Origin of the sequence: Planktotalea sp. (assembly GCF_965659345.1) — a bacterium.
Classification (GTDB): domain Bacteria; phylum Pseudomonadota; class Alphaproteobacteria; order Rhodobacterales; family Rhodobacteraceae; genus Planktotalea.
Map to the genome: position 1 here is coordinate 1 of NZ_CBFHVK010000022.1, position 47,324 is coordinate 47,324.

General features: G+C 53.4%; 49 protein-coding genes, 1 tRNA gene and 1 pseudogene. 28 read left to right on the forward strand and 23 right to left on the reverse strand.

Annotation, left to right across the window (positions count from 1 at the left end; all coding sequences use genetic code 11):
• The 5 genes from ACTG3Z_RS15040 to ACTG3Z_RS15060 all read right to left on the reverse strand — a co-directional run.
• On the reverse strand, window positions 1-902 hold a 902-nt coding region (locus ACTG3Z_RS15040), incomplete at its 3' end, for a xylose isomerase (RefSeq protein ID WP_439143853.1).
• Window position 903: 1 nt separating this feature from the next.
• Window positions 904-2,340 (reverse strand): xylulokinase, encoded by a 1,437-nt coding sequence (xylB, locus tag ACTG3Z_RS15045; RefSeq protein ID WP_439143854.1) that lies wholly within the window; start codon window positions 2,338-2,340, stop codon window positions 904-906.
• Window positions 2,340-3,104: an ATP-binding cassette domain-containing protein gene (locus ACTG3Z_RS15050; RefSeq protein ID WP_375266036.1), complete on the reverse strand. Its 765-nt coding sequence runs from the start codon at window positions 3,102-3,104 to the stop codon at window positions 2,340-2,342. The genes xylB and ACTG3Z_RS15050 overlap by 1 nt, the downstream gene beginning before the upstream one ends.
• 11 nt (window positions 3,105-3,115) lie before the next feature.
• Window positions 3,116-4,447, reverse strand: coding sequence for a sugar ABC transporter permease (locus ACTG3Z_RS15055; protein ID WP_439143855.1), 1,332 nt, complete (start codon window positions 4,445-4,447; stop codon window positions 3,116-3,118).
• Window positions 4,448-4,608: 161 nt separating this feature from the next.
• Window positions 4,609-5,637: a substrate-binding domain-containing protein gene (locus tag ACTG3Z_RS15060; protein WP_439143856.1), complete on the reverse strand. Its 1,029-nt coding sequence runs from the start codon at window positions 5,635-5,637 to the stop codon at window positions 4,609-4,611.
• A gap of 204 nt (window positions 5,638-5,841) precedes the next feature.
• Between ACTG3Z_RS15060 and ACTG3Z_RS15065 the strand changes: the two genes are divergently transcribed.
• Window positions 5,842-7,101, forward strand: a complete 1,260-nt coding sequence (locus tag ACTG3Z_RS15065) for an ROK family protein (RefSeq protein WP_439143857.1) — start codon at window positions 5,842-5,844, stop codon at window positions 7,099-7,101.
• Window positions 7,098-8,585, forward strand: coding sequence for a CRTAC1 family protein (locus ACTG3Z_RS15070; RefSeq protein WP_439143858.1), 1,488 nt, complete (start codon window positions 7,098-7,100; stop codon window positions 8,583-8,585). Before ACTG3Z_RS15065 ends, ACTG3Z_RS15070 begins: the two co-directional genes overlap by 4 nt.
• On the opposite strand, the gene ACTG3Z_RS15075 is transcribed toward ACTG3Z_RS15070, so the two are convergent.
• The 3 genes from ACTG3Z_RS15075 to ACTG3Z_RS15085 form a co-directional block, all read right to left on the reverse strand.
• Window positions 8,586-9,908, reverse strand: coding sequence for a cytochrome-c peroxidase (locus ACTG3Z_RS15075; protein WP_439143859.1), 1,323 nt, complete (start codon window positions 9,906-9,908; stop codon window positions 8,586-8,588). It lies immediately after the preceding gene.
• A gap of 60 nt (window positions 9,909-9,968) precedes the next feature.
• Window positions 9,969-10,922 carry a formylglycine-generating enzyme family protein gene (locus ACTG3Z_RS15080; RefSeq protein WP_439143860.1) on the reverse strand — a complete coding sequence of 318 codons (954 nt, stop codon included), beginning with the start codon at window positions 10,920-10,922 and terminating at the stop codon, window positions 9,969-9,971.
• Window positions 10,923-10,994: 72 nt separating this feature from the next.
• Window positions 10,995-12,350, reverse strand: a complete 1,356-nt coding sequence (locus ACTG3Z_RS15085) for an MmgE/PrpD family protein (protein ID WP_439143861.1) — start codon at window positions 12,348-12,350, stop codon at window positions 10,995-10,997.
• A 75-nt stretch (window positions 12,351-12,425) separates the two neighbouring features.
• Between ACTG3Z_RS15085 and ACTG3Z_RS15090 the strand changes: the two genes are divergently transcribed.
• Complete coding sequence (locus ACTG3Z_RS15090) at window positions 12,426-12,641, forward strand: DUF2805 domain-containing protein (RefSeq protein WP_439143862.1); 216 nt, start codon at window positions 12,426-12,428, stop codon at window positions 12,639-12,641.
• 34 nt (window positions 12,642-12,675) lie between these two features.
• A complete protein-coding gene (locus ACTG3Z_RS15095; protein ID WP_439143863.1) occupies window positions 12,676-14,106 on the forward strand; it encodes a DUF6880 family protein in 1,431 nt (476 codons plus the stop codon).
• Here ACTG3Z_RS15095 and ACTG3Z_RS15100 read toward each other — a convergent pair.
• A complete protein-coding gene (locus ACTG3Z_RS15100; protein ID WP_439143864.1) occupies window positions 14,103-15,110 on the reverse strand; it encodes a class 1 fructose-bisphosphatase in 1,008 nt (335 codons plus the stop codon). The two genes, ACTG3Z_RS15095 and ACTG3Z_RS15100, sit on opposite strands and share 4 nt — an antisense overlap.
• 105 nt (window positions 15,111-15,215) lie before the next feature.
• Between ACTG3Z_RS15100 and ACTG3Z_RS15105 the strand changes: the two genes are divergently transcribed.
• Genes ACTG3Z_RS15105 through ACTG3Z_RS15130 form a run of 6 tightly spaced genes read left to right on the forward strand, consistent with a single transcriptional unit; the run spans window position 15,216 to window position 21,741 of the window.
• A complete protein-coding gene (locus ACTG3Z_RS15105; protein WP_439143865.1) occupies window positions 15,216-15,854 on the forward strand; it encodes a glutathione S-transferase in 639 nt (212 codons plus the stop codon).
• Between the two features lie 26 nt (window positions 15,855-15,880).
• Window positions 15,881-17,512, forward strand: a complete 1,632-nt coding sequence (locus ACTG3Z_RS15110) for an alpha-D-glucose phosphate-specific phosphoglucomutase (protein WP_439143866.1) — start codon at window positions 15,881-15,883, stop codon at window positions 17,510-17,512.
• Between the two features lie 35 nt (window positions 17,513-17,547).
• Complete coding sequence (locus tag ACTG3Z_RS15115) at window positions 17,548-18,612, forward strand: type III polyketide synthase (protein WP_439143867.1); 1,065 nt, start codon at window positions 17,548-17,550, stop codon at window positions 18,610-18,612.
• A complete protein-coding gene (locus tag ACTG3Z_RS15120; RefSeq protein ID WP_439143892.1) occupies window positions 18,612-19,109 on the forward strand; it encodes an isoprenylcysteine carboxyl methyltransferase family protein in 498 nt (165 codons plus the stop codon). The genes ACTG3Z_RS15115 and ACTG3Z_RS15120 overlap by 1 nt, the downstream gene beginning before the upstream one ends.
• Before the next feature lie 2 nt (window positions 19,110-19,111).
• Entirely contained in the window at window positions 19,112-21,265 is a 2,154-nt protein-coding gene (locus tag ACTG3Z_RS15125) for an efflux RND transporter permease subunit (protein ID WP_439143868.1), read from the forward strand.
• Window positions 21,262-21,741 (forward strand): hypothetical protein, encoded by a 480-nt coding sequence (locus ACTG3Z_RS15130; protein WP_439143869.1) that lies wholly within the window; start codon window positions 21,262-21,264, stop codon window positions 21,739-21,741. The genes ACTG3Z_RS15125 and ACTG3Z_RS15130 overlap by 4 nt, the downstream gene beginning before the upstream one ends.
• Before the next feature lie 76 nt (window positions 21,742-21,817).
• Here ACTG3Z_RS15130 and ACTG3Z_RS15135 read toward each other — a convergent pair whose 3' ends face one another.
• From ACTG3Z_RS15135 to ACTG3Z_RS15145, 3 genes are read right to left on the reverse strand one after another with little or no spacing between them, the layout of a single operon-like run.
• The gene (locus ACTG3Z_RS15135) at window positions 21,818-25,126 is read right to left on the reverse strand and encodes an error-prone DNA polymerase (RefSeq protein WP_439143870.1); all 3,309 of its coding nucleotides are present in this window, start codon (window positions 25,124-25,126) and stop codon (window positions 21,818-21,820) included.
• Window positions 25,123-26,607, reverse strand: a complete 1,485-nt coding sequence (locus ACTG3Z_RS15140) for a Y-family DNA polymerase (protein WP_439143871.1) — start codon at window positions 26,605-26,607, stop codon at window positions 25,123-25,125. Before ACTG3Z_RS15140 ends, ACTG3Z_RS15135 begins: the two co-directional genes overlap by 4 nt.
• Complete coding sequence (locus tag ACTG3Z_RS15145) at window positions 26,549-27,115, reverse strand: ImuA family protein (RefSeq protein ID WP_439143893.1); 567 nt, start codon at window positions 27,113-27,115, stop codon at window positions 26,549-26,551. Before ACTG3Z_RS15145 ends, ACTG3Z_RS15140 begins: the two co-directional genes overlap by 59 nt.
• 116 nt (window positions 27,116-27,231) lie before the next feature.
• Here ACTG3Z_RS15145 and ACTG3Z_RS15150 point away from each other — a divergent pair, with 116 nt between their 5' ends.
• The 4 genes from ACTG3Z_RS15150 (at window position 27,232) to ACTG3Z_RS15165 (ending at window position 30,363) form a co-directional block, all read left to right on the forward strand.
• Window positions 27,232-28,059 carry an SDR family NAD(P)-dependent oxidoreductase gene (locus tag ACTG3Z_RS15150; protein WP_439143872.1) on the forward strand — a complete coding sequence of 276 codons (828 nt, stop codon included), beginning with the start codon at window positions 27,232-27,234 and terminating at the stop codon, window positions 28,057-28,059.
• A 107-nt stretch (window positions 28,060-28,166) separates the two neighbouring features.
• Window positions 28,167-28,871 (forward strand): ABC transporter permease, encoded by a 705-nt coding sequence (locus tag ACTG3Z_RS15155; RefSeq protein WP_439143873.1) that lies wholly within the window; start codon window positions 28,167-28,169, stop codon window positions 28,869-28,871.
• A complete protein-coding gene (locus ACTG3Z_RS15160) occupies window positions 28,865-29,569 on the forward strand; it encodes an ABC transporter ATP-binding protein (protein WP_439143894.1) in 705 nt (234 codons plus the stop codon). The genes ACTG3Z_RS15155 and ACTG3Z_RS15160 overlap by 7 nt, the downstream gene beginning before the upstream one ends.
• Window positions 29,566-30,363, forward strand: a complete 798-nt coding sequence (locus ACTG3Z_RS15165) for a substrate-binding domain-containing protein (RefSeq protein WP_439143874.1) — start codon at window positions 29,566-29,568, stop codon at window positions 30,361-30,363. The genes ACTG3Z_RS15160 and ACTG3Z_RS15165 overlap by 4 nt, the downstream gene beginning before the upstream one ends.
• Here ACTG3Z_RS15165 and ACTG3Z_RS15170 read toward each other — a convergent pair.
• The 6 genes and pseudogenes from ACTG3Z_RS15170 to ACTG3Z_RS15195 form a co-directional block, all read right to left on the reverse strand.
• Window positions 30,360-31,496, reverse strand: a pseudogene (locus tag ACTG3Z_RS15170) (lytic murein transglycosylase). The gene ACTG3Z_RS15165 and the pseudogene ACTG3Z_RS15170 sit on opposite strands and share 4 nt — an antisense overlap.
• A gap of 69 nt (window positions 31,497-31,565) precedes the next feature.
• Window positions 31,566-32,417 (reverse strand): tRNA 2-thiocytidine(32) synthetase TtcA, encoded by an 852-nt coding sequence (ttcA, locus tag ACTG3Z_RS15175; RefSeq protein ID WP_375266924.1) that lies wholly within the window; start codon window positions 32,415-32,417, stop codon window positions 31,566-31,568.
• 27 nt (window positions 32,418-32,444) lie between these two features.
• Window positions 32,445-32,666, reverse strand: a complete 222-nt coding sequence (gene yidD, locus ACTG3Z_RS15180) for a membrane protein insertion efficiency factor YidD (protein WP_375266923.1) — start codon at window positions 32,664-32,666, stop codon at window positions 32,445-32,447.
• Window positions 32,663-33,067 carry a ribonuclease P protein component gene (rnpA, locus tag ACTG3Z_RS15185; protein WP_439143895.1) on the reverse strand — a complete coding sequence of 135 codons (405 nt, stop codon included), beginning with the start codon at window positions 33,065-33,067 and terminating at the stop codon, window positions 32,663-32,665. The genes yidD and rnpA overlap by 4 nt, the downstream gene beginning before the upstream one ends.
• A 25-nt stretch (window positions 33,068-33,092) precedes the next feature.
• Complete coding sequence (rpmH, locus tag ACTG3Z_RS15190) at window positions 33,093-33,227, reverse strand: 50S ribosomal protein L34 (RefSeq protein ID WP_009831305.1); 135 nt, start codon at window positions 33,225-33,227, stop codon at window positions 33,093-33,095.
• Window positions 33,228-33,420: 193 nt separating this feature from the next.
• Window positions 33,421-33,579 (reverse strand): hypothetical protein, encoded by a 159-nt coding sequence (locus tag ACTG3Z_RS15195; RefSeq protein ID WP_375266921.1) that lies wholly within the window; start codon window positions 33,577-33,579, stop codon window positions 33,421-33,423.
• Here ACTG3Z_RS15195 and ACTG3Z_RS15200 point away from each other — a divergent pair.
• From ACTG3Z_RS15200 to ACTG3Z_RS15215, 4 genes are all read left to right on the forward strand, one after another.
• The gene (locus tag ACTG3Z_RS15200) at window positions 33,578-34,258 is read left to right on the forward strand and encodes a TVP38/TMEM64 family protein (RefSeq protein WP_439143875.1); all 681 of its coding nucleotides are present in this window, start codon (window positions 33,578-33,580) and stop codon (window positions 34,256-34,258) included. The genes ACTG3Z_RS15195 and ACTG3Z_RS15200 overlap by 2 nt on opposite strands.
• 2 nt (window positions 34,259-34,260) lie before the next feature.
• Window positions 34,261-35,679, forward strand: a complete 1,419-nt coding sequence (locus ACTG3Z_RS15205; protein ID WP_439143876.1) for a dihydrolipoyl dehydrogenase family protein — start codon at window positions 34,261-34,263, stop codon at window positions 35,677-35,679.
• 96 nt (window positions 35,680-35,775) lie between these two features.
• Window positions 35,776-37,161, forward strand: coding sequence for a sensor histidine kinase (locus ACTG3Z_RS15210; RefSeq protein ID WP_439143877.1), 1,386 nt, complete (start codon window positions 35,776-35,778; stop codon window positions 37,159-37,161).
• A gap of 68 nt (window positions 37,162-37,229) precedes the next feature.
• Window positions 37,230-37,306: transfer RNA gene (locus tag ACTG3Z_RS15215), tRNA-Arg, on the forward strand.
• A gap of 76 nt (window positions 37,307-37,382) precedes the next feature.
• Here the strand turns inward: ACTG3Z_RS15215 and ACTG3Z_RS15220 are convergent.
• From ACTG3Z_RS15220 to cueR, 3 genes are all read right to left on the reverse strand, one after another.
• The gene (locus ACTG3Z_RS15220) at window positions 37,383-38,342 is read right to left on the reverse strand and encodes a tyrosine-type recombinase/integrase (protein WP_439143878.1); all 960 of its coding nucleotides are present in this window, start codon (window positions 38,340-38,342) and stop codon (window positions 37,383-37,385) included.
• A 146-nt stretch (window positions 38,343-38,488) separates the two neighbouring features.
• The gene (locus ACTG3Z_RS15225; protein ID WP_439143879.1) at window positions 38,489-38,839 is read right to left on the reverse strand and encodes a helix-turn-helix transcriptional regulator; all 351 of its coding nucleotides are present in this window, start codon (window positions 38,837-38,839) and stop codon (window positions 38,489-38,491) included.
• Window positions 38,840-39,223: 384 nt separating this feature from the next.
• Complete coding sequence (gene cueR, locus ACTG3Z_RS15230) at window positions 39,224-39,607, reverse strand: Cu(I)-responsive transcriptional regulator (RefSeq protein ID WP_439143880.1); 384 nt, start codon at window positions 39,605-39,607, stop codon at window positions 39,224-39,226.
• Window positions 39,608-39,701: 94 nt separating this feature from the next.
• On the opposite strand from cueR, the gene ACTG3Z_RS15235 reads away from it, so the two are divergent.
• From ACTG3Z_RS15235 to ACTG3Z_RS15265, 7 genes are all read left to right on the forward strand, one after another.
• Window positions 39,702-40,451 (forward strand): MauE/DoxX family redox-associated membrane protein, encoded by a 750-nt coding sequence (locus ACTG3Z_RS15235; protein ID WP_439143881.1) that lies wholly within the window; start codon window positions 39,702-39,704, stop codon window positions 40,449-40,451.
• A gap of 73 nt (window positions 40,452-40,524) precedes the next feature.
• Window positions 40,525-40,959: a c-type cytochrome gene (locus ACTG3Z_RS15240; RefSeq protein WP_439143882.1), complete on the forward strand. Its 435-nt coding sequence runs from the start codon at window positions 40,525-40,527 to the stop codon at window positions 40,957-40,959.
• A 35-nt stretch (window positions 40,960-40,994) separates the two neighbouring features.
• A complete protein-coding gene (locus ACTG3Z_RS15245) occupies window positions 40,995-41,336 on the forward strand; it encodes a copper resistance CopC family protein (RefSeq protein ID WP_439143883.1) in 342 nt (113 codons plus the stop codon).
• A gap of 2 nt (window positions 41,337-41,338) precedes the next feature.
• A complete protein-coding gene (locus ACTG3Z_RS15250) occupies window positions 41,339-42,187 on the forward strand; it encodes a copper resistance D family protein (protein WP_439143884.1) in 849 nt (282 codons plus the stop codon).
• A gap of 8 nt (window positions 42,188-42,195) precedes the next feature.
• The gene (locus ACTG3Z_RS15255) at window positions 42,196-43,494 is read left to right on the forward strand and encodes a multicopper oxidase family protein (protein WP_439143885.1); all 1,299 of its coding nucleotides are present in this window, start codon (window positions 42,196-42,198) and stop codon (window positions 43,492-43,494) included.
• Window positions 43,491-43,919 (forward strand): c-type cytochrome, encoded by a 429-nt coding sequence (locus tag ACTG3Z_RS15260; protein WP_439143896.1) that lies wholly within the window; start codon window positions 43,491-43,493, stop codon window positions 43,917-43,919. The genes ACTG3Z_RS15255 and ACTG3Z_RS15260 overlap by 4 nt, the downstream gene beginning before the upstream one ends.
• Complete coding sequence (locus ACTG3Z_RS15265; protein ID WP_439143886.1) at window positions 43,912-44,331, forward strand: hypothetical protein; 420 nt, start codon at window positions 43,912-43,914, stop codon at window positions 44,329-44,331. The genes ACTG3Z_RS15260 and ACTG3Z_RS15265 overlap by 8 nt, the downstream gene beginning before the upstream one ends.
• Here the strand turns inward: ACTG3Z_RS15265 and ACTG3Z_RS15270 are convergent.
• Window positions 44,326-44,892, reverse strand: a complete 567-nt coding sequence (locus ACTG3Z_RS15270; protein WP_439143887.1) for a Crp/Fnr family transcriptional regulator — start codon at window positions 44,890-44,892, stop codon at window positions 44,326-44,328. The two genes, ACTG3Z_RS15265 and ACTG3Z_RS15270, sit on opposite strands and share 6 nt — an antisense overlap.
• 64 nt (window positions 44,893-44,956) lie before the next feature.
• Here ACTG3Z_RS15270 and ACTG3Z_RS15275 point away from each other — a divergent pair, with 64 nt between their 5' ends.
• Entirely contained in the window at window positions 44,957-45,481 is a 525-nt protein-coding gene (locus tag ACTG3Z_RS15275; protein ID WP_439143888.1) for a hypothetical protein, read from the forward strand.
• Between the two features lie 52 nt (window positions 45,482-45,533).
• On the opposite strand, the gene ACTG3Z_RS15280 is transcribed toward ACTG3Z_RS15275, so the two are convergent.
• Entirely contained in the window at window positions 45,534-45,950 is a 417-nt protein-coding gene (locus ACTG3Z_RS15280) for a MerR family transcriptional regulator (protein ID WP_439143889.1), read from the reverse strand.
• Between the two features lie 164 nt (window positions 45,951-46,114).
• Here ACTG3Z_RS15280 and ACTG3Z_RS15285 point away from each other — a divergent pair, with 164 nt between their 5' ends.
• Window positions 46,115-46,750: a cation transporter gene (locus ACTG3Z_RS15285; RefSeq protein WP_439143890.1), complete on the forward strand. Its 636-nt coding sequence runs from the start codon at window positions 46,115-46,117 to the stop codon at window positions 46,748-46,750.
• Window positions 46,747-47,280, forward strand: a complete 534-nt coding sequence (locus ACTG3Z_RS15290) for a methyltransferase family protein (protein WP_439143891.1) — start codon at window positions 46,747-46,749, stop codon at window positions 47,278-47,280. The genes ACTG3Z_RS15285 and ACTG3Z_RS15290 overlap by 4 nt, the downstream gene beginning before the upstream one ends.
• The last annotated feature ends 44 nt before the right edge of the window (window positions 47,281-47,324 follow it).

Sequence of the window (47,324 nt, forward strand, 5' to 3'; positions counted from 1 at the left end):
TGATAATCGTTACGGTTCATATCGATGGACCCGAAGATGCCCAGTTCGCGCGCAAGGGCTAGTTCATGTTCAAACGAATGACCTGCCAAAATTGCATGACCTTGCTCGATATTGACCTGCACTTCGTCCTCAAGACCGAAGTCTTTCAGGAAGCCATAAACCGTTGCGACGTCGTAGTCATATTGGTGTTTTGTCGGCTCTTGTGGCTTCGGTTCGATCAAGATCGCGCCTTTGAAGCCCATTTTGTGTTTGTAATCGACGACCATTTGCAACATTCGGCCCGCCTGTTGGCGCTCGCGGCCCATGTCAGTGTTCAGCAAGGTCTCATACCCTTCACGGCCACCCCAAAGAACGTAGTTTTCACCACCCAGTTTGATTGTTGCGTCCATGCAGGTTTTGATTGTCGCCGCAGAGTAGGCAAAAATATCAGGGTCGGGGTTCGTCGCTGCACCTGACATAAAACGACGGTGCGAAAAGAGGTTGGCCGTGCCCCAGAGCAGTTTGATCCCCGTCGCATCCATCTTTTCACCAAAGTAATCGACAATTGCTTCCAGATTTTTGGTGCTTTCTGCAAAGCTTGAACCTTCTGGGCGGACATCCGCGTCATGAAAACAAAAGTAGGGCACGCCGAGTAGGGCAAACATCTCAAAGGCGACGTCGGCTTTGAGCCGTGCATCCTTAAGCGTGTCACCGAACCAAGGGCGCTCAAAGGTTTGACCACCAAAAGGGTCGCCGCCAGGCCATGCAAAAGAATGCCAGTAGGCTGCCGCGAAGCGAAGATGATCTTTCATCGGCTTGCCCATGATCACTTCATCCGGATTATAGTGACGAAAGGCAAAATCATTTTCGCTCTCGCGGCCTTCATATGTGATCGCGGGAATGCCTTTGAAAAAATCCGTCATTTTAGAGATCCTTTAGCGTGGAATAAGCCGCGCGGTAGCGCGCGTGTGTGTCCTGAAATGCGCTAGACAATGAAAGGTCTGGCGAGATCGTTTTCTCAATCGGTGGGAGCGTCGCGATTTCGACGCCAACATCGTTTGCAGCCATCATGCCCAGCCGTGCCGCGCCAAGGGCGGCACCAAAATCACCCGCCTTTGGAAGCATCAAAGGCAGATCTAGCGCCGTCGCAATCGCGCTAAGCCAGTAGTCCGATTTTGCACCTCCACCCAGAGCGAGGGCGCGTTCGACCACTGTGCCGGTGGAGCGCAGCGCATCGTGACAATCGGCGAAGGCAAATGTGACACCCTCAAGCACAGCGCGGGCGGCTGCGCGTGCGTCTGTGGCTTGATCCAAATGTAAGAACTGTCCGCGCATTGCAGGATTGTTATGCGGTGTGCGCTCGCCGCCAAGATATGGTAAGAACAGCGCGCGCGAAGGGGCTTGTAAAGGGCCAAGATCTTGGGTCAAGTCCGCAGCGCTTTGTCCTGTAAGTCGAGAGAGCCATTGCAGCGCATCGGTGGCTGCAAGAATGACCCCCATTTGGTGCCATGTTTCTGGAAGCGCATGACAAAATGTATGCACCGCGCTTGCGGCATCGGGTTGGTACGCATCGGAAGCCGCGAACAAAACACCTGACGTGCCAAGGGAGACAAAAGCATCCCCTTTGCTAACGACCCCCGCGCCAATAGCGGAAGCTGCGTTATCGCCACCGCCACCTGCCACGACGACCCCTTTGGGAAGGCCCCAATCATCGGCAAGCGCGTCTCTGAGCGTGCCTGAACTTTGCGACCCTTCTACGAGGGTCGGCATGTGTGTGCGGTCAAGATCCGTTGCCGCGAGTAAGTCATCAGACCAATCGCGCTTTGCGACATCAAGCCAGCTTGTCCCGGCGGCATCCGACATTTCTGCGACGTGATCACCGATGAGATAAAGACGCAGATAGTCCTTTGGCAGCAACACCTTAGCGATCTGCGCGAATATCTCTGGTTCATTATTCCTGACCCAGACAACTTTGGGCGCTGTGAAGCCCGCGAAGACAATATTGCCTGATAGCGCGCGAAACCGGGGATCAGCATCAAGCATATCTGCTTCAGTTGCGGAACGGGTATCATTCCAAAGGATGCAGGGCCGCAGCACTTGATCGGCGCTGTTCAACAATGTCGCGCCGTGCATGTGACCCGACAGACCAATGCCGCGCACAGCGGATAGGTCAACTTGCTTACTCAGGGCTCTTATTGCGCTGTCTGTCGCGATAAGCCATTGGCTAGGGTCTTGTTCAGACCAACCATCTTGCGGGCGCGCCACCTCCAAAGACACGGCGTGCTCCGCTAAAATGGTTTGACTATCGTCGATCAAAATCGCCTTCAGGGAAGACGTGCCCAGATCAAGACCAATATACATTACGCAGCGGCTTTGGGGTTCTTACCCATAATGATCATGGACAGGATATCATCCTCAGTCACGTCTTCGACGCGCTCGTTACCGATAAGCTGACCGTTTTTCATTACCGCGACGCGGTCACAAAGATCCATCATTTCACGTGTGTCGTGGCTAATCAGAAAGATACCAAGACCTTGGTTCTTCAGCTCTTTGATAAGTGAGGCGACCATTTCCGTTTCGTGCACCCCAAGGGCCGCTGTCGGCTCATCCATGATTAGAATGCGCGCATTGAAATAGACTGCCCGCGCAATCGCGACAGATTGGCGTTGTCCACCAGACAGCGCCGAGACCGGCTCTTTGAACTTCTTGAAATTGGGATTCAAGCGCGCCATGATTTTGCGGGTTTCCGCTTCCATCTGCCCTTCATCCAAAAAGCCCATGGGCGTCGTAATCTCACGGCCCAAGAACAAGTTGCTGGCGGCATCAAGATTGTCGGCAAGCGCAAGTGTTTGGTAAATCGTTTCAATGTTCAGATCACGGCTATCGCGCGGGGAGCTGATGGTCGCTTTTTTGCCATCGACGAAAAAGTCGCCACTGTCCGCTTTGTAAGCGCCTGACAAGCATTTGATCAGCGTCGATTTTCCAGCACCGTTGTGACCGAGCAAGCCAACGACTTCGCCAGGATAAAGGTCCAGCGACACGCCATCGACTGCGCGGATACCACCGAATGAGATCGAGATATCGCGCATTTCAACGAGCGGGGTTCCTGTGCGTTCTTGTGACATTGTGGGTCCCCTTATTTCGCTTGCTTGCGGTAAAGATTGTCGAGGTAGACGGCAAAGACGAGCACGGAGCCAACCACGATCTGTTGGATCGAAGTGTCAAAGCCAATCAAGACCATGCCTGATTGCAATGACTGCATTACCAGCGCGCCAAGGATTGCGCCGTAAATCGTGCCCACACCACCTGCGAGCGACGTGCCACCGATGACAGCCGCCGCAATCACGTATAGCTCATCAAGGAGGCCAAGCGCGTTGGTCGCTGAGTTAAGACGCGCGGAGGCAACAACACCCGCAAGGCCTGCCAAAGCCCCCATGAGTGCAAAGATTTTCAACGTCATCCATTTTACGTTGATGCCCGCGAGCGCCGCCGCTTCCGGGTTGCCGCCAATGGCGAAAACGTTGCGCCCAAAACGTGTGCGATTGACTAAGATCGTCATCAAAATGCCGACTGTCAGTAGGATAAGAACCGGAATAGCGAAACCATGACTGATGAACAGACCTTCCTCGGGTACTGTGATGTTATTCGCAGCAGCGTACTGTTTCACAATCCCTTTCGGCCAAGGGTAGGCGTTAACCAAAAGAACTGCGCCAATGATCATGCCGCAAGATAGTCCACCGACGGTGAACTCGCCCCACATTGGACGCTTTGCAAAACCGTGGACCGTACGTTTGCGGCGGCCGTTGTACAGCATGTAGATAATGACAGCGCAGGCCAGTAGACCGACGATCCAGCTACCCGTCGCACCGATTGTTCCGTAAGGCCCGCCACCGAGGAGCTTGAACGTGTCATCCAGCGGTGAAATGGTTTTACCATTGTTTGCCAAAAAGGCAGTTCCGCGCCAGACCAGAAGACCGCCAAGCGTGACAATAAACGCGGGGATATCGCGATAGGCGATGAGCCAGCCATGGAATGTACCGATCAAAGCGCCCAGCGAAATACCACAAATGGCTGTGATCACCCACATCATTGGGTGGCCTAGTCCGATGTATTGCGGGAATATTTCGGCCTGCAAAATACCCATAGTCATGCCAGTGACACCGACAAGCGCACCCACCGAGAGGTCAATGTTACGCGTTACGATGACTAAAACCATTCCTGTCGCCATGATCCCGATGGATGAGGTTTGAACAGAGAGGTTCCACAAGTTGCGCGGTGTAAGCATCGCGCCAAAGCCTTTAAAGATCAGCCCATAAAAATGAAATCCGAGCCAGATAAGAGCCAGCGCTCCAAACATGCCAAGAAGTCGTGTATCAATCTCTGTCCCGTTCAGGAACTTTCGGAACAGGTTCACATTCTGCTCTTTGGGCGCGTGTGGGTCAGAAGACGTGTCGGGTGTGTCGGTCATGATGTCATTAAATCCCTGGCTCAAGCGAAGGTGGCGACCTCGACGCTTGCTGGCGTTTTGATCCTTACTCAGGATCAGAACGACGTACGTACAACTATGGAGTTGTTGAAAAAGAAGAAAGGCAGCGCGCCCGATTGTGGGCGCGCTGTCAAAGGGTTAGCTTACATGCCGCAACCGTCTACACCGTCCATCGCGCCTTCGCAGGCTTGCTCTTTGGAGATGTGACCCGCGTCAATCGCAACGCTCAAGTTTGCTTTTGTAAGCGGTGTTGGATCCAGAAGGATGGAAGGAACTGGTGTGCCCTTTTCTCCGCCTGTGAACATGCTTGCACCTTCGATGTCTGTCATCGCCATGCCGTCTGCCAAAGCAGAAGCGATCTGACCAGCAGCAGTACCTAGGTCTGTTGCGTTCTTCCAAACAGACACAGTCTGCGTGCCACGCGCAACGCGGTTGATCGCCGCCAAGTCACCGTCTTGACCACCCACTGGGATCACAAGACCCTGTGCGCTAAGTGCCGCGACTACGCCTCCTGCCATGCCGTCGTTCTGGGACAGAACAGCGTCGATGTTGTTGTCGTTGGCTGTGAGGATCTGCTCCATGTTTTTCTGAGCATTTTCTGGCTTCCAGCTATCGGAGAAGTTTTCGCCAGCAATCACGATATCACCGGACTCAACTGCACCACCGATGACTTCCATCATCCCCTGAAGCAAAAAGCCTGCGTTTGGATCGCCTGGATCGCCTTTGATGATTGCGTAGTTACCCTTTGGCTGCACTGCAACCACGGACTCAGCGATGATGCGGCCAACGCCAACATTGTCGAATGTGAGGTAGAACGTACGCTCGTCTTCGATCAGACGGTCATAGCCGATCATCGGAATGCCTTCGTTCGCAGCTGCGTCGATTGCTGGGCCGATTGCGTCTTTGTCCCACGCGTTGATGATAAGTGCGTCAACGCCCTGGCTCATCAGTGCTTCGATGTCTGTCAGCTGCTTTGCAGAAGATGACTGCGCGTCTGCAGATACATATGTGTTTCCAGCGGCTTCGATCGCTGCAACCATTGCTGCTTCGTCTGTTTTCCAGCGCTCTTCTTGAAAGCTAGCCCAAGAAACGCCGATACGCTTGCCTTCTGCGAGCGCAGCTGAGCTGAATCCAATCGTCGCGACGATTGCCGCCGTTATAAGTTTGTTCATTTTAGTCCTCCCAATAGAACCCCAAGCACCGCTTGAGGACGAGTCATGTGACTCGCATGAAAGGTAACTTGTATCGATTAAATTTGATTTGCAAAATAAAAATTAAAAAATTTTGGGTTTACTTGAAAATATTTTCCTTTTTACTGGGCGATCTCGGATGTACGCTTGTGAATGTGGTCCGCATACAGGGAATAAATTCAGCTAGTGAATTATATTACGCAGATAGACCAAGCTTCAGGCTGTGGCCCTTTATTAGCTGGTGATGCCGCGCGCTTGCCGGCATTGCGACAGCAAGTTTTTGAGCGCGTGCGAGCTGCTGGTCGTGCAGCACGCGCCGATATTACGCGATCTTTGAACATCAGCGGGGCAAGCGCAACCACGCTGACGGCTGACTTGATCGATTCTGGGTTTTTACGAGAAGTTGATGAACCTGATCGCGAACATGGGCGCGGCCGTCCACGAGTGGCTTTGGAAGTGGTGCGTGAAGCAAGTTACATGATTGGTATCAAGCTATCGTTCAAACAACATACCGCAGTGTTGTGTGATTTCGCAGGTGATGTTTTAGTCACTGCGCAATTGCAAACGACAGGTGCTATTCGCACGCTTGATGCGCTTTTGGATGAGGTGTTTGAGCTATGCCAAATTGTGATCGACAAAGCTGGTATGCAAGAAAGCGATATCGGCGCTGTAGGTCTGGGTGTACCAGGGATTATAAACCTGTCTGACAACCGAATTAGTTGGTGTTCTTTATTGAACGACGTAAACGTTGATATCGTCGGTGCGTTCGAGGCAAAATTCTCAGCTCCTATGTTTTTGGATAATGATACCAATATGTTAACGCTCGCTGAACTTTGGTTCGGCGAAGGGCGCGACAAAACTGATTTTGCGGTTGTCACCATTGAGAATGGCGTCGGAATGGGTGTTGTTCTGAACAACCGTCTTTACCGTGGAACACATGGCGTTGGCCTAGAGCTTGGACATACAAAGGTGCAGCTGGACGGCGCGTTATGTCGTTGCGGACAAAGGGGATGTCTTGAGGCGTATTTGGGGGACTATGCTTTGGCGCGCGAAGCCTTAACCGTGCTTGATCATGATAATATCCAGCACAAAAAAGCGGATGAACTGCTCGATCTATTGTTTGAAAAAGCAAAGGCAGGGCACCAGCCCTCAGAGATGGTTTTCCAAAGGGCAGGGCGCTTTTTGTCGATTGGATTGTCGAATGTTGTTCAGCTGTTTGACCCGCCTTTGATCATTATTTCGGGTGATTGTATGCGCTTTGATTACTTCTATGCACCCGAGGTGATGGATGAAATGCAACAACTCACGTTGTCGAGCACGCGAGAACCTTGCCAAGTAGAAGCGCACGCTTGGGGCGATGAATTCTGGGCGCGCGGGGCAACGGTTCCGGCGCTTGTGGCTTTAACAGACCGGCTTGTCGGTGGAATTGGGATGGTGCCTGCATGAAACGCGCAATCTTTGCCTGTTTTGCTTTATTGACCGGAACGGTTTCGGCCGAGCCGTTGTTCGAGAACCGCTCGTCCGCATTGCCCGAGCATAGCTACAGCGGTGGTTGGGAGCATTTTGTAGGTGGTGGCCTTGCGGTGTTTGACTGTGATGGCGATGAACTCCCTGATATTTTCGCAGCGGGTGGCACTGAGCCCGCCCAGCTGATCCGCAACACAGGCGCGTTCACTTTTGAACCTCGGGTTATTCCTGAACTGACCGGTGTCACGGGTGCCTATCCCATTGATGTGGATGCCGATGGGTTTCTTGATCTATTTGTTCTGCGCGCCGGACCGAATACGCTCCTGAAAGGGGGGGGTGATTGCACATTTACAGATGCGACCCAGGATTTTGGCCTGCCTGTATCAGATCAGTGGAGCACGGCATTTACCGCTTGGTGGGAAGAGGGTGATCAAAGACCAACTTTCGCGATTGGCAATTATGTAGATCGCGAAGACCCAAAGGGACCTTTTGAGGCCTGCGATACCAATGCAATTCTGCGCCCTGCTCAGACCGGATATCTGAAAGAAACCCTTCAGCCGGGCTTTTGTTCCCTTTCAATGCTTGCTGCCAAGGATTCCCGTGGCCGCGATACGCTAAGGATTTCCAATGATCGCCACTACTACGTGCGCGGCGGGCGCGAGCAAATGTGGGATATCAAAGAGCGGCGTTTCTTGGGGGAAGAGGATGGCTGGAAACGTGTTTCGCTGTGGGGGATGGGTATCGCGAGTCGGGATTTGAACGGCGATGGGCTTGATGAGGTTATGCTGACGTCAATGGGCGATCAGCTTTTGCAATTCGCCACTCAGGGTGGCGGCTACAAGGCTGCCCCCTTCGGATTTGGGACCTATGCGCACCGTCCACATGTTGGCGATGAAGGGCGTCCATCCACGGGTTGGCACGCGGAATTTGGTGATATCGATAACGATGCCCGCGTTGATTTGTTCATTGCAAAAGGAAATGTGGATCAAATGCCCAGCATGGCGATGCGTGATCCAAATACGCTCTTGCAGCAGCAAGTGGATGGTACTTTTAGAGAAATTTCTCAATTTGCAGGTGTTGCGAGTATGGATCGCTCACGCGGCGCAGCTTTGGCCGATTTTGATCTGGATGGTCGGCTTGACTTGATCGTGTCCAATCGTCGTGTTCCGCTGGAACTTTATCGCAATGTGACGCCAGCGACAGGCACTTGGATCGCGGTTTCGCTCGAGCAAGTGGGCGGTAACCGCAATGCAATTGGCGCAGTGATCGAGGTCTCGGCAGAGGGTGTTGATCAATCTGTGCAGCATGTGATTGGCGGCGGTCATGCGGGCGGTCAGATCCTTCCGCGCCACTTTGGCTTGGGCGCAGCACAAATGGCGCAGGTGCGCGTGACTTGGCCGGATGGCACGCAAACTGAAAGGTCACTCAAAGCCGGTGCGAGACACAAAATAATCAAACCCTAGTTAGGGATTTAGCACCTCTAACCCGCTGGGAACGGTTTCGGGCACACCCAAACGCCCGGCAATGCTGACCGGATCGGTCAGTTTCTCCAAAAAAGCGATTAAAGCTTTGATGTCGTCGCCGCTTAGATCAACGGGCGCGACTTTCACTGCATTTGCGATTGCTTGAACCTGTTCGGGATCATCCAAAACGTTGAAATCTTGCTCTGAATAGTCCGGCAAACGCGCTTGTGAGCGGTCATAAGATTCAAGCGCCTTGGCTGGATCGATGTGGCTTTCGAGGAAGGCTGTTATGTCCGAGTGTGCACCAGCATGACCATAGGGTGCGGTCAGCATCACGTTGCGCAAGGACGGGGTGCGAAACGCATAGCGATCGCTTTCCTTTCCCGTCACGCGAAAGCGACCATCGTCGCGGTAGTGATCTTCAAACGTTGCTGACTTGCCCGGTCCGATTTGTGGCGAGGCCATTGCGTGAAATTGGTGATCCGTTTGGAACGTCCCAGAATGACAAGAGGAACAGTTAGCTTCACCGTAAAACAATTCCAGCCCGTCCTGTGCGGCGCCCTCAAAGGTGGTTTGCCCGCGCAAAAGCTGATCAAACGGGGCAGTGTCAGAACGCCACTCAAAAGAAACAAAAGCGGCAATCGCGTTTGAAATATCTGTAAAGGCGATATCGTCAGGTGTGTTGATCTCAGGATAGACCGCCGCGAATTGATCCGCATACTCTGGGATATCTGCGACGCGTCGCGACAAGACATCCCAAGCGCCACCTTGTCCGGTTATGATCCCTTGGCGGATGAGTTGGCCGACTTCATTTTCGCGAAACGACCCCGCCATTTCATCACGGCTTAACACTGGGAACATGGTTTGCGCAGATAGAATGTTGTCAAACCCCACAAGCATGTCCGCCCCCATTGGCGTGCGTATGCCTGTGGGCTGGCTTGGATCTGCTTCTAGGCGGCCGTCATGAAACAGCACTGTGAATTCATGGGCCCCAAGATTGAAAAGAGCGGGCGAATTTCGAGGGATCCGTTCTTCTGGCATGTTGTTTGGATCAGCGCGCCGCTCTTGTGCAAAGCCAATTCCACCGTCCCCAAAAGAAAGTGAAAGCCCATCTGATGTGCCCAAAGCAGGGTGGTGGCAGGTCGCGCAAGAGATGTTCTTGTTGCCTGAAAGGATCGGGTCGTAAAATAGCAACTGACCCAGAAGCGCTTCGTCTATGGACACAGCTGCAAAGTCAGCATCGCTTAGGGGCGCTGGCAAAGGCTCCGCCAAAAGCGATGTTGTCGATACCAGCAAAGAGGCAAATGTTGCACTTAGTTTCATACGCTTAAGCTTAAGCGAGTGCCGCTCGATCAACAATAGAGTTGGTGCGCTCTGGCGCGTTTATTCAGACCACACGACGCGAAACCCATGATGTGTCGTTGCGCTGTCTGGTGACGTGCCCGAGCGGGCTGCGATGCGATAACGAAAGCAGTAAGATGCATGACACAGGAAAGAGCCGCCTTTAGAGAGTTTGAACCCTTTCATCTGGGCCAATCGCGCACGCACATCTTTTTTGAGCGATTTGATTTTGTAGTTTTCTGATGTCCATTCCCAAACATTACCGACGAGATTGTAGAGACCGATGTTATTTGGCTCATACGATTTTGCTGGAGCAGTGGTGTGATATCCATCACGCGCAGTGTTGGTTTCGGGAAAGCGCCCTTGCCAGATATTGCAAGGAAAATGGTCTGTGTCATTGGGAAGCGTGTCGCCCCACGGAAATTTTACATCGCCTAGTCCGCCCCGCGCAGCGTGTTCCCATTCTGCCTCTGTCGGCAATCGCCCACCAACCCAATCGCAATAGGCGCGTGCATCGTTCCAAGAAATTTGCACCACGGGATGGTCAGCGTGCCATGCTTCACTTTGCGTGTCAGGCCCGTTGATATCACGCCAGTTGGCCCCATCCACACGTCGCCACCATTGCGCTTCAGGGACAGCTTGGGTCATGCCAATGGACTCAGGAACTTGCGCCCAAAAGACAAAGGACCAACCGATGCGTTCTGCTTCCGTGATATACCCCGTGGCATCGACAAAGGCCTTGAATTTAGCGTTTGTGACGGTTGTGGCGCTTATCCGAAAGGGCTTGATGCGGGTTTTACGCAAGGGCGCTTCGCCATCGTTTGCAATTGAGGCGAGCGCGGTTCCCAACAGACCCGTCCCACCCGCTACCGCGATGGCAGCCGCTTTGTACCTGTCAAAGGCTTGTTGGTTAGTCTTGATCTGCTCAGCTGACGTTTGAATGCCTAAAGGTCGGTTCGGTGTGCAGCAAGATTTGGGGTGTTCGGCGGTGGTCATATCGATAATCCTAGAGTGCAGCTAGTTTAGATCGAAGTTCTCTGCTGCAACAGAGCTATGTTGCCTCCATCGTCATTCAGGAGCGCTTAACGCCAGATCCAGCAACCGCTCAAAGCCCACGCTATCAAGGTCATCAAACCTGCCGCAAAGTGTTTCGATCTCGTCCGCGCGCGCCCTGCCTAACGTGTCATCAGCAAACAGATGGAACTTCGCGCTTATTTCAGCGTCGCTTGCGGGTTGATCTACATCACCACGTGGTGTCATTGCGTCGCCCTCAATTCGTGTGCCATCGCACAGAATTAGCGTCACAGCGGCCCAGCGTTTTTCGATGCTACGGGCCGTCATTTCATCATCATCAATCAGCGTGGTCGCGCGACTGATCCGAAGGATTTCAGGATCGAGCAGGGTCTGAGGGGTTAGCTCATTCGGTCCAATTTCATCCCGAACAATCATCGTGGCGACAGGGAAAGCGATTGAGTAGCTGAATTCATCCAGCGTTTTTGGCTCATACCCCGCAAGGCGCGTCGCATAGTGGAATGTGCGAATTTCGACCTGCGCAATATCGGTATGTTGCAGCCCGTGATCGTGCATGAGTTTTTGCGCACCATCGATAGAGGAATGCGCCCAACGGCAACATGGGTAAAGCTTATAATGCGTGTGCTCTAGGGTCAGCCAGCGTGTGCCAAGATCGCTCCAATAGGGGGCAGCTTCTTCGCTGTCACAGGTGAGCGCGGGCGCGCCAGTGAAACCTTCGCGCGCAAGATAAGCGGCTGTCACACCAGAGGGTGCGCCCCAACCAACACCATCACGCAACATTGTCGGAAAATCGATACATCGCATCATCTGGCTGCGCGGTCCGTGATATTCCCCGATGCCCGCAGCGTGTCGGATTTGATTTGAGTCACATCCGATCATGCGTGCGATAACTGCTGCAACGCCGACGGCCGTCCACGCGCCTGATGTGTGATAGTCAGAGCAGGATGCGTGCTGCACTTGGCCGGCGCGGTAGCTGATTTCATAGGCGAGCGCGAGCCAGAGCGCGAAATCTTGACCACTGAACTGGGTGCCATTCTGGCGCATGGTATCTGCGACTGCCAGTAGCGCCGGAAAAATAGCAGAACCTGCGTGCCCTTTGTTTGGCGTGGTGCCGTCATGCGCATCAATGCTGTCGATCATGAAGGCACCCGCCATTGCGGCACCAGCAGGGCTCAGGCGTCTGCCATCCATAAGAATACGGCTATCGCCAGCGGTGCCCGCGCCAAACATCGCCAAGGCCCCGCGACGCGCGATAAGCGACATTTCCGTTTGCGCACCAATCGCGGCCACGCCTAACGTGTCGAGAAAACTGCGTCTGAGTAATTTGATCATGTCCTGAGGCAGATCCTCAAAGGTAAGATCTGTTGCAAACGTAGCGAAGTCTTTTGTCATCTATCATTCCCAGTGGCCTTAGAAACCACACTGGGCCAACTTGCTTTTGTCGCGCAAGCATCTAGTTCGCATTGCATGAGCAAAACAATCTCTCTCCCCGACGCGCACGTCAGTGAAATCGTGCAAATGGCGCTGTCTGATCACGTGAGTTTCACGGATATCCAGCGTGAGTACGGGATCGGCGAAAAGCAAGTGAAAGCGTTGATGCGCGATACTTTGAAGACAGGCAGTTACAAAGCATGGCGCCGCCGTGTGCGAAGCTTTGGTGATCGCCGCGCCCAATATAAATAGCTTGCGCCCCGCGCTGGACGTGAGAGCATAGGGCATGTCAAAAAAGACCCTGAATACATCCAATTTAGAAGCGCTTGGCGCGCAACGTTTGGCGGACCTCTTGATGGAGGTCAGCGCAGGAAGCGCAGATATCAAACGCCGTTTGCGTTTTGAGCTGGTGCACAACTTGGGGGCTTCTGAATTGGCGCATGAGGTGCGCAAGCGTCTCGCGTCTTTGCGTAAATCGAAAAGCTATGTGGGCTGGCGCAAACGCAAAACATTTATCAAAGATCTTGATACCCAACTGTCGATGATCACCGATAAGATCGCCCCTGATGAACCGACATTGGCGTTTGATCTATTGTGGGATTTTATCGAAATGGCCCCGTCAATTTATCAACGCGTGGACGACAGTCGCGGTGGCGTAGGCGAAGTGTTTGAGCAAGCGTTGGAACAGCTTGAAGACATTGCGCCGCGCGCGGTGATCGACCCCAAGACGCTGGCGGATCGTGTTTGGATTGCGTTGCAAGATAATGATTATGGTCAGTGGGATGGTGTCATATTACTGACAACTGACGCGCTGGGCGAGAGTGGGCTAAGTAACTTGCGCACACACATCCAAGCGCACGCAGATGCGCCGGTCGAACAAAACACGCAGGATCACGATGCCATTCAGTTTCTGCGCCAATTGCGCGGCAGCGAAAGTTATGAGGCGGACCGCAAAGCAGCGTTTGTCAAAGAATTGCTGCAAGAAATTGCCGCAGTCAGCGGTGATACAGATGCCTATATCGATCAATATTCTGACACTGATTTACAGCGGCCTGATATTGCGGCTGAGGTTGCGTTGTTATGGATCGACGACGACAGAGCAGAGGAGGCTTTGGAACTGCTGGAAGCGGCTGACAGTTTTGTAAATGGCGCTGAAAAGCAAGCTTGGGACAGCGCCTATCTTGCGGCGCTTGTCGCTTTGGGCCGCGAAGAGGAGGCGCAAGCACATCGCTGGCAGTGCTTTGAGACAACTCTGAATCCTCAGCATTTACGCAGCTACCTTAAAGGCTTACCTGATTTTGAAGATGTGGAAGCTGAAGACAAAGCAAAGGCACATGTCCTAACCTATCCTAATATTTCGCCTGCTTTGGAGTTCTGTTTGCAGTGGCCCGATTTGTTAACAGCGGCGCAACTTGTTCTGACGCGCGCGCGCGAACTTGATGGTGACCGGTATTTCCAACTCGCCCCTGCGGCAGAGCAATTGCGCACGCGTTACCCGTTGGCTGCAACGCTTTTGTGGCGCGCAATGATAGATTTCGCTTTAGACCATGGCCGCGCGTCCAGATACGGGCATGCGGCAGATCATCTAGCGGATTGCGTGTCCGTAGACGGGGACATCACAGAGTATCATGGGTTTGATACCCATGATGCCTATGTGAAAAAATTGGAAACACGACATGAGCGCAAACTTGCGTTCTGGGCAAAAGTGAACGCCTAACTCTTTGTGTGAAACGCATCAATGCGCGCAACTTCGTCTTTCGAGCCCATAATGACAGGCACGCGTTGATGGTGTGACGTCGGCGTGACATCCAGAATTCGCTGCGTCCCTGTAGAAGCGCTGCCGCCAGCTTGCTCTACGATGAAGCCCATCGGATTGGCTTCATACATCAAACGTAACTTGCCGCCAGTTGCACGATTGCCTTCATCTTGCGGATACAAAAATACGCCACCGCGCGTCAAAATACGGTGGATATCCGCGACCATTGAGGCGGTCCAGCGCATGTTTGTATTGCTCGCGCGCGGGCCTTCTACGCCTGCGAGGCACTCATCGAAATATGCGCGGATGGGCTCCTCCCACAGCCGATAGCGTGAGGCATTGATCGCAAACTCTTTCGTGGTTTCGGGGATTGTCATGTCTTTAAACGTCAGACGAAACTCTCCCGTTCCTTGCTGATGGGTGAAGCCATTCACGCCGTGGCCTGTCGTTATGACCAAGGATGTAGAGGGTCCATAAACAGAATAGCCCGCACAAATTTGTTCGCTTCCTTTGATAAGCACCGAGGCGTCAGTGCTGGTATCAATTGGTTCCGCAATTTGAACGATAGAGAAGATGGAACCGACAGAGAGGTTCACATCAAGATTGGAAGAGCCGTCCAACGGGTCGAAATACACAATGTAATCGCCTGCTTTGGTTTCCTTTTTAAGCCAATGTACTTCATCAACCTCTTCAGACACGAGCGCGGCAACGCGGCTGCAGTTGCTACAATGGCGAATGAATTCCTCGTCGGCGATGACATCGAGTTGCTTTTGGTCTTCGCCTTGGACGTTGGTGCTGCCTGCAACGCCAAGGTTTCCTTTGAATGCGCCGTCTCTCACGTGATTTGAAATGATTGCACAGGCGGTCGCAATATCCTCAAGCAGAAAAACCAGATCTTTCTCCAGCCCTTCGTGCCGGTAATCGTGCAGCAGGAATTGGCGGAAGGTCATGTTTGTTTCGAGCATTTGGTCTCTCCTGCGGCGATATTTGATAGTCTTGATCAGAGCTTTATCACACGCCGCGCGGGTGTCACGCTTGCAGTTGCTTGATGGGGCGTGGCAATACAGGGCATGAGTGTGCCTGTCCTATACAGTTTTCGTCGGTGTCCTTATGCAATGCGCGCGCGGCTCGCGATTGCGTCGGCAGGTCTGCGACCTGAACATCGTGAAATTGTGCTGCGTGATAAAGCCCCTGAATTTTTGGCGGCGTCACCCAAGGGTACTGTACCAGTGCTTGTTGTCGGTGACCTTGTTATTGAAGAATCCCTTGATGTGATGCGCTGGGCGTTGGCGCAAAATGATCCGGAAAATTTACTAAAGTGTCCGGCTTATGGGCTTGCGCTGATTGAACACTGCGATGGGCCTTTTAAGACTGCGCTCGATCGTACGAAATACGTGAGCCGCTATGGCACTGATCCTGAAGCAGAGCGGGCAAGGGCTCAGCCGTTTCTTGATCTTCTCGGCGCACGTTTGGATGAAGGCCCGTATCTTTGTGGTTCTGACATCACCCTCGCGGATCTTGCGATTTTTCCGTTTATTCGACAATTTGCGCACATAGATCGCGCGCGCTTTGACATGGATGCATTCAAAAGCCTGCGTAAATGGCTAGATCAGTTCTTAGCGTCCGAAAGATTTGCGTCGATTATGTATAAGTATCGCATGTGGCACGCGGGAGATCCTTTGCTTTGGTTCGGAGATGTGCAAGCTTAGACATTCCAAAGACATGAGGAGTGACAATGCGTATCGAAGTTCGCCCAACGACCCCAATTGAAGGCCAAAAACCCGGAACATCGGGGCTGCGCAAAAAGACCCGTGTCTTTATGGAACGCAACTACTTGGAGAATTTCATCCAAGCGACCTTTGATGCGATTGGTGGTGCGAGTGGCAAGCGTTTTGTCGTCGGGGGTGATGGACGTTACTTCAACAAAGATGCGATCCAGATTATTCTGAAAATGGCGGCTGCAAATGGGGCGGCGCATGTTACGGTTGGGCAAGGTGGCATTTTATCAACGCCTGCTGCGTCCCATTTGATCCGTTTGGGCAAGGCTGACGGCGGGTTCATACTTTCGGCAAGCCACAATCCCGGCGGCATAGATGAAGATTTTGGCGTAAAGTATAATGGTCAAAACGGCGGACCTGCGCCTGAGGGGCTGACGGCAAAAATCTTTGACGCGACTTTGAATATCAAAGAGTTGAAAATCGTGGAGAGCCCCGATCTGGACCTTGAGGCGTTGGGTGAGCAAAGCCTCGGCGCGATGAGCGTGAATGTCGTGGATCCCGTTCATAGCTATCAAGAGTTAATGGAAACGCTGTTTGATTTCGACGCGATCCGCGCGATGTTTGCCAGTGGTTTCACCATGCGGTTTGATGCAATGCACGCGGTGACTGGCCCTTATGGACATGCGATTTTAGAAGGTGCCCTAGGCGCGCCCAAAGGGACGGTCGTTAATGGTGTCCCGCTTGAGGATTTTGGCAAGGGACATCCTGATCCAAACCCGATCTGGGCCAAAGACTTGATGGATTTGATGATGTCTGGCGATGCGCCTGATATCGGTGCAGCTTCGGACGGCGACGGTGATCGCAATATGATCGTTGGCAAAGGGGCTTATGTTACGCCCTCAGACAGCCTCGCGGTATTGGCGGCGAATGCCCATCTTGCGCCTGCTTATGCGAAGGGTCTTGCCGGGATCGCGCGCTCCATGCCAACCAGCGGAGCGAGCGATCGGGTCGCTGAAAAACTTGGTGTTGGCTCCTATGAAACGCCAACAGGTTGGAAGTTTTTCGGCAATCTGCTCGATTCTGGCAAGGTTACGCTTTGTGGTGAGGAAAGCGCTGGCACAGGTTCTGATCACGTACGTGAAAAGGATGGACTTTGGGCGATTTTGCTCTGGCTCAACATTCTTGCCGTGAGAAAACAGACGGTAAAAGAGATTGTCATGGATCACTGGCAGACGTTCGGGCGTGATTATTATTCGCGCTATGATTTCGAAGCCGTTGCAAGTGATAGGGCAGACGCCTTGATGGGCACCCTTCGAGCGAAGCTTCCCGATCTCGCCGGTCAAAGCGTGAATGGAATGATCGTCAAAAGCGCAGATGATTTTTCCTATAACGACCCTGTTGATGGGTCCGTAAGTCGCAACCAAGGCGTTCGAATCTCATTTGAAACTGGTGCGCGCGCTGTTTTTCGTCTCTCCGGAACGGGGACCGAAGGTGCGACGCTTCGGCTTTATCTTGAGCAATATTCGGGCAGTGATGGCGCGATTGATTTGGATCCCCAAGTTGCATTGGAAAACGTGCGAAATGCAGCTTTTGATTTAAGCGATATGCAGTCTATGATCGGCCGGATTGAACCAGATGTGATTACTTAAAAACTACTTATTCGCACTTAGGTTGAGGAGGCGTGATGCCTGTCTTTTTGCACGGATTATCGACAGCGCTCCCACCGCATGTTCTGACGCAAGATGAAGTACGTGAACGTGCTGGTATAATTTTTGGCTCGAAATACCCGCAGTTTGACCGCCTTTCGAAAAGCTTTGCGACAGCGGGTATTGATCGTCGGTACTCAGTCGTGCCAATTGATTGGTTCTCTGAAGAACATGGATGGGTGGATCGCAACGTTGCCTTCATTGAGGGTGCAAAAGCTATGTTCATTGATGCGGCGCGGGCAGCGTTGCGCGACGCATGTTGGCAGAGCGAAGAGGTGGACTGCGTTGTAACGGTGTCTTCGACAGGTATTGCGACACCGACACTTGAAGCGCAGGTTTTCGACGACATGGGGTTTCGCGACGATATCATGCGGGTTCCCTTGTTTGGTTTGGGTTGTGCAGGCGGGGTGACTGGGCTTTCGGTTGCCCAGTCTTTGGCCAAGGCAAGACACGGTACGAAAGTATTGCTGGTCGTGATAGAAACATGTTCGCTTTCGTTTCGTGCAGATCGTTTGCAAAAAGCCGATATCATAGCGACTGCTTTGTTCGGTGATGGTTCTGCCGCTGCCTGTTTGAGTACAGAAACGCCCGTTGGAAAAACGCGCGTCGAACTTGATCAGGGTTATCAAAAGATTTGGCCCGACACGCTTGCTATTATGGGGTGGGATGTGGATGAAGCGGGCTTTGGTGTGGTGTTTGACCGATCTATTCCTGCCTTTGTCCAAAGTGAGTTTGCACAAGCTACTCAAGGCGCATTGACGGCATCCGGGCTGACGCACAGCGCGATTGATCGCTATGTCTGTCATCCCGGTGGCGCGAAAGTTGTTGACGCGATTGAGCAAGCGATGGAGTTGCCCAATGGCAGCTTAGACGCGGAGCGCGCAACCTTGCGCGAAGCTGGCAACATGTCAGCACCAACTGTTTTGTTCGTTCTAAAGAAAGTGTTAGACAGCGGCGCGCGCGGCCGCATGATGGCTTGCGCACTTGGTCCCGGCTTTACCGCATCCTACTTACCGCTCCATGTCTCAGAAGGGGCACTATGATGGAAACTGCAACGTTCCTGTTTCTAAGCTTTATTATTGTTCAGCGCCTTAGCGAGTTGATGATCGCCAAGCGCAACACAGCGCGTTTGATTGAAAAAGGGGCCTATGAGGTCGGTGCAGAGCATTACCCCGTCATGGTTGGAATGCACAGTCTTTGGATCGCGTGCCTGTTGTTTTTGGGCTATGATGAAAATGTCTCATACGGTTGGCTTGCGCTCTTTGCTGTGTTGCAGGTGTTGCGTGTTTGGATCCTTGGCACGCTTGGTTCACGTTGGACAACGCGGGTCATTATTTTGCCAGAACCTTTGGTCGTTGCCGGGCCTTTCAAATATCTCAAGCACCCTAACTACACGCTGGTCGTCGCTGAAATCATCGTTGCGCCAATGGTTTTGGGACTTTTCTGGGTCGCGGCGATCTTTACCATGTTGAATGCGGCCATGCTCTATGTGCGCATTGGGGTCGAAGACAAAGCGCTTGAACAGTTGCGGACAAAATAACCATGGCGCTAGGGATTGGTTTTGGCGCAGAGCGGATTGGTCTGCTTGTTCTAAGGTGGCCCAAAATTGCTGCGACTATGCTGTTTGCGCTGGCCCTTTTGATTGCAGTGAGTTTGCCAAACCTGCGGTTTGAGAACGACATCCACGGCGCATTTTTCAGTGATAGTGAACTATCCCAAGCGCAACTGAATTATCGCGCAGAGCAAAAGTCTGACATCAGCACAGTTCTGATCCACCTCCAATCTGAGCGTGCCTTCTCGTCGCAAGACGTGTCGGATTTGCGTGATCTTGCCCTCGATCTGGAGTTTTTGGATGGGGTGGAAAGCGTGATTTCTCCTTTCGCATTGCGGTTTTCACCAAGTGACACGGCACCAAATGGGGCACCTGTATTTGGCACAGAGATTTCAGAGAAGTATAACGACGATCTTTCACGGTTTCGTGCGCTTAGGACAGGATTGCCAACATTTTTGAACGGCTCACAGACAACGATGCTTGTCGGGGTGCGCGTGGATATGAATGTCGCTGAGATTGGCGCGATCCTGCCTCAATTGCAGGCCGAGGTGGTTGCGGCTGTGCCGTCACATGTCATCGCTCACATCACGGGAGAAGAGGTAATCAGCCATGAGATTGTCACGGGTCTTAAATCAGATTTGATCCGGCTCAATCTTTGGGGCGCTTTGCTTGTTGGTTTTGCCGCACTGGTCCTGTTGCGTGATCTAAAGATGGTTTTACTTGCTGTAATTCCGGCACTTCTAAGTGCTGCTAGCGTGTTGGCATTGTCTGTTTGGCTCGGCCATCCGATCACTGTTTTGAGCAATGTGATTCCGATTTTACTGCTTGTTCTGGGTGTCGCAGACGGCGTTCACTTGGCTGGTCATTTGAAAACAACAGGGGACAGTCCGCGCGAAACGATTTTGCGCATAGGCCCCGCTTGCGCATTGACCGCGATCACGACCGCACTGGCCTTCACCAGCATTATGGTCACACGCAACGCGCAGCTTTTTGATTTTGCGGTGCTCGGCGGTCTGGGAACGTTGTTGGCGTTTGTCGTCACAATTTCGACCTTCGCGATTTTGGCAATCTTTATGCGTCCAAGCGTCGGAGCAGCGCCGCGCTTTACGGGTGTCTTTGCACAACAGTTGTCGCGTATATCTTTGGCAGCTCCAAAGACATTTATCGTTTCAGGCGCGTTGCTGTTGGTGTGTTCTGTTTATGGCTTTCAGCAAACCAAAGCTTGGTTCCCGCTTTATCAAAATCTGCCCTCAGGAAGCGAAACCGTACAAGTAAATGACGCGATTTCTGATGATTTTGGCGGTGTTTTCCAAATGATTGTCGAGATGGAAGGCGATTGGGCAGAGTCAGAAGTGGTGGTCGATGCGCTCACGGATCTTGCCGGGAATGAGGCCGTTTTATCAACAGTGAATGTGGCGCGCTGGCTGGGTATTGAAGGCAGGCCAACTTCGGATGAGCTCGCGCTGGTTCCTGATGAAGTGCTTGCCCAGCTTCGCCCTGATGAGGACATAACGCGTATCTTTGTTTCTGTGCCAGAGCCTATGCGTAGTGCAGACGCTGCCATCCTCTTCGATACACTTTACGATACGGCGAAAGCTGGAGGTGCTGCGCGCATTTATGGTCTGCCAAGCCTGATGCGCCAAGAAGCAGTCAGTTTGATTTCCCAACTGTCATTGGGATTGGTTATTGCGTCCCTAGGGGCCACGTTTGTGGTGGCGCTGGCGTTTGGTTCATTGCGTTTGTTTCCGCTGTTGTTGGTGCCAAATGTGTTGCCCTTGATGGTAACGGGCGCGTCTTTGCACTTATGGGCATCAGGTCAATTATCGCCAACGGCTGTTCTGGCTCTGACGATTTCTTTTGGCATTGCAATTGATGATAGTGTTCATTTTCTCAACCGTTTCTTTGAAGCGCGTGCGCGCGGAGATTCACCCCACGCAGCTGTGCTTTCGGCGACGGGTTCTGCGGGGCAGATCATGGTGCTGACCACAGTGTTGCTTACGTTTGGTTTGGCCATCACAATGATTTCCGGCTTCTTTCCAATCCGGTTGTTTGGGGGCATGATGATCATCACGCTTTGGGCTGCGTTGCTGTTTGATTTGCTTTTGCTGCCTGCGCTTTTGACGGCTCGAGGATCCAAAATATGATGCGATTTATAACATGCGTTTGGTTGCTTCTGAGTGGCAGCGCTTTGGCGGATCCTATGGTTGATATGCAAGGTGCGTGGAGTGGGTCTGGCTGGGCGCGCGAAATGCTTGGCGGTCCGCAAGAAACGGTTCGCTGTCGTCTCAAGAATGCGTACGACGCCAACACTCTTACGATTAAGGGGCGCTGCGTTGTGCCTGGGCGCAAATTGACCTTGTCCGGTGAAATCAGACGTGAAGCAGGCTCAGAAAAAATCACAGGGCATTGGTTCAACCCAGATGGGCTAGGCTCTGTTCGTATCAACGGCGTTCAACGTGATGACATCTTGGCGTTCACATTTCGCGCGACAGATCCAGAAACAGGCCGCGATATTGCGCAAAATGTCGAATGGCGCGTGTCCTCTGATGGGCTTCGCCTACGGGCGACGGACAGAACGAATACAAATGCAATGATGTCCGACATCACGTTCTCGCGTTAACCTTAATCGCTTCCTCTTTCCATAAATATCCCGGGGAGGCTCGGCTTGCCGAGACGGGGCAGAGCCCCGGCCACTTTCAATGAAAATCACGACTTGGAAACAACCGCTTTGCTTGATCACGCGGATGCATCGCGCGCGCAGGTTGGCGACGCGGACGCGGTGCATCATCGGCTTCGGGGTGTGTGATTCCAACCTGATCATCCAGCGGATGGCCGAGCTCGCTTAAACGATGCGAAAGGTCCTCGACCTCTTGGGCAATCACATGCACGACAATCCCTTCACGCTGCAAAAAACCTGTGACGCGTAACAAGCGCCCGCCCATCACAGCGCGACGATACTTCTCATAAAGTTTGGGCCAAACTACTACATTGCTAACTCCTGTTTCATCCTCCAGCGTGAGGAAAATAACGCCCGACGCTGTGCCAGGGCGTTGACGCGTGATCACCAAACCGCACACAGAAATACGGTGCAGTAGCGCATCGGGGAGTTTATCATGCGGCGTCAGACCCGCAATGTTCGGACGTAAAAGCTCCATAGGATGCGCGCGCAAAGTGAGCCGCATGGAGACGTAATCCTCCACCACTTCCTCGCCCAAATGCATCGCTGGCAGAACCACGTCAGGTTCCGAAATGCTCTCCCCATCAATGGGATCATTGAAGAGCGGTAAGGGTTGTTGTCCGCGGATTGCCTTTACCAACCAAAGCGCATCGCGGCGGGTGTGACCCATGTCAGAAAACCCATCCGCTTCAGCGAGACGTTCGAGCACGGAAGGCGCAACGCCTGCGCGCAACCAGACCGCTTCTGGGTCACGATATCCATTGCCGCGCGCAGCGACGATCCAATCGGCATCTGCTTCGCGAAAGCCTTTGATTTGGCGAAAACCAAGTCGCAGTGCCAAAGCACCATCGCCGCGCCGCTCTAACGTGTTGTCCCATGCGCTGGAGTTCACGCAAATAGGGCGCACTTCGATGTGATGTTCCCGCGCATCGCGCACGATCTGGGCAGGGGCATAAAAGCCCATGGGTTGGGAGTTGAGTAAAGCGCAGGCAAAGACCGCAGGATGATGTTTTTTCAGCCAAGCGGAGACGTAAACCAGCATCGCAAAGGCGGCTGCATGGCTTTCAGGAAAGCCATATTCGCCAAACCCCTCGATCTGCGCAAAACAACGCTGTGCGAAGTCTTCGTCATAGCCACGCGCGAGCATGCCATTGATGAAACGATCCTTAAACGTGCTGATCGTGCCCATGCGTCGGAACGTGGCGAGCGAGCGGCGCAACTGGTCGGCTTCGGATGGATCAAAGCCCGCTGCGACCACGGCAATCTGCATAGCTTGTTCTTGGAAAAGCGGCACGCCTAGGGTTTTGCCGAGCACATCCTCTAATTCAGCCGAGGGAAAATGCACGTCTTCGCGACCTTGGCGGCGGTTGATATAGGGATGCACCATACCGCCCTGAATAGGGCCTGGGCGCACGATGGCGACCTCGATCACCAAGTCGTAGAATTTACGCGGCAGCATGCGCGGCAGGAAGTTCATCTGCGCGCGGCTTTCCACCTGAAATACGCCCACAGCGTCGGCGACGCAAAGCATATCATAGGTTTCAGGATCTTCTTGCGGCACCGTCGCGATAGAGAGCGTTTTGCGATCATGTTCTTGCAACAAATCAAAGCTTTTGCGGATGCAGCTGAGCATCCCAAGGCCCAGAATATCCACCTTCAGAATGCCAAGCGTGTCGATGTCATCCTTGTCCCACTCAATGACTGTGCGATCCTCCATCGCGGCGTTCTCAATGGGGCACAGCTCGTCAAGCCGTTCTTTTGTAATGACAAATCCACCCACATGTTGGGAGAGGTGTCGAGGGAAGCCGATGATTTCCCCAATGAGGCGGATGGTTTGCGCAAGGCGACGATCCTCTAGGTTGAGGCCCAATTCGCGCACGCGTTCAGGGTCGGCCCCTTTGTCGGATTGCCCCCAAATTTGGCTCGACAAGCCTGCAGTGACATCCTCGCTCAGCCCCATAACTTTGCCCACTTCGCGGATCGCGCCGCGCGTGCGAAAATGGGTGACCGTGGCGCACAGCCCTGCGCGATGACGCCCGTACTTGGCGTAGATGTGCTGGATCACCTCTTCGCGGCGTTCATGTTCGAAATCGACGTCGATATCTGGTGGCTCAGCACGCGCCTCAGACACAAAACGCTCGACCACCATGGTGATCACTTCGGGACTGACTTCGGTGATGCCGAGCAGATAACACAGGATTGAATTGGCGGCTGAACCGCGCCCTTGGCAGAGGATTCCTTGGGAACGTGCAAATTGTACAATGTCATGCACGGTCAGGAAATAAGCAGGAAAATTGAGAGCTTTGACCAGCTTCAGCTCTTTCTTGATCTGCGCTTTCGCCTTTTCGGTTGCGCCGTTTGGATACCGCTGCATCATGCCCTCATAAGCGAGGCGGGTCAGGCGTTCTTGGGGTGGTTCGCCCTCGCTGATTTCATCGGGGTATTCATAAGACAGCTCGCTCAGGCAAAAACTACAGCGCGCGGCGATTTCGACAGAGCGCTGAAGGGCGGCGGGATGATCACGAAAGACACGCGCCATGTCAGTGTGGCCCTTAAGGCGGCGTTCGGCGTTGGGCAGCGCGCGGGTGCCGATTTGATCAATGGTGATGTGTTCGCGCATGCAAGTGAGTACATCTGCGAGTTGACGGCGCTTACCGTGATGCATCAGCGGATCGCCCACGGCGACCATCGGTGCTGAGGTTTTGAGTGCAAGCCGCGCGCAAGCGCTGAGATAGGACTGATCAGAGCCATTGTAGCGTGGCGCGGCGCCTAGAAAGACGTGGCTGGGATAGCGGCGTTGCATTTTCTGGATATCATTGGCGGCCTTGCGCAAGGAACCATTGGGCAGGGCAATGAGGATCATGCCAGCGCAGCCCTCTAGTAGATCGGGCAGGTCGAGGTGACATTGCCCTTTCTCAGCGCGGCGTTTGCCGAGGGTCAAAAGGCGGGTGAGACGGCTGTAGGCGGGGCGATCTTTGGGCAGTGCGATCCAATCGACAGCGCTATCGCGCAAGACTAGCCGTGCACCCACGATGAGCTTGGGGAGATGGACCGTTTCAGGGCGTGGGATATGTTGCGGATCGCCAACTTCTTGGCGCGAAGAATGATCAAGTTGCGTTTCCGAACGGATGCGTATGGTGTCTTCACTTGCGCGTTTGAGTTCCTTCAGCGCTGCATAGGCACGCACCACGCCCGCCAGTGAATTGTGGTCCGTGATCGCGATGGCTTGCAGGCCCAGCTCTGCGGCGCGGGTGACCAATTCTTCGGGATGCGAAGCGCCGCGCAGGAAGGTGAAGTTGGTGGTGGTGGCGAGTTCGGCGTAGCTCATGCAAACTCCCCTTGGACATACCAGCTTGGGCTTTGCGGGGTGAAAAACAGCCACAAACGACGTCCTTGGCGTGTTTCGACGCACCAATAATCGCGGACCCCTGTGCGCCATTCATCCGATTCCAGCCACCATTCTGGTGCTATGCGTTCGGGGCCAGAGACACGCGCTGTGGCGAAGGACATACGTCGCCAGCGAAATCGTTTTGGTGGGGTAGGGGCCGCATGGGTCCCGATCAAAGGAGCGGGTGGAAAGATATGAAGCGGACGGGGGCGTATGGTAGACCAAGCGCTGTTTGGTGCAGAGTATGCTGCGGGAGAGATCAGGAAGCTGCGCTCTGGGATATGGCTGTCAGCAGGCAAAAACCGTTGCACATTTTCAAGGCTGATACGTGTGCCAATACGGGTGACAAGATCATCAAGCTGATCTTTGCCACCAGAGGAGACATGACTGAGTTGCTGCACCGGCATGGGTTCCACCTGCACTGCTTCAAGGCGCATTTGATCAATGCCGTAGCCCGCGTCCACATCACCGATGCCGCGTTCAAACAATGGTAAAATACGTGCTGCGTCGCGCATGGGGCGGGCGAGGCGCAGTTCGACCTGTTGGCTGTCTTGATCGATCCGGCGCAGGGTCAACGCCAGCACGCGCGCCCCAGTTTCGCGGGATTTGAGCTTTTCGCAGAGCTGGGTGAGCAGACGCGAGGTGCCTTCCATCACATCGCTTTTGATGCCGATCGGCTCGGGCAAGGTCATGCGCACGCCGTAGTGGGGCGGATCTTTGAGTGGTGTGATCTGTTCGGGCTGCTGGCCAAGCGCTTGATCGAGACGCATGAGCAGAGATGGGCCGAAACGACGCGTTAAAGGCGCGCGCGCGGCATTTGACAGCTCACCAATGGTGCGCAGGCCAAGGCGGCCCAAGCCCGTGACTGTCTTTTCCTCAAGGCGCAGCGCGGCGACGGGGAGATCTTGGAACACATCTAAAGCAGCGCCAACAGGAGCTGCGCCCTCACCGTGATGCGCCAAAGCCCAAGCCGCACCGCGACTGTCACCTAGACCGATGCGCGCTGAAATCCCTGCACGGGACAGGCGTTGGCGCATGTCCATCAGCAATTCGGCCTCGCCACCAAACAGATGCGCGGTGCCTGTGATGTCGAGGACGAGACCATCACCGTCCTCAAGCCCGACCCAAGGACAATACCGCACGGCCCAGCGACGCAACGCATGTTGGAAACGCCGATCCGCCAAAGGATCAGCCGGACGGCTTTGCAAATCAGGACAAAAGGCGCGTGCATCGGAAAAGGGCATGCCAGCGCTCAAACCCAGCCGCTCTGCTGCGCCATTCAAGCAATAAATCCGGTTGGTATTGCTGATGCTATGCGTCAGCGCGAATGGCCCCTCAAGGGGGCGCATCCGTAAAACGCGATCACTCGCCAGTCGCGGAAACCAGATGGAGACGACGCGACGCTGTATCCCATCGAACATGCCAAGATCCTAATGTTCCTGATTTGTTCTTAATAAGTTCGTAACGCTGGAGAGTCGAGTCTCCTGCGGCAGAGAAAGGGTCAAAAATTGGGGAGGCATGCCATCGGGACTCGGCGGCATTGCTGCCCATACCTTCTGGAATCAGGCATAGCCCTGTGGATTTCCCAGCCTTTGCAGAAAGTTGCAAGCGCCGCCCTTGGATCAAACCCATGGGCTGACTGATTTCTAAAATCACCAATACAACAGAGCCATCGCGTAGGGCTTCTTCGGCAACGGCAAGACCTTCGGTCTGATCCTTTACCTGCGCAATCAAGAGTTTAGCTGGATCAAAGAAAGGACTAAGGCCGAGTGGGTTCAACCCCTCGGGACGCCAATGTTCGCGAATCCACAGCACTGTGCCTTGCGCGGCACTGGCGCATACAACAGCAAAACTTGCAGCACTTGGGCCGCAAACTTCATGCACACGCGCCGTGCGCAAAGGAAAAGAACTGGCGAAATCTGGCGTCATGGGAGTGATGTGTAGCGCAAATATGAGCGGTATCAAATAGCGTGATTGCCGCGCTCTTGCAGATCTAGCCATACTGCTTACCTCTGCAGGAGGAACATAGATGACAAGGGAATGCGATGGGCACTTTGAACGGAAAAGTGGCTCTTGTCACAGGGGCTAGCGCGCCAAAGGGTATCGGACGCGCCATTGCACAGCGTTTGGCGAAAGAGGGCGCGGATGTTGTCATCACGGATATTAATGGCACGTTCAAACAACAGGACATCGAGGTGACGCGGGCAGACCTTCTGCAAGGGCTGGTGCAAGATATCATGTCGCAAGGTGGATCTGCCATCGCCCTAACGCTTGATGTGACATCTTCGCGGGACATCGCAGCGATGATGGAGCACGTTCTGACCAAATTCGAACGCTTGGATATTTTGGTGAACAATGCAGGATCCTTGTCAGGTTCAGACAATTTCTTGTCCACGAGCCCCGCGCAATGGACCTCCAGCTTTGAGGTGAACTTGCTGGGGCCAATGATGCTGTCACAAGCGGTGATCCCCCAAATGCGCAAACTTGGCGGGGGACGGATCATCAATATTGGCTCTACGGGAAGCCTTGGGGCTGAGCCAGGGTTTGGGGCTTATACGGCGATGAAACATGGTCTGGTGGGTTTAACGAAAACGCTGGCCGCAGAGTTTGGGCCGGATGGTATTCTGTGTAATACCGTTTGTCCCGGCTTTATCGCGACGGATATGCACGAAGCGGCCAATACGCGGCTGTCCCAAGAGCAAGGGAAAAGCGTGACTGAAATTAAACAAAGCAGGTATTCCAATGTTGCCTTGCGCGATGCAGGATTGCCCGAAGACGTGGCCAATGCAGTTGCCTTTCTGGCGGGCCCCGATGCGCAATATGTGACAGGGATCAGTCTTCCAGTGACGGGCGGCGTTCCTTTCGGCATTTAGCACCTCGTCGTCTCTGGGTGAAAACGCGCCGTTAATCTGATGGTTTCATCGCTGGATAGGTGATTGAGTGCGCCCAAAGGCCGAAACGGCTGATGAAGGACGCGGTGATGAACGACATTTGGGCCGGATTAGAGGCTGCTTTTTGGCTGATCGTCACGCTCGATAGTGATCTTGTCGAAATCACGTTGCGTTCGTTGCAAGTGAGCGTGAGCGCGCTTGTGATTGCCTCTTTGATAGCACTACCTTTCGGCACATGGCTTGCGATCCGTCGTTTCAGATATCGCCGTACCGCGATTGCTGTGTTGAACGCCTTAATGGGTTTGCCGCCTGTGGTGGTTGGTTTGATCGTCTATTTGTTGCTTAGCAGATCTGGCCCTTTTGGCGTATTTGGGTTGCTCTTTACGCCCACTGCAATGATCATTGCACAGGTGATTATTATCACGCCTCTGATCGCCTCGATCACGCATCAAGCGATGCGTGAGTTATGGGCGGAATACCATGATTTGCTGATCTCGCTGAACACGTCCAAGCGTCAACGGATCATGACCTTGATTTGGGATGGTCGTCGTGCATTGCTGACGGCAGCTTTGGCAGGATTTGGGCGTGCGATTGGCGAAGTCGGTGCAATCATGATCGTTGGGGGCAATATTGACCATGCGACACGGGTTCTTACGACTGCAATCGCGCTGGAAACAGGCAAAGGTGATTTTGCGCTCGCGCTCGGGCTTGGCTTTGTGCTGATCGCCCTTGCTTTGGCGGTGAACATCTTGATTCATTCCCTGTCGCGCACAGAGCAGGAGGGACGCTGGTGAGTTTGTCGCTGTCCAAGGTTGTGGTGAAGCGCCGTGGCAAGATCATTCTAGGACCCGTTGATCTGGCGCTGAATGCACCTGATATTACGATTGTTCTGGGGCCGAACGGTGCTGGCAAGACCACGCTGTTACGCGTGCTACATGGGGTTGAGCGTCTTTCCTCTGGTGGATTGAGCCTTTCAAAACCTGACGCGCAAGCACGTCAGGAACAATCCTATGTGTTTCAAAGTCCAATCATGTTGCGGCGCAGTGTCCGCGCTAATCTGTCTTATCCCTTAGAACTTGTTGGTACAGCCAAACCCGACATTGCCCAGCGTGTTGAGGCATGGGCTGAGCGTATTGGACTGGCGGATGCCTTAGAGCGTCACGCGCCAAGGCTCTCAGGGGGCGAAAAACAAAAACTTGCCCTTGCGCGTGCACTGATCCGTGAACCGGATGTGCTGTTTTTGGATGAACCTTGCGCCAACTTAGATGGGCGCTCCACGCGTGAGATTGAGACATTGCTGAAAGAGGCCCACACCAACGGAACGCGTATAATCATGACAACCCATGATCTGGGACAAGCACGGCGCATGGCGTCTGAAGTGGTGTTCCTGTTAGCTGGAAAAGTACATGAGCGCAGCGCGGCGGACAGATTTTTCGCAAAGCCTGAAACCTCTGAAGCGCAAGCGTTCCTAAATGGAGACATCATTGAATGATACGACTTGCTGTAGTGATATGGCTGGCCTTTGGCAGTGCAGCATTCGCCGAAACCATACGGCTTGCAGTGACAACAAGCTTTCACAATTCGGGATTGTCGGATGTGCTCTTGCCCGCAATCAAGGAAGATATCGACCTCGAAGTGCAGCTTTTGGTCGTTGGAACTGGGCAAGCTTTACGTCTTGGGCGGGCAGGAGATGTTGACGCGATCCTTGTACATTCCAAAGCGGTGGAGGACGCTTTTGTCGCTGAAGGTTTCGCGCCTTATCGTCGTGAGATTATGTACAACGACTTTGTTCTGATCGGGCCTGAGACTGACCCTGCTCAACTTAAGCAAGCGATGAGTGCAAGTGATGCTTTAACTCGGATCGCATCAGCAAAGGCGTCTTTTGTCTCACGGGGTGATGAAAGCGGAACCCATAAGAAAGAGCTGGCTTTATGGGATGCTGCGGCGCTTGACGTAGAAACCTTTGATCCGTGGTATAAAGCTGTCGGGGCGGGCATGGGCGCGAGCTTGAATACGGCGTCAGCTATGGGCGCATATATTCTTGCAGATCGCGCAAGTTGGTTGAATTTCGGAAATAAAACCGGGCTGGCGTTGCTCTACGCTGGTGATCCGGTGCTTTTTAATCAATATGCCTATTTGCCAGTGAACCCAGTGAAACATCCACATGTGAACGCAGATGCGGCACAGCGTCTCGAAGCGTGGCTTGTGTCGCAAAAGGTTGCTGACTTGATCAATAGTTACACGATCAATGGCGAACAGCTTTTTACTTTCAACGCGATGGATTAAAGGCTGCGGAGCAGTTCTTGCGAGGGTGTTCCGGTCACAGCTAGACCTTTGCTGCGTTGATAATCGCGCACTGCGGCTTGGCTTTTGGGGCCGAATACACCGTCCGCACCTCCCGTATCAAACCCGCGCCGTGTGAGGCGTTGTTGTAAGGCGATCCGGTCGTCTTTGGTCAGGCCATTTGCATCTGGTGGGAACTGCCCACGCAAAGGACCAGCGCCTGCAATGCGGTCAGACAAATGCCCGACACCAATCGCGTAAGCGTCTGAATTGTTGTAGCGTTTGATCGCGCGGAAGTTGCCAGTGGTTGCAAATTTCGGACCACCTGCTTGTGGCTGAAGCGTGCCTGAACTGCTTTCCGATCCCCATTTTACGCCACGCGTCCAACCGTTGCGCTGAAGGTAAGCGGCGGTGGACGCAAGTGCGTCAGAAGGATCAGCGGACCAGATATCACGACGACCGTCGCCTGTGAAATCAACGGCAAACCCTTCGTAAGACGTCGGGATAAACTGTGTGTGCCCCATCGCACCAGCCCAGCTGCCAACCATACGCTCTGCGCGGATGTCACCGTTTTGGATGATCTTTAGCGCTGCAACGAGTTGTTTTTCAAAGAACACGCCACGCCGTCCGTCAAACGCGAGCGTAGAGGTGGAAGAGATGATAGGGATATCTCCCATGCGCTCGCCATATTGGCTCTCAAGCCCCCAAATGGCGCAGATGATTTCTGCATCAACACCGTATTTTGCCTCTAAAGCGTTTAGGGTCGTGCGGTGGCGTGCAAATGCTGCGCGCCCTTTTGCGACCCGCGCATCCGAGGCGGCAATAGAGAGTTAATCCTCGAGCGAGCGTTTGAATTCAGTTTGATTGCGGTCACGTTTGATCACACCAGGCAAGAAGCCAGCACCGCGAAATCCGGCAGCAATTGTGGCCGCGCTCAGCCCGTATCCACCTGCACGATTTTTGAAGGAAGAGACCCAAGCATCATACCCTGCGTTGGGTTGCGGGCGAAACTCAGGTGCAAGCCCCGCGCTGCGCGGTGCAGCGGTGCTGCCACGCGAACCGTTGCATGCACTTAGGCCAAAAGCACCACCAAAAGCTCCTAGGGTCAGGGCAAACTCACGTCTGGAAAAACTCATGTCACTGCTCGCGCTTATCTCTTTAATTTTGCGCATAAGCCTAAAGCATTGTTTCCAGTGTGCAAACAATCAGGTGTCTGTTTCCGTCTCCGGCACATTCCCGCGCATCAGCGCAGCGAAATCAAAGAGCTTGGGGTCCAACAAATGCGAAGGCCGCGCATTGGTTAATGCGCGAAACATCACTTGGCGACGACCGGGACTGTTGGCTTCCCACTGATCCAGGATTTGTTTCACCTGTTGGCGCTGCAACCCGTCTTGTGAGCCGCAAAGATCGCAAGGAATAATCGGGTAGTTCATTGCGCTCGCGAATTTCTCGCAATCGACTTCGGCCACATGAGCGAGAGGGCGGTACACGAACAAATCTCCCTCATCATTGAGCAGTTTAGGCGGCATCGTGGCAAGGCGACCGCCGTGGAACAGGTTCATAAAGAATGTCTCTAGAATGTCATCGCGGTGGTGGCCGAGTACTACGGCAGAGCAACCTTCCTCGCGCGCGATACGGTAGAGGTTTCCACGACGCAGACGCGAACACAGCGCGCAGAATGTGCGACCTGCGGGGATTTTATCCATGACGATGGAATAAGTGTCTTCATACTCGATACGATTTGGCACGCCCATTTTCTCAAGAAACTCAGGGAGCACTGTCGCAGGAAAATTGGGCTGGCCTTGATCCAGATTGCAGGCGATCAACTCAACGGGTAAAAGCCCACGCCATTTCAATTCCGTCAAAACCGCAAGCAAAGTGTAGCTGTCTTTGCCACCAGACAAACACACAAGCCATTTCGTTCCTGGCTCGATCATCCCGTACTGTTCAATCGCCTCGCGCGTTTGGCGCACAATACGTTTGCGCAGCTTCTTGAACTCTGTCGTGGACGGAGCGCCGTGAAAGAGCGGGTGAATGTCATCGTGATCATCAAGCATGGGATGGCCTCAACATAGGGATGGCAGTTAGTCTGGCACGTTATCAATGCCAGAGCCGCCCCAAGGGTGACAACGGCCAATACGACGCGCGGCAAGCCAACTGCCTTTAAACGCGCCGTGTTTCTTCAACGCTTCCATCGCGTAGGCGGAACACGTTGGGTCGTAACGGCAGTGCATTCCGACCCAAGGGGACAGCAACAAGCGGTAAGCGCGCACAGGCAAAGCAACAATATGGGCCAGGGGGGTCATTTGTTAGCGTGCAGTTTCTTGAGGGCGTAGCGCAAGTCGCCGATGAGCAGATCGAAAGGGCGGTTTGCGGTCGCCTCTGCGCGGCCGATGAGCACGTAGTCGCACCCGTCAGCACCATGAGTTGGCAGAACGGTACGCGCGGCTTCGCGAAGGCGGCGTTTGGCACGATTGCGGGCCACAGCGTTGCCGACTTTCTTGGAACAGGTGAACCCGACGCGCTTGGCAGGATTATCATCACGGCGATTGCGCATCTGCACCATCATGGAGGCCGTGCCTTGACGTCGCGCTCGCGCGGCTTGCAAAAAGTCGTTGCGCTTTTTGATGACCTCAAGACGCAAAGAAACCGCCGGGGGCATAGTCTCATCAGCGTTTAACGCTTCAGAGGCCTCCGGCGGTGTCAAAGTCATAAACCTAAAAGAGTGACGCTTACGCGCTCAGCTCTTTACGGCCCTTGGCGCGACGCGCGTTCAGGATCTTGCGACCTGCTTTTGTCGCCATGCGTGCGCGAAAGCCGTGGCGGTTCTTGCGAACGCGATTCGATGGTTGAAAGGTGCGTTTCATCGCTCCGTCTCCGTTTTAGTAGGCTTGCCGCGTAGAATCGCGCAGACCCGATGTAACTTGAAGCCCGTCCAATAGAGGGGCGTGGTGGATAAGTCAAACCAAAGCGTCGCAATTTTCTGCAACATTTAAGCTGTTCTTGAGAGAGCGAATGTTACAGTTTTATGAGAATGTCCAGCTTTGATCACGCCAACTGTCACTCGAGATCAAGCGCGCGTGATGAGGCTACCGCAATCGCGTTTAAATCAGCATGTTGCATCCAAGCAAGCGCAACAGATTTGAACCGAAAGAACACGATGAGCCATATGACGAACTCCCCCGAGACAAAATCTGGATTGGCCAGAATCATCCCCATGTTGGCGATCTTAGTGATTGCTGTGATTGGTGCATTTACCTTGAAAGACTACCTGAGTTTTGATGCTTTGCGCGATAATCGCGAGGCGTTGATTGCGTTTCGCGATAGTAACTATCTTTTTGCAGTCATTGGATTTTTAGCGATTTACGTAGCGATTGTTGGATTTTCGCTTCCTGGTGCAACGATAGCTACGCTGACTGGTGGCTTCTTGTTTGGTACCGTCTTTGGCACGCTCTTTAACGTGACGGGTGCCACTATTGGAGCGACCCTGATCTTTCTGGCCGCGCGTTACGGGTTTGGCGAAAAGTTGGGTGCTAAACTGGAAAGTAGCAAAGGGCCTGTAAAGAAAATCAAAGACGGCATCGATGAAAACCAATGGTCTATGTTGTTCATTATTCGCCTTGTGCCTGCAGTTCCTTTCTTCATTGCAAACTTGATCCCTGCGTTCCTTGAGGTGCCTTTGCACCGCTATATGATCTCGACATTCCTTGGCATTATTCCGGGAACCCTAGTGTTCACATCCGTTGGTGCGGGACTGGGCGAAGTGTTCGCTGCCGGTGAAACGCCCAATCTTGGAATCATCTTTGAACCACACATTCTTCTGCCGATCCTCGGCCTGAGCGCGCTGTCGCTTTTGCCAATTCTCGTGAAAGCCGTGACCGGCAAAAAGGACATTTGAACATGGAAACGATCAAAACAGACATTCTTGTCATTGGTGCTGGCTCTGGGGGTCTTTCAGTTGCTGCCGGCGCGGTCCAAATGGGAGCGTCAGTGGTCCTGTTGGAAGGTCACAAGATGGGTGGCGACTGTTTGAACTTCGGCTGCGTCCCGTCCAAAGCGTTGATCGCTTCGGCTAAGGCGGCTTATGCACAATCGCATGCATCTGAATTGGGTGTCGCCAATGTATCGCCAAAGGTGGATTACGCTGCTGCCAAGGATCATGTGGCAGGTGTGATCGCGCAGATTGAGCCTGTGGACAGTCAAGAACGGTTTGAAGGTCTGGGCGTGCGCGTGATCCGTGAATACGGAAAATTTATTTCTGCAACAGAAGTGGAAGCTGGGGAATACCGCATCAAGGCGCGGCGTATTGTGATCTCTACAGGGTCGTCTCCGTTCGTTCCGCCCATCCCCGGTTTGGATACTGTGCCTTATGAAACGAATGAGACATTGTTTGAATTGCGCGAGCAGCCAGAACACTTGCTGATTATCGGTGGCGGTCCCATCGGCATGGAAATGGCGCAAGCGCATTTGCGCTTGGGAAGCAAAGTGACAGTCATTGAAGGCGCGAAGGCGCTGGGCAAGGACGATCCCGAGATGGCGGCGATTGTGCTTGATAAGCTTCGCGCAGAGGGGCTTGTGATTGAAGAAGACGCCTTAGCGGGTGAGATTAAAGGCACTGCGGGCGCGATCGAAGTGCACGCAAAAGATGGCCGTGTTTTCAAAGGCTCACATCTTTTGATGGCAGTGGGGCGCAAGGCCAATATGGACAAGTTGAACCTTGAGGCTGCAGGCATCAAGACACATCGTACTGGCATCGCTGTTGATGACAGTATGAAAACCACAAACAAAAAGGTCTACGCCATTGGCGATGTTGCGGGTGGTTTGCAATTCACGCACGTTGCTGGATATCAGGCTGGGGTTATTATCCGTTCTGCGCTTTTTGGATTGCCGGCAAAGCAAAGTACGACGCATATCCCTTGGGCGACATATACGGATCCCGAGCTGTCACAAGTCGGTTTGACGGAAGCGCAGGCGAAGAAGCAGCACGGTGCGCAATTGGAAGTCGTACGGTTCGAAATTCATCACAACGACCGCTTGATTGCTGAGCGCAAAGCTTATGGATTGATCAAAGTAATGGTCGTGAAGGGCCGCCCTGTCGGTGTTTCTATCGCGGGCCCGCAAGCGGGAGAGCTTATCGGTATGTGGTCACTCGCGATTGCGAACAAATTGAAAATGAGTCAGATTTCAGCAATGGTTGCGCCTTATCCTTCTGTATTTGAGGTGAACAAACGTGCAGCTGGTGCATATTTTACGCCCCGTCTGTTTGAGAATGACACTGTCAAAAAAGTTGTGCGCCTTGTGCAACGTTGGTTGCCGTGATTGTCTGCGCGCATGTTTTGAACCTGTGGGACGCTCCGCGGGGAGTTTACTTGGAAAAATGAAGAGCTTGCCAAGCATAGAAGGGCGCGCGTGCGCATGTTGAATTCGCTTTCTGGTCGGTTTTTGATCCTGACCACCGTGTTTGTGATGTTGGCGGAGATGTTGATCTTTTTCCCGTCCGTTGCACGGTTTCGCGAAGACTTTTTATTATCGCGCTTAGAGCGCGCGCAGATTGCATCGCTCGCACTTCTGGCGGATGACATGATAGCGGCGGATCTTGAGGAAGAGCTGTTGCTGAATGCAGAGGTCTTTAATGTGGTTCTACGACGTGATGCTGTGCGGCAGTTGGTGCTCACATCGCCCATGCCCCGACCGATTGACGGCACCTTTGATCTGCGCGATCCACCCGCAATGATCCTTATAAGAGATGCTGTCACGCGCCTTTTAAAGAGTGAGCCCGAGGTGATCCGTATTATCGGCGCACCAGTGCGTGAAGCGGGTTTACTGATTGAGGTCACGATGCCGACCGAAGGGTTGCGTGCTGCAATGCTGGATTACGGTTTGCGCATTTTGGCGCTTTCTGCGGTCATTTCTATCTTTACCGCGAGTTTGTTGTTCCTAGCGGTACGGTTTTTACTTGTGCGGCCCATCCGCGGGGTTGTCGATCACATGCAGCGCTATGCTGCTGCGCCCGAAGATGCGCGCCAGATTATCGAGCCATCCTCTGGTGTGACCGAGCTGCGCGAAGCGGAGGACGCGTTGCAATCGATGCAAGTTGAATTGACACAGGCACTCAAGCAAAAGGAACGACTCGCGCAACTGGGAGGGGCTGTTGCACGCGTGAGCCATGACTTGCGCAATATTCTGACCTCTGCACAGCTATTCACCGACCGCATCGAGATGAGCGAGGATCCCGTTGTGCAACGCATGGCACCGAAACTCGTCAATTCGATCACGCGTGCGGTCAATTTGTGTGAAACAACACTTGCCTTTGGCAAAGCGGAAGAGCCGGCACCGCGCCTTACGCGATTTGCGCTCAATGAGATTGTAAGTGATGTAATCGCTTCAGAACGGCTCGCTGTGGGTGAGCATGATTTGAGCTTTGCCGAAGGCGTGCCGATTGGTCTGTCGGTGCGCGCGGATCCTGAGCAGCTTTACCGAGTGATTTCCAATCTTGTGCGCAACGCGCGCCAGGCAATTATTGCGACAGGCAAAGCAGGTGAAATTTCGGTTAGTGCGCAAGAAAGCGATGATGATTGGGTGATCCGAGTGCATGATACTGGCCCGGGCCTGCCCGCCAAAGCGCTTGAGCATTTGTTTACACCCTTTCAGGGCGGTGCGCGAAAAGGTGGCACAGGTCTTGGCCTTGCGATTGCAGCAGAGCTTATTCGCGGGCACGGTGGGGTGCTTGAATTGGTCCGTTCCACGGATGCAGGAACTATGTTTGAAATGCGTTTGCCAAAGGGTGATGTGGCTGTCTGAAGAAAGCCGCAAGATTGCTGCGTTTTGCCCTTGCAACGCTTTCGCGCCTCGTCTAATCAGCACTTAACGGACCGATAGCTCAGCTGGATAGAGTACCTGACTACGAATCAGGGGGTCGGGGGTTCGAATCCTCCTCGGTCCGCCACTTCCCTTGAAAACATTACGTTTTTCTGCACCCACCTGTTAGGTGGGAACAGAGGTGGGAACACCGCCGTTTTCGATCAAGTTTCGAGGCCAAAACGGTTGGTTATATCCGCGTTGTCGTAGTTCTGATCAGACAGGACCCGACGGTTGGCTCTACGTGTATAAACCTCGCTTGCCTTCGGGCTGGAATGACCATGCGCAGCCATGATTTGGAACTCTGAACTATTAGACTCTGCAAAGATGCTTCCGGTACGCTTACGAATGCCGTGTGATGAGATGTCCTTGGGCAAGCCAGCAGCATCGATCCACTTACGCATTCGATGGCCGAAACCCTTGGCCGAATAGGGTTGCCCAAGCTCGCTCAACAGAAAGGCTTTTGAACCGGTATTCGTCTGATCAAGGACATGCTCGATGTATGGATCAAGCGGCGCAAATACCGGTTTCTTGTTGCGCAGACTGCCCTTGACGGGAGTAAACTCGATATAGCGTCGCCCATCATATTCTGTGATATGCTGCGGGCCGAGCAAGACAACATCTGATCGCCGACAGGCGGTGTATAAATACAATGTGACTGCTAGATGCGCCGTTGAGCCAAGTGGGTAAAAATTGAGGAACTGCGTGATCTGCGCATCGCTCCATTCGACGAACCCGATTGTATCATAGTTCAAAGGCTGAACCCCATCTGTCGGGTTTTTGAGGATCAAGCGACCGGGTTTCTTTGCAAATTTGAACATTCGCCGCAGTGCTTTGAGCATATTGTTATGTGTTGCGGGCGTACTTGTCAGCGTGTCGAGGGTAAACTCAACGGTAGCATCGTCGAATGTACTTAGGTCTGCATTGCCAAGAACAGGCAGCGTACGCTTCAAGATACCTGTATAGGTGTCGCGAGTACCCGGCGCGATCTTTTGTTTGGTTACCTCTCCATCCATGTGCTGGAGGTAGAGTTCAACGAGTTCGCCATAGGTTCCCTCATCAAATCTGGATGCGCGTTGCCGTCGAGAGCGAAGCTTTTGGACCTCTGCATCACCGCCGTTCATCAGTCGTCGGTATTCTTGTTCGAACCCAGGTTGACCCGGTTGACCTTTGATTGTGATCTTTGGTGCATCCCGGTTGCGAAAGAACCTGTATCTGAGTTTTCCATGACGAGTTTTCTCTGAATATAAGCATTCTCTAATCTTGGGCATCAGCATTGCCCTCTGCGATTGATGTGAGCCTGTAGTAAAGCATCGGCAGACATCGACCCAGAGACACAGCGTCCCGAGGTATCAAGCCTTTCATCGATTTCATTGCGGTCCCACCGCTTCAGGCGAGAAGACGGGCTGATCTTGGGTTTTGGAATTGTACCATCTTCGGCCCAGTGATCGACTGTGCGCTCACTGACCGATAGGTATTCGGCAACCATGCGTTTGTTGAGCAGTCTGGGCCATCGGGCTGGTTGTTTTTCAGGCTTGGTCGGTCTGCTTGGATGAAGAATGTTTTGCGTGTTGGCAAAAGCAACCTGCTTTTCGAATACTATGGGGTCGGTTGTGATCAAGACACACCTCCTTGGTGGTCTCGACCGTGGTTACACCCGTCTTCGAGAGGATTTGATTAGCGGGTATTGCAACCCTAGCTCCTATATCGGGTTCGATCTCAAATTTTCAAGAGCTACGCAGAATTGTCGCCGACATGACAAGGCGATTACCGGAGAGTGGTTTTTATAGAATTCAATCGTTTAAAAAAGATATCTAGATGAATTTCGCCAGTCCAAAACTACACACGATGACTCACAGTTTGCCGAACAGCGTGCGCGGTCGTAGAATCGAAGTTAGCACAAATTGGGATTTACAGAAATGATTGTGAAAATAAGGTCTGTTAGGCAAAATCATTCCTCACTCGTAGACAAACTGTATCGAAATGGTCCCTCGTTGTATCGAAATCACCCAAGGTAATCGATGATTGGGCAGTCAGGCATGTTGTCCCCACGGCACGATTTCACCAAGTGTGATAACTCATCATGAAGCGATTGTAGTTCGCGTTGTTTGACTTCGATCTCCTGAAGACGCTTGGACGCAATGCGCTTAACCTCAGAGCTTGTGCGGTCCTGATCCTGATACAGTCCCAGAAGCTCCCGACATTCTTCTATGCTGAAGCCGAACTCACGTGACCTTCGGGCAAATACCAGTTTGCGAACCGCTGCGTCATCGTAGCTACGGTAGCCTGCATCTGAACGGGAGGGTGCCTCCACCAACCCGATGTCGGCGTAGTAGCGCACGGTTTTGACGGGCAGCCCCGCAGCTTTTGATGCAGCAGAGATATTCATAAAATACGTCCTTGACCTTCCAGTTACTGGAAAGACTAGGTTGATGCTGAAACAGTTGCAAGGGTGCGATTCACGCCCGAAAGGATTCAATCTCGTGCCTAAAGATACTACTCCCAAAACCGCCACGCTGTATCGCATGGTGATGACCGATCACATGTGCCCTTACGGATTGAAGTCCAAAGACCTCCTGGAACGTCAAGGCTATCAGGTTGATGACCGACATCTAACCAGCCGCGAAGATGTCGATGCGTTCAAAGCCGAACACGAAGTCAAAACCACCCCGCAGACATTTATTGGTGAAGAACGTGTGGGCGGCTTTGATGATCTGAGCGCGTATCTTGGGAAGGCTGTTCAGGCCAAAGATGCCACAACATACAAGCCAGTGATCGCATTGTTCTCGGTCGCGGCACTGATGGCTTTCGTGGTCACCTGGCTCACGCTTGGGACCATGTTCACAGGACGGACAGTGGAGTGGTTCATCTCGATCTCAATGGTGCTGTTGGGCCTGCAAAAGCTGCAAGATGTCGAACGGTTTGCCACCATGTTCCTCAACTACGACCTGCTTGCACAACGCTGGGTTCGATACGGATATGTTTACCCATTCGTTGAAACAGGTGCAGGTCTTCTCATGATGGCGGGAGTCCTGACATGGCTTTCAGCACCAGCGGCCTTATTCGTTGCCAGTATCGGTGCGGTGAGCGTGTTCAAAGCGGTCTACATCGACAAACGTGACCTCAAATGCGCCTGCGTCGGTGGTGATAGCAAGGTGCCATTGGGGTTCGTGTCATTGACAGAGAACCTGATGATGGTCGGCATGGCGATCTGGATGCTCTCGAAGCTGTGATGAGAAAGCGTTTGACCCTCCACCAACTGGAAGCATTAACAACACCCAAAAGACCTGACGGGCAGAGACAGTTATGAAACCAATTTTAGCAATTGCAGCCATACTTGTGGCAGGTGGCCTCGGCTACGCGCTGTGGCCGAACGCATCACAGACATCCCAATCAGACGACGTATCCAGTCTGGAAGGTGGTGCATTAGTTGATGTGCTGGTGCCAGACACTTTGTCACAAAATGCTCAAATCGGACAGCTTGGCTATGAAGCCAAATGTGCAGCCTGTCATGGTGCGAATGCGGCGGGTGAAGATGGCGTTGCCCCGCCATTGGTCCATGTCATCTACGAACCAAGTCACCACGGCGATGAATCGTTCCAACGGGCGGCGGAGATGGGTGTTCGTGGGCATCATTGGCCATTTGGGAACATGCCCCCTGTGGAGGGTGTCACACGGGCAGATGTTACGATGATCACCGCCTACATTCGCGAATTACAACGTGCCAACGGGATCAACTGATGGCGAATAACACAACAAGTAGACAAGGCATGACTATGAAGAAAATTTTACTCGCAGGTATGATCGGGATGTGGGCGACAGGGGTGATGGCGCACTCACCCCTTGATGGAACAACACCCGCCAATGAGGCGACCGTGACAGAGATGCCCGTCGAAGTCCTGATGGATTTCAAAGGCGACATCCGCCTGACAAAAGTATCGATCACCCATGCCGACACGCATAGCATGGAGATGGACCTTGGCGATCAAACTGCATTCGCACAGGAGTTTACATTGCCAATGCACGATATGGGAGCGGGTCTTTATGTTGTTGAATGGCGAGGGCTTGGCTCTGATGGTCATGCCCTGAACGGCACCTTTAGCTTCACTGTTGAATAGCGATGCCTGATGCGTTCGGGTTGGCGGCAATCGTCACAAAACTTGCACTCTACATTGGTGTGATGACAGCCGCTGGCACAGTCATTGCAACGGTGATGTTTCGCCTGAAAAACACCCGTGGGCTGGTCATCATCTTCGGCCTGCTCGGTTTTGGTGCAGCAATTCTGGCCTTCGCATTGCGTGGTGCAAACCTGACTGGCGATGTCACTGGCATGACCGATCCCGAAATGTTGGGTCTGCTCTGGTCTACACCTGTTGGCACGGCTTTGATGTTACGTCTTTTGGGCCTTTGCTTGGTGGTCGCTGGCCTGTTTATGGGCCGTGTCGGGTCATGGGTATCGGTGGTTGGTGGCATCATCGCGATCTGGTCGTTTGATCACGTCGGACATGTGTCTGGCCGTGAAACCAGGCTGCTGGATATCGCATTAACCTTGCACCTGCTGGCGGTCGCCTTTTGGATCGGTGTTCTGACGCCCCTCAAGCGTTTGGCGTCGCAAGCTGAAACATATAGCATGGCGGCGGATGTTGGGCAGCGGTTTGGTGTTGTGGCCTCCGTTACTGTTCCTGTGTTGATCCTCGTCGGCGGCTACATGGGGTTTCAGCTTGTGGGGTCGTTCTCTGCCCTTTTAGGCACGGGATACGGGCAGGCGTTGATCCTCAAGGTGCTTTTGGTTGCGGGGCTTCTGGGTCTGGCCGCTGCCAACAAATTACGGTTCATACCCGCGCTTCGGTCAGGTGATCCCGCCGCTGCACGTCATCTCTCCAAATCCATATCAATCGAATGGTTGGTCATCCTTGCCGTGCTTGGTGTGACCGCCCTTCTTACAACGCATCTGACCCTGCCAGCATGAGACTACATATGAACAGACGACATTTCCTGGCCACTGTGTCGGCCACAGCACTCTTGCCACTGCCAATTTTTGCGGCCCAAGACACCTGGCGGCTAAAGGCCGAGACGGTAACGCAGCAAATTCTGCCAACTGGGGACAATGCGACCCCCATATTGGGCTTTAACGGATCGATGCCAGGTCCAGAACTGCGGGTGCGTCGTGGTGAGCGGGTGAGCATCGATGTCGAGAACGGTCTTGATGAAGGCACGGCGGTCCATTGGCACGGCATCAGGTTGGAAAACAAGATGGACGGGGTGCCGATTTTGACCCAGGAATTGATCAACCCTGCGGGCACCAAAACCTACAGCTTCACCCCGCCTGACGAAGGCACATATTGGTACCACTCGCATTACATTTCTCACGAACAAGTTGCGCGGGGGATGATGGGCGCACTGATCGTTGAAGATGAAACGCCCCCAGACGTGGATCATGACATTACGGTTCTGATGTCTGACTGGCGAATGCAGGAAGATGGTAGCCTGTCCGATGAGTTCACCGATATGCACTCGGTCGCTCATGGCGGTTACATAGGCAACTTTGTCCGCGCGTTCCTGTCCAAGGATGAGGTGAAGACAGGGGACCGAGTGCGGTTGCGGTTGATCAACGCAGCAACAAATCGCATTTTCCCGATGGCGATCAGTGGCGTTGCGGGATCAATCGTGGCCTTCGATGGCATGGCCCTGCCTACGCCACGTGACATGACAGACCTCGTGCTGGCCCCTGCACAACGTGCCGACGTGATCGTTGATATCAATGGCCCCGTTGGCTTTGACATGATGACCCGTGAGGGTTCGTATCGCCTCGCTGACCTTGTGGTCAATGGAACCAACCCCGACAGACGTGCTGGTCCGATTATGGCTCTGTCGCAGCCCGCTGTGCCAACGCCTGCTGAACCCACGCAACATTTGACCCTGACCATGATGGGCGGGGCGATGGGTGGTCGCCATGATGGCGACAATATCTGGGCATTCAACAACGTGTCTGACCTACAGGCCGACCCTTTCGGATCATTTCAGAGAGGTGAGACGGTCCGCATCACACTCGCCAATGACACATCGTTCCCTCATGGCATCCACCTGCATGGCCACCATTTCTATGAAGTAGGCGAGGACGGTGACTTGGGTGATCTCAGGGACACAACGCTGGTGAACGCAAACGAAAGCCGCGACATCATCTGTGTCTTCGACAACCCAGGCCGTTGGATGCTGCATTGCCACATGCTCAGCCACGCTGTTGGCGGGATGCGCACATGGGTGAACGTAGCATGAAATGGACGATACTTGCCTTGCTGACTTTGGCCTCACCCGCTGCTGCGGATCACAACTGGGATCACAGAGACATTAATGCGGGTCGTAACCTGTATGCCGACAATTGCGCATCGTGCCATGGAGCTAACCTTGAAGGTCAACCAAACTGGCAATCCCCGAACGCAGATGGTGTTCTTCCAGCACCTCCACATGATCGGACGGGCCACACATGGCACCACGATGATGCGCTGTTGTTTGAGTATACCAAGCTTGGTGGCCAGGCCGCATTGGAGGTGCGTGGTGTGACAGGGTTCAACAGCGGTATGCCTGCTTTTGGCGAAACTCTCACCGATGATGAAATATGGAACATCCTCGCCTATATTCGATCAACTTGGTCTGACCGAGAGCGGGACGTTCAAGCCAGCCGAAACCCACCGCATGACTGAAGCACGTCGAGATACGAACATTCTGGCGAAACACACTTTGCCGATTTGGAGTGTGATTTCCTTATCGTCATTGGCTGTTCACCTGCTGCTGCCTGAGACTGTATCGCAGGTCCTTGCGGCCATGCTTTTGTCATTGATCGCTGGTGTCTACATTGGCTTTGCCGCGATGGATGGTCGGATGAAACGCATTGTGGTCGAAGCCACGGTGGCGTGTCTCTTCATGGTCTTTGCTGTCTGGAGTCTGATGACTGCGTCTTGGTTGATACCTTTTGGCTATCTGGCCCACGCAGGTTGGGATTTCCTGCATCATACCCCGTTGTTCGAGGTGGCTATGCCTAAGTGGTATATTCCTGCTTGTGTCGTTGTTGATGTGATCGTCGGGGTCGGCTTGTGGCTGATCTGGTCACTATGACAACGCATACTTGCCACGTGCAATCTTGACCATACGACCGTCATCACACAATGCTTTGAGGGTGCGATAACAGACTTCATGCGTCAGGTTTATCCGGGTCGCCAACTCAGTCACCGTTGCATCAAGGTATCCTGCCTGCACAGCCGCCAAGACACGATCTTTGGCAGATGGGATCGAAAGTAGCTCAATATGAGCGCGATACTGTTGAACCTGAACGGCAAGCAATCTGGTGAACCCCTCAATGAATGTGGGGTCGGACTGCATTGTTGAAAGGACATCAGCTTTGGCGATCTTCAGAACGCTACCATCCTCGGTGCAAATCGCGTCACAATGATAGGTCTCTGAAAAGACGGAGGCTTCGGCGAAGAACCCGCTAGTCACCGCTCTGTGTAAGGTCAGAGTGTCGCCCCCCAGCCCAATGCGTTGCAACGTCACACTTCCCGAAACAACACGGAACAGCCCAGATGTTGCCTGCCCTTGCCGAAACAGCACATTACCCTTCCGCATTTCAATGGTGCGATAGGCCGTAGCGGGCAGGTTTGAGAAGGGATCAGATTTCATATGATCCAAATCATATGTGACTAAGGTAAAGTTGGATAGGCTGATGTGGAAAAAGGAGTATCCAATGAAACGAAGCCTACTTTCAGCCGGACTTGTCATCGCCGCGTCGGGCGCAATGGCGCAACACGCCCATACCTCTTCCGGTTCACCAAGCGAAACAGGGCAAGCCCAATTCGCTGCAATTGCCGAGATCGTCACACTGTTGCGCAATGACCCTGACACGAACTGGGAACAGGTCGATATCAAAGCATTGCGTGATCATCTCGTGGATATGGACAACGTGACGACGGGTGCGTCGGTTGAGCGGATGATTGACGGGCTGACTGTGACGTTTGTTATCACGGGTGACGAAGTGGTCTCAGCCTCAATCCAACGCATGGTGCTGGCCCATAGCCCGATGTTGCAAGGGTCATCGGACTGGACCGTCCTAGCCGAAGAACCGGATGATGGTGCGACCATGTTGGTGCAGGTTGGTTCGGACGATGAGTTGAACCAGGTGCTTGGTCTTGGCTTCTTCGGGTTGATGACCGTTGGTGCGCATCACCAACAGCACCATTTAATGATCGCGACTGGGCGGTCGCCGCATTAACTGGTCAGGAAACACAACTGGTTGTTTGTGTATTGATTCTAGCCAAGATCTACTAATGCTCCGTCCGACAGTGCCTGTGATCGGCGAGAGAGGTCAGCACGTAACAGTTATTCGAACTCCCATCGCCATCACAACCATCAGAGATGCGCTCCAATTCGGCTTCTAACGCTGTTAGCCTCCGAAGTTTCTCACGGACATCAGCCAATTGGTCTTGAGCGATCTCAGTAGCGTACTTGCAGGAACGGTCGGGATGCTGTTGCAGATCAATCAATGCGGTGATGGCTTCGATTGAAAACCCTAGGTCACGGGCGTGCTTGATGAATCCGAGCCGTTCCACACCATCTTTGTCGTATCGGCGTTGATTGCCATCAGTACGCCCCGCCGACTCCAGCAGCCCAACTTGTTCGTAGTAACGAATGGTCGGAACCTTGACCCCAGTCTGCTTTGACAACTGTCCAATGGAAAACATTTGCATTACCCCTTGAAGCTCTAGTGACTAGAGGTTGTAGATAGGATGGGACACAAAGAAAAGGCGATTCGTATGTCCCACCAATCTCGCACCCACAAGTCCGTTCAGGACTGGCATCCCACAATTCGACTACCTCAACAGTTAGATACAAAGGAGACGATCTAATGGCAGGGTGCTGTGGACATGATGCCAAGTTCGATGGCGTGTCGGCTGACTATAAGCGTCGCTTGTGGATCGTTATCGCATTGAATGCGACGATGTTCGTTGTCGAGATGACAGCAGGTCACTACGCCAAATCTCAGGCACTTCAAGCTGATGCATTGGACTTCCTTGGCGATGCGCTGACCTATGGCATCTCATTGGCGGTTATCGGTGCATCAATTCAGGTTCGTACGAACGCCGCTCTGTTCAAAGGCGTGAGCCTTCTGTTGATGGGCCTTTGGGTCTTTGGATCGACCCTGTACCGCGTTTTCTATGTTGGCGTACCAGAAGCCGAAATCATGGGCGTCGTCGGACTACTCGCGTTGGCAACCAATCTGGCCAGTGTGATGCTGTTGGTAAGGTATAAGGACGGGGACGCCAACGTACGGTCGGTGTGGCTGTGTTCACGAAACGACGCCATTGGCAATGTCGCGGTCGTATTCGCTGCCTTCGGAGTTTGGGGAACCGCAACTGGGTGGCCTGACTTGATCGTGGCTGGTGTCATGGCGACTCTCTTCTTGTCGTCGGCTTTCCAGATTGTCCGTCAAGCATTGCAAGAACGGCGTGACGCCACCTCTCATGTCGGAGGAACTGCATGATGATCGGTGTTTTGACAGCCTTAGGGGTGGCGATTGCTGTCGCAACGCTCACCGCGATTGTCTGGTCAATCGTGTATCCCGAACGTCGCCTTTGGCCACCAAGGCAATATACGCGGCTGACACCTTTGCTGGTGTGGGTGCCGACGTTCACACTATTCGGAACCATGATCGCAGTTGGTGTGTTGGAATGGGGTACATGGTCTATCCCCACTACGATCAGGTTCGGACTAGGCAGTTTGTTGATAATCTTTGGCAATGTCGGAGTGTGGTTGGAGGTCTCAAAATTTGGAATAGATCAGACGGGTGGCGCACATGGCACTCTGCGGACGGGCGGGCTGTACCAGTATTCCCGCAACCCTCAATACCTCGCAGACATTTTGATCGTCACTGGATGGGTTCTGATGTCGGCTTCGCCCGCCGCACTTACGATTGGATTGCCATCCATCCTCATGCTACTCGCAGCCCCATTGCCTGAAGAAATTTGGTTAAGGGATACTTATGGGCTTTGTTGCACAAATCGGGCACTGTAGGATTCACTGTGTGAATCCAGCGTGATAGCTCGCGGACATGAGCA

Excerpts from the sequence above, each read along its gene's own strand:
- ACTG3Z_RS15265 (WP_439143886.1), top strand. The coding sequence starts at position 43,912 with ATGACTGAAGCACGTCGAGATACGAACATTCTGGCGAAACACACTTTG.
- xylB (WP_439143854.1), bottom strand. The coding sequence starts at position 2,340 with ATGTATATTGGTCTTGATCTGGGCACGTCTTCCCTGAAGGCGATTTTG.
- ACTG3Z_RS15090 (WP_439143862.1), top strand. The coding sequence starts at position 12,426 with ATGAGCAAAACAATCTCTCTCCCCGACGCGCACGTCAGTGAAATCGTG.
- ACTG3Z_RS15070 (WP_439143858.1), top strand. The coding sequence starts at position 7,098 with ATGAAACGCGCAATCTTTGCCTGTTTTGCTTTATTGACCGGAACGGTT.
- ACTG3Z_RS15080 (WP_439143860.1), bottom strand. The coding sequence starts at position 10,922 with ATGACCACCGCCGAACACCCCAAATCTTGCTGCACACCGAACCGACCT.
- ACTG3Z_RS15275 (WP_439143888.1), top strand. The coding sequence starts at position 44,957 with ATGAAACGAAGCCTACTTTCAGCCGGACTTGTCATCGCCGCGTCGGGC.
- ACTG3Z_RS15095 (WP_439143863.1), top strand. The coding sequence starts at position 12,676 with ATGTCAAAAAAGACCCTGAATACATCCAATTTAGAAGCGCTTGGCGCG.
- ACTG3Z_RS15240 (WP_439143882.1), top strand. The coding sequence starts at position 40,525 with ATGAAACCAATTTTAGCAATTGCAGCCATACTTGTGGCAGGTGGCCTC.
- ACTG3Z_RS15245 (WP_439143883.1), top strand. The coding sequence starts at position 40,995 with ATGAAGAAAATTTTACTCGCAGGTATGATCGGGATGTGGGCGACAGGG.
- ACTG3Z_RS15060 (WP_439143856.1), bottom strand. The coding sequence starts at position 5,637 with ATGAACAAACTTATAACGGCGGCAATCGTCGCGACGATTGGATTCAGC.
- ACTG3Z_RS15115 (WP_439143867.1), top strand. The coding sequence starts at position 17,548 with ATGCCTGTCTTTTTGCACGGATTATCGACAGCGCTCCCACCGCATGTT.
- ACTG3Z_RS15050 (WP_375266036.1), bottom strand. The coding sequence starts at position 3,104 with ATGTCACAAGAACGCACAGGAACCCCGCTCGTTGAAATGCGCGATATC.
- ACTG3Z_RS15280 (WP_439143889.1), bottom strand. The coding sequence starts at position 45,950 with ATGTTTTCCATTGGACAGTTGTCAAAGCAGACTGGGGTCAAGGTTCCG.
- ACTG3Z_RS15075 (WP_439143859.1), bottom strand. The coding sequence starts at position 9,908 with ATGAAACTAAGTGCAACATTTGCCTCTTTGCTGGTATCGACAACATCG.
- ACTG3Z_RS15250 (WP_439143884.1), top strand. The coding sequence starts at position 41,339 with ATGCCTGATGCGTTCGGGTTGGCGGCAATCGTCACAAAACTTGCACTC.
- ACTG3Z_RS15165 (WP_439143874.1), top strand. The coding sequence starts at position 29,566 with ATGATACGACTTGCTGTAGTGATATGGCTGGCCTTTGGCAGTGCAGCA.
- ACTG3Z_RS15135 (WP_439143870.1), bottom strand. The coding sequence starts at position 25,126 with ATGAGCTACGCCGAACTCGCCACCACCACCAACTTCACCTTCCTGCGC.
- yidD (WP_375266923.1), bottom strand. The coding sequence starts at position 32,666 with ATGACCCCCCTGGCCCATATTGTTGCTTTGCCTGTGCGCGCTTACCGC.
- ACTG3Z_RS15290 (WP_439143891.1), top strand. The coding sequence starts at position 46,747 with ATGATGATCGGTGTTTTGACAGCCTTAGGGGTGGCGATTGCTGTCGCA.
- ACTG3Z_RS15150 (WP_439143872.1), top strand. The coding sequence starts at position 27,232 with ATGGGCACTTTGAACGGAAAAGTGGCTCTTGTCACAGGGGCTAGCGCG.
- ACTG3Z_RS15220 (WP_439143878.1), bottom strand. The coding sequence starts at position 38,342 with ATGAACGGCGGTGATGCAGAGGTCCAAAAGCTTCGCTCTCGACGGCAA.
- ACTG3Z_RS15205 (WP_439143876.1), top strand. The coding sequence starts at position 34,261 with ATGGAAACGATCAAAACAGACATTCTTGTCATTGGTGCTGGCTCTGGG.
- ACTG3Z_RS15055 (WP_439143855.1), bottom strand. The coding sequence starts at position 4,447 with ATGACCGACACACCCGACACGTCTTCTGACCCACACGCGCCCAAAGAG.
- ACTG3Z_RS15105 (WP_439143865.1), top strand. The coding sequence starts at position 15,216 with ATGAGTGTGCCTGTCCTATACAGTTTTCGTCGGTGTCCTTATGCAATG.
- ACTG3Z_RS15110 (WP_439143866.1), top strand. The coding sequence starts at position 15,881 with ATGCGTATCGAAGTTCGCCCAACGACCCCAATTGAAGGCCAAAAACCC.
- ACTG3Z_RS15285 (WP_439143890.1), top strand. The coding sequence starts at position 46,115 with ATGGCAGGGTGCTGTGGACATGATGCCAAGTTCGATGGCGTGTCGGCT.
- ACTG3Z_RS15085 (WP_439143861.1), bottom strand. The coding sequence starts at position 12,350 with ATGACAAAAGACTTCGCTACGTTTGCAACAGATCTTACCTTTGAGGAT.
- ACTG3Z_RS15270 (WP_439143887.1), bottom strand. The coding sequence starts at position 44,892 with ATGAAATCTGATCCCTTCTCAAACCTGCCCGCTACGGCCTATCGCACC.
- ttcA (WP_375266924.1), bottom strand. The coding sequence starts at position 32,417 with ATGCTTGATGATCACGATGACATTCACCCGCTCTTTCACGGCGCTCCG.
- rpmH (WP_009831305.1), bottom strand. The coding sequence starts at position 33,227 with ATGAAACGCACCTTTCAACCATCGAATCGCGTTCGCAAGAACCGCCAC.
- ACTG3Z_RS15100 (WP_439143864.1), bottom strand. The coding sequence starts at position 15,110 with ATGCTCGAAACAAACATGACCTTCCGCCAATTCCTGCTGCACGATTAC.
- ACTG3Z_RS15255 (WP_439143885.1), top strand. The coding sequence starts at position 42,196 with ATGAACAGACGACATTTCCTGGCCACTGTGTCGGCCACAGCACTCTTG.
- ACTG3Z_RS15120 (WP_439143892.1), top strand. The coding sequence starts at position 18,612 with ATGGAAACTGCAACGTTCCTGTTTCTAAGCTTTATTATTGTTCAGCGC.
- ACTG3Z_RS15140 (WP_439143871.1), bottom strand. The coding sequence starts at position 26,607 with ATGTTCGATGGGATACAGCGTCGCGTCGTCTCCATCTGGTTTCCGCGA.
- ACTG3Z_RS15200 (WP_439143875.1), top strand. The coding sequence starts at position 33,578 with ATGTTGGCGATCTTAGTGATTGCTGTGATTGGTGCATTTACCTTGAAA.
- ACTG3Z_RS15155 (WP_439143873.1), top strand. The coding sequence starts at position 28,167 with ATGAACGACATTTGGGCCGGATTAGAGGCTGCTTTTTGGCTGATCGTC.
- ACTG3Z_RS15260 (WP_439143896.1), top strand. The coding sequence starts at position 43,491 with ATGAAATGGACGATACTTGCCTTGCTGACTTTGGCCTCACCCGCTGCT.
- ACTG3Z_RS15145 (WP_439143893.1), bottom strand. The coding sequence starts at position 27,115 with ATGACGCCAGATTTCGCCAGTTCTTTTCCTTTGCGCACGGCGCGTGTG.
- ACTG3Z_RS15195 (WP_375266921.1), bottom strand. The coding sequence starts at position 33,579 with ATGGGGATGATTCTGGCCAATCCAGATTTTGTCTCGGGGGAGTTCGTC.
- cueR (WP_439143880.1), bottom strand. The coding sequence starts at position 39,607 with ATGAATATCTCTGCTGCATCAAAAGCTGCGGGGCTGCCCGTCAAAACC.
- ACTG3Z_RS15210 (WP_439143877.1), top strand. The coding sequence starts at position 35,776 with ATGTTGAATTCGCTTTCTGGTCGGTTTTTGATCCTGACCACCGTGTTT.
- ACTG3Z_RS15125 (WP_439143868.1), top strand. The coding sequence starts at position 19,112 with ATGGCGCTAGGGATTGGTTTTGGCGCAGAGCGGATTGGTCTGCTTGTT.
- ACTG3Z_RS15130 (WP_439143869.1), top strand. The coding sequence starts at position 21,262 with ATGATGCGATTTATAACATGCGTTTGGTTGCTTCTGAGTGGCAGCGCT.